Annotated in this window: 33 protein-coding genes; 13 read left to right on the top strand and 20 right to left on the bottom strand. The window is 73.6% G+C overall.

Going from position 1 to position 41,471, the window contains the following annotated elements:
- Positions 1–484: 484 nt before the first annotated feature.
- The 10 genes from ABTY20_RS23305 to ABTY20_RS23350 all read right to left on the bottom strand — a co-directional run bounded on the left by ABTY20_RS23305 (position 485) and on the right by ABTY20_RS23350 (position 14,933).
- Complete coding sequence (locus tag ABTY20_RS23305) at positions 485–2,173, bottom strand: thiopeptide-type bacteriocin biosynthesis protein (RefSeq protein WP_351998960.1); 1,689 nt, start codon at positions 2,171–2,173, stop codon at positions 485–487.
- 45 nt (positions 2,174–2,218) lie between these two features.
- Positions 2,219–4,141: a TOMM precursor leader peptide-binding protein gene (locus ABTY20_RS23310; RefSeq protein ID WP_351998961.1), complete on the bottom strand. Its 1,923-nt coding sequence runs from the start codon at positions 4,139–4,141 to the stop codon at positions 2,219–2,221.
- Complete coding sequence (locus tag ABTY20_RS23315) at positions 4,138–5,871, bottom strand: hypothetical protein (RefSeq protein WP_351998962.1); 1,734 nt, start codon at positions 5,869–5,871, stop codon at positions 4,138–4,140. Before ABTY20_RS23315 ends, ABTY20_RS23310 begins: the two co-directional genes overlap by 4 nt.
- Positions 5,868–7,028, bottom strand: a complete 1,161-nt coding sequence (locus ABTY20_RS23320; protein WP_351998963.1) for a lantibiotic dehydratase C-terminal domain-containing protein — start codon at positions 7,026–7,028, stop codon at positions 5,868–5,870. The genes ABTY20_RS23315 and ABTY20_RS23320 overlap by 4 nt, the downstream gene beginning before the upstream one ends.
- Positions 7,025–9,712: a lantibiotic dehydratase gene (locus ABTY20_RS23325; protein WP_351998964.1), complete on the bottom strand. Its 2,688-nt coding sequence runs from the start codon at positions 9,710–9,712 to the stop codon at positions 7,025–7,027. Before ABTY20_RS23325 ends, ABTY20_RS23320 begins: the two co-directional genes overlap by 4 nt.
- Before the next feature lie 153 nt (positions 9,713–9,865).
- Positions 9,866–10,045, bottom strand: a complete 180-nt coding sequence (locus ABTY20_RS23330) for a thiazolylpeptide-type bacteriocin (RefSeq protein ID WP_351998965.1) — start codon at positions 10,043–10,045, stop codon at positions 9,866–9,868.
- Positions 10,046–10,098: 53 nt separating this feature from the next.
- Complete coding sequence (locus tag ABTY20_RS23335) at positions 10,099–10,296, bottom strand: thiazolylpeptide-type bacteriocin (protein WP_351998966.1); 198 nt, start codon at positions 10,294–10,296, stop codon at positions 10,099–10,101.
- A 569-nt stretch (positions 10,297–10,865) separates the two neighbouring features.
- Positions 10,866–12,119: a GNAT family N-acetyltransferase gene (locus ABTY20_RS23340; protein WP_351998967.1), complete on the bottom strand. Its 1,254-nt coding sequence runs from the start codon at positions 12,117–12,119 to the stop codon at positions 10,866–10,868.
- Between the two features lie 553 nt (positions 12,120–12,672).
- On the bottom strand, positions 12,673–13,398 hold the full coding sequence (locus ABTY20_RS23345) for a dienelactone hydrolase family protein (RefSeq protein ID WP_351998968.1): 726 nt from the start codon (positions 13,396–13,398) through the stop codon (positions 12,673–12,675).
- A gap of 395 nt (positions 13,399–13,793) precedes the next feature.
- The gene (locus ABTY20_RS23350) at positions 13,794–14,933 is read right to left on the bottom strand and encodes a PucR family transcriptional regulator (protein WP_351998969.1); all 1,140 of its coding nucleotides are present in this window, start codon (positions 14,931–14,933) and stop codon (positions 13,794–13,796) included.
- An 87-nt stretch (positions 14,934–15,020) separates the two neighbouring features.
- On the opposite strand from ABTY20_RS23350, the gene ABTY20_RS23355 reads away from it, so the two are divergent.
- Both ABTY20_RS23355 and ABTY20_RS23360 read left to right on the top strand, forming a co-directional pair.
- Positions 15,021–16,076 carry a ferredoxin reductase gene (locus tag ABTY20_RS23355; RefSeq protein ID WP_351998970.1) on the top strand — a complete coding sequence of 352 codons (1,056 nt, stop codon included), beginning with the start codon at positions 15,021–15,023 and terminating at the stop codon, positions 16,074–16,076.
- Positions 16,077–16,083: 7 nt separating this feature from the next.
- The gene (locus ABTY20_RS23360; protein WP_351998971.1) at positions 16,084–17,202 is read left to right on the top strand and encodes a fatty acid desaturase family protein; all 1,119 of its coding nucleotides are present in this window, start codon (positions 16,084–16,086) and stop codon (positions 17,200–17,202) included.
- A 263-nt stretch (positions 17,203–17,465) separates the two neighbouring features.
- Here the strand turns inward: ABTY20_RS23360 and ABTY20_RS23365 are convergent, their stop codons facing one another.
- Together ABTY20_RS23365 and ABTY20_RS23370 are read right to left on the bottom strand one after the other, a co-directional pair.
- Complete coding sequence (locus ABTY20_RS23365) at positions 17,466–18,062, bottom strand: dihydrofolate reductase family protein (RefSeq protein ID WP_351998972.1); 597 nt, start codon at positions 18,060–18,062, stop codon at positions 17,466–17,468.
- Between the two features lie 304 nt (positions 18,063–18,366).
- Positions 18,367–18,642, bottom strand: a complete 276-nt coding sequence (locus ABTY20_RS23370; protein WP_351998973.1) for a hypothetical protein — start codon at positions 18,640–18,642, stop codon at positions 18,367–18,369.
- A 266-nt stretch (positions 18,643–18,908) separates the two neighbouring features.
- Here ABTY20_RS23370 and ABTY20_RS23375 point away from each other — a divergent pair, with 266 nt between their 5' ends.
- Positions 18,909–19,718 (top strand): helix-turn-helix domain-containing protein, encoded by an 810-nt coding sequence (locus ABTY20_RS23375; RefSeq protein ID WP_351998974.1) that lies wholly within the window; start codon positions 18,909–18,911, stop codon positions 19,716–19,718.
- 63 nt (positions 19,719–19,781) lie between these two features.
- Here ABTY20_RS23375 and ABTY20_RS23380 read toward each other — a convergent pair whose 3' ends face one another.
- On the bottom strand, positions 19,782–19,985 hold the full coding sequence (locus tag ABTY20_RS23380) for a hypothetical protein (RefSeq protein ID WP_351998975.1): 204 nt from the start codon (positions 19,983–19,985) through the stop codon (positions 19,782–19,784).
- A gap of 500 nt (positions 19,986–20,485) precedes the next feature.
- Here ABTY20_RS23380 and ABTY20_RS23385 point away from each other — a divergent pair, with 500 nt between their 5' ends.
- Entirely contained in the window at positions 20,486–20,956 is a 471-nt protein-coding gene (locus tag ABTY20_RS23385; protein ID WP_351998976.1) for a hemerythrin domain-containing protein, read from the top strand.
- A gap of 262 nt (positions 20,957–21,218) precedes the next feature.
- On the opposite strand, the gene ABTY20_RS23390 is transcribed toward ABTY20_RS23385, so the two are convergent.
- Complete coding sequence (locus ABTY20_RS23390; RefSeq protein WP_351998977.1) at positions 21,219–21,863, bottom strand: MBL fold metallo-hydrolase; 645 nt, start codon at positions 21,861–21,863, stop codon at positions 21,219–21,221.
- Between the two features lie 204 nt (positions 21,864–22,067).
- Between ABTY20_RS23390 and ABTY20_RS23395 the strand changes: the two genes are divergently transcribed.
- Positions 22,068–22,493 carry a MarR family winged helix-turn-helix transcriptional regulator gene (locus ABTY20_RS23395; RefSeq protein WP_351998978.1) on the top strand — a complete coding sequence of 142 codons (426 nt, stop codon included), beginning with the start codon at positions 22,068–22,070 and terminating at the stop codon, positions 22,491–22,493.
- Between the two features lie 20 nt (positions 22,494–22,513).
- Here ABTY20_RS23395 and ABTY20_RS23400 read toward each other — a convergent pair whose 3' ends face one another.
- From ABTY20_RS23400 to ABTY20_RS23420, 4 genes are all read right to left on the bottom strand, one after another.
- A complete protein-coding gene (locus ABTY20_RS23400; RefSeq protein WP_351998979.1) occupies positions 22,514–22,702 on the bottom strand; it encodes a hypothetical protein in 189 nt (62 codons plus the stop codon).
- A gap of 1,084 nt (positions 22,703–23,786) precedes the next feature.
- Positions 23,787–24,113: a hypothetical protein gene (locus ABTY20_RS23410; RefSeq protein ID WP_351998980.1), complete on the bottom strand. Its 327-nt coding sequence runs from the start codon at positions 24,111–24,113 to the stop codon at positions 23,787–23,789.
- An 825-nt stretch (positions 24,114–24,938) separates the two neighbouring features.
- Positions 24,939–25,124 (bottom strand): hypothetical protein, encoded by a 186-nt coding sequence (locus ABTY20_RS23415; protein WP_351998981.1) that lies wholly within the window; start codon positions 25,122–25,124, stop codon positions 24,939–24,941.
- A 317-nt stretch (positions 25,125–25,441) separates the two neighbouring features.
- Positions 25,442–26,641 carry a L,D-transpeptidase family protein gene (locus ABTY20_RS23420; RefSeq protein ID WP_351998982.1) on the bottom strand — a complete coding sequence of 400 codons (1,200 nt, stop codon included), beginning with the start codon at positions 26,639–26,641 and terminating at the stop codon, positions 25,442–25,444.
- 214 nt (positions 26,642–26,855) lie between these two features.
- Between ABTY20_RS23420 and ABTY20_RS23425 the strand changes: the two genes are divergently transcribed.
- The 6 genes from ABTY20_RS23425 to ABTY20_RS23450 all read left to right on the top strand — a co-directional run bounded on the left by ABTY20_RS23425 (position 26,856) and on the right by ABTY20_RS23450 (position 35,641).
- Positions 26,856–28,052 carry a lipid II:glycine glycyltransferase FemX gene (locus ABTY20_RS23425; RefSeq protein ID WP_351998983.1) on the top strand — a complete coding sequence of 399 codons (1,197 nt, stop codon included), beginning with the start codon at positions 26,856–26,858 and terminating at the stop codon, positions 28,050–28,052.
- The gene (gene murJ / locus ABTY20_RS23430; protein ID WP_502991869.1) at positions 27,977–29,716 is read left to right on the top strand and encodes a murein biosynthesis integral membrane protein MurJ; all 1,740 of its coding nucleotides are present in this window, start codon (positions 27,977–27,979) and stop codon (positions 29,714–29,716) included. Before ABTY20_RS23425 ends, murJ begins: the two co-directional genes overlap by 76 nt.
- Before the next feature lie 23 nt (positions 29,717–29,739).
- On the top strand, positions 29,740–30,423 hold the full coding sequence (locus ABTY20_RS23435) for a response regulator (RefSeq protein WP_351998985.1): 684 nt from the start codon (positions 29,740–29,742) through the stop codon (positions 30,421–30,423).
- 122 nt (positions 30,424–30,545) lie between these two features.
- Positions 30,546–31,976, top strand: a complete 1,431-nt coding sequence (locus ABTY20_RS23440; RefSeq protein WP_351998986.1) for an ATP-binding protein — start codon at positions 30,546–30,548, stop codon at positions 31,974–31,976.
- On the top strand, positions 31,973–32,572 hold the full coding sequence (locus ABTY20_RS23445; RefSeq protein ID WP_351998987.1) for a hypothetical protein: 600 nt from the start codon (positions 31,973–31,975) through the stop codon (positions 32,570–32,572). Before ABTY20_RS23440 ends, ABTY20_RS23445 begins: the two co-directional genes overlap by 4 nt.
- Before the next feature lie 324 nt (positions 32,573–32,896).
- Entirely contained in the window at positions 32,897–35,641 is a 2,745-nt protein-coding gene (locus ABTY20_RS23450; protein WP_351998988.1) for an alpha/beta hydrolase, read from the top strand.
- 281 nt (positions 35,642–35,922) lie between these two features.
- Here ABTY20_RS23450 and ABTY20_RS23455 read toward each other — a convergent pair whose 3' ends face one another.
- On the bottom strand, positions 35,923–36,621 hold the full coding sequence (locus tag ABTY20_RS23455; protein ID WP_351998989.1) for a FadR/GntR family transcriptional regulator: 699 nt from the start codon (positions 36,619–36,621) through the stop codon (positions 35,923–35,925).
- Between the two features lie 150 nt (positions 36,622–36,771).
- Here ABTY20_RS23455 and ABTY20_RS23460 point away from each other — a divergent pair, with 150 nt between their 5' ends.
- Both ABTY20_RS23460 and ABTY20_RS23465 read left to right on the top strand, forming a co-directional pair.
- Positions 36,772–38,508, top strand: coding sequence for an IlvD/Edd family dehydratase (locus ABTY20_RS23460; protein ID WP_351998990.1), 1,737 nt, complete (start codon positions 36,772–36,774; stop codon positions 38,506–38,508).
- Between the two features lie 33 nt (positions 38,509–38,541).
- On the top strand, positions 38,542–39,729 hold the full coding sequence (locus tag ABTY20_RS23465) for a fumarylacetoacetate hydrolase family protein (RefSeq protein ID WP_351998991.1): 1,188 nt from the start codon (positions 38,542–38,544) through the stop codon (positions 39,727–39,729).
- A 51-nt stretch (positions 39,730–39,780) separates the two neighbouring features.
- Here ABTY20_RS23465 and ABTY20_RS23470 read toward each other — a convergent pair.
- Positions 39,781–41,471: glycoside hydrolase family 3 C-terminal domain-containing protein (locus ABTY20_RS23470; RefSeq protein WP_351998992.1), on the bottom strand; the 1,691-nt coding region annotated here is incomplete at its 5' end.

Consider the following 41,471-nt stretch of genomic DNA (forward strand, 5'->3'; position numbering starts at 1 on the left):
TTGGTGCGTGCAGATGCAAGGCGGAGGAGGGCGCCAACGCGGAGCGTTGGCAACTGACGACAACGCGGCAGATGCGCGTGCCAAGCCCCGCGACGGCGACATGATCCAAACGAGAGGCCCTAGTCCGGCCGCGCCCGTGATCGACCGGATACACATCCTTCCCCTGGCTACCACCATGGTCAGGATCGTGGCCGGGCATCGCGCGGACCGCCCACGACCACCGGCTGCGGCCCGGACCGTCCAGCAGGCGGCCGCGGTCCGACGGCCCCGCCGCGTGCGTCGGGCAGCCGGAACGCGGGATCGCCGAGCCCGATCGGATCCCCGTCGGACCCGGAGCGGTGCACTGGCCGACTCCGCCGCCGGCGGGCCCTGCACGGCTGGACCTCGACGACGACCGCGCCGCCCCCCGGTCGGTCCGCCCCGGCCGCCGCCGGCGTGCCGCTCGACCGGTGACGGCGTCCGCCGGCCACCGTGGGCCGTGCCGTCAGCCGTCCGTGCGGCGCCCGAGCGGCAGCAGGTACTGGAGCGGCTGGTCCAGGTCGTCCAGGCCCAGCAGTTCGTGCGCCAGGTCGTCGTGGAAGCCGCCGAGCGGTGTGCCCGCGAGCCCCAGGGCCGCGGCGGTCAGCAGCAGCGTCTGCGCCAGGTGCCCCGTCTCCAGCAGCCCGAGGCGCAGCGCCCGCAGGCCGTAGCGCCGGCGCAGCAGGCCCAGCTCCACGTACAGGCCGGCGACGACCGGCGCGCCGTCGACGCCGACCCGGTCCGGGTCCTCCTCGGGACGGGAGAAATAGGTCGACAGCGCCTCGACTTCGGCCTTCCCTGGCGCCGGACCCACCCGGCGCAGCGTCCGGTGCTCCGGCACGCAGTCGTACGTCGCCGCCGGGAGCCCCGCCACGTCGAGGACGAGCAGCCGCACCCGTGCGGTGTGGAGGGCGCCCGCGCTCGGGTAGGGACGGTGGGTGTAGATCCGGTCCGAGCCGTCCGGGAACCGTCTCCGGGTCCGGCTGCTCTCCGCCAGCGCGTTCCACAGCAACGCGCCGAGCGTGCCGGCGTCCAGCGGCCCGCCGATCTCGCCGCGCGCGGACGACCGTGCCGCCAGCGCAGCGGACAACGACACCTCGGGCAGCGGGTCCGCCGGCAGCGGCGTCTCGAGGCCGTCGGTCCGGACCGCCGCGTCGGGGGGAGCCTGGCGCAGGGCGGAGTCCTCGTTGCGGCCGATCCGGATCTGACTCCTCTCCAGGTACTGCCAGTCGGGCGCACGGTGCCCCTGCGGGAAGTACGACACCGGCTCGTCCGTGTCCAGCAGCGTGCGGGCGGCGAGCCGGCACACCGCGCGCTCCTCGTCCGGGGAGACGCCGATCCGGTTGAGGAGCATGTGCAGCTGCGACGCCCACACCCACCGCAGCACCGCGTCCACGTCGGCGGGCGCGGACTCCGTCCGGGCTCGTAGCGTCCCGTCCGCCGCGCGGACCCGGTCCGCCCACTCCACCAGCCAGGGCTCCCCGGCTCCGCCCTCCGCCAGTCCCTCCCACAGGGACGTCGCCCGGCGTCCCAGCGCGGAACGCTGCGCCGCGTAAACGGAGTTGGTCCGCATGTGCACGGCCGCGGCCGGGAGCAGGGGCACCTCGGTGACCCAGCGCCAACCCGCCGCGTGGCCCCGCAGCCACTTCGCCGCCGCGACCCGGTCCATGCCCAGGGCGTACGCCGTGGCGTGTGCCAGGTCGGCCGCGAGGACCAGCCGGCCCGACCCGCCGGCCGACTGCCGCCGGAGCGCGCGCAGCGCCGCCACGGCCACCCGGGAGGAGACCGCGAAGACGTCCTCGGCCGTGGGCAGCGCCCGCGGTCCGCCGTAGCGGCGCGTTTCGGGGACGTACTCCACCGCGCGGACCTCACCGTGGTGCGAGGGCCACGGGCCGCCCACGGACGGCACCGCCTTGGCGGTCCGGGCCAGCGTGGACGGCAGCTCCGCCGCGGCCGAGGGAGTCAGCCCCGCGACCCGGATCCGCAGGTGCGGTCCGCCTTCCCCGTACCGGATGAAGAACCACTTCGCGGCCTGCCCCGACCCCACCAGTCCGTCCAGCAGCCCGGCCACCTGCTCGGTGAGGAAAGCGTCGGTGTCTTCCCTGTCCGAGTGCAGGAAGAGGTGGTAGCTGTGCCAGGTGCCGGTCGTCGTCATGGAGTTCCTCGTTCGTCCAGGGGTCGGGGTCGGGAAGGAGCGGGGTCAGGGGAAGGGGTGGGGGTGGATCGCGAGGTCGTCCGGGCGCAGCGGCCGGTCCGTGCGGCCCAGCCGGTACGGCGTCCGCAGCAGGCGCGGCAGGCCCCGGGTGCGGTGGTTGACGTGGCCGAACGTCATGGGCAGCGAGCCCGGTACGACGACCTTGGCGCAGTGCAGGCCGAACCGGTCCCTCAGCCCCGGCTCCGTCTGGTCGACGGCGATGACCTCCAGGTCCTCGCCGGCCAGTCGCCGTACGGTCGCGTCGAGCAGCACGCCGAGGTCCGCCACCGGCTCCGGCGCACCGGGCCAGGCCTCGGCGACGGAGCGGGTCGGAGTGTCGGCGAAGAGGAACGCCAGCCGCGGGGCCGCCTCGGCCAGGGAGTTCACCCCCACGTGGTCGTCCAGGGTCACCACGAGTTCCGGGTCCTCGAGCATCGGGAGCAGCCGCGCCGGGTCCCGCAGTCCGTTCCCGGGACCGAAGCGGTGTGCGGACTCCAGGACGTTGGTCACCACCTCCGCCACCGCCGAGCGGATCGCGACGCGCGGGTCGTGGTGGGCTCCGGCGGCCAGCAGCATCCTCGGAGCTGCGGGGTGGGAGCCCTCGTACCGGCAGACCGCGACGACCGCCGGGACGCCGAAGTCGTTCGTGGCGTCGAGGAGCACGAGGCGGTAGCCGGCCAGCTCCGCGCGGTCGGCCAGCAGGGCCGTCTCCAGGTCCTCGGGCGGCGGTTCCACGCGGGCGAGCGGGGTGGAGGCGTACCAGGCCATCAGGAACGCGTCCCGCTCCGCGACTTCGAACAGCCCGTAGAGCACCGCTTCCTCCGGGCTGTTGCCCAGCCCGCAGCCGTTGGAGGACTCGTACACCACGCGCGGCCGGTCGCCCGGCACGTCCCAGTACGCCACGTGCTCGGGCACGGCTACGGTCCGGCGCCGGGTCAGGGACCAGCCGTGGACCCAGTCCAGTTCCAGGCCGGGGTCGTACGGGACGGTCCGCGAGGCGGGATGGCCCTGGTAGGCGGGGTCGGGCAGCCCCAGGCGCACGGGATCCACGGCCCGGTCCGGTCCGAGTTCACCGAAGGACGCCCGCAGTCGGGTCCGCCGGCCGGTCGGCCGCATGCCCGCGAACCGCTCGACGCTCTCGAAGAGCGCCACCCGCTCGCTGGTGCGGAAGTCGCCGGCCCGCCCGTACCCGCCGTCGTCCACCGCCCGTCCGTCCGTGACGAACGCCGTCGTCAGGCAGAAGGCGGAGTCCTCGCTGCGGAACAGCCGGCGCACCGGGCCGAACCGCTCGTCGTGCAGCGCCGCGCGCAACTCCGCGACCCCGGTACGGGGGTTGGCGCCACGGAGCACCGTGGGGTCGGGCAGCGGGCGGGGGCCCGACGGCACCGGTACGACGTCGGCGGCCGAGTCGTCCGGCAGCGGCCGGCAGACCGCGCAGCCGCCGACCGGACGGACCCGGTGGGTGGACCAGGTGGCGCGGCCGTGGTGGACGAGGTGCACCGTGGCGGTGGCGTCCGCGCCCGGCCGTGGTCCCGGCGAATCGCCGTCGGCCGCCTCCAGCAGTTCGAGGGCGAGTGCGCCGGTCGCCCCGCCCAGCGCGGCCGAGGGAGCCCCCGCCAGGGCCAGGGCCGGACTGTGCCACGGCACCCGCCCGCCCGTCGTGGCCAGCCGCTGGTATTCGACGCAGGACAGACAGGCGACGGCGCCCGGACGCAGGACCGGCCCCACGACGGCCAGGGCTCCGTCGAACCGCACCGGGACGAGGCGTACGGGGTGGGTCAGCGCGTGGCGGCTGAGCCGTTCGGCGAGCTCCAGCGTCCACCGGGGCAGCAGGACGACCGCCGGACCCGCCGTCGCGGCGAGCGCGGCCCCGGCGTCGAGCACCGGCACGGGCAGCGGGCCGAGGACCGGACGTCCGGCGTGACTCACCGGCCCTCCCCCCGGCCGTACAGCACCGAGAAGCCGAACGCGCGCAGTCGCGCGACGAGCGCAGGGGCGGCGTCGCCGGACTCCCGGACGCGCAGCCCGGTCAGCCGGCGCAGCACGGTCTGCAGTGCGGCCTCCCGGAGTGCGAGGTCCGCCAGCCAGCCGTTGGTCCAGCCCCTGTCCTCCCATGGGGCCGTCCGGGCGTCCGCCGTGGCCAGTGCCGCCACCGCGCCGTTCGCCCGGCAGAGGTGCCCGACGACGAGCCCCTGGGCGGCCGAGTCGGCCGCGGCGGCGGCCGACAGGGCGGCGAACGCCGCCGCGTCGCCCGGCGTCGCCTCCACCGCGTCGCCGAGGACGGGCCCGTGGGCGGCCGGATCCGTTCCGCCGCGCACGACGGCCAGGTACGCCTCCTCGTCGGCGAGACGCCGCACCTCGAGTCGGGCGGGCGTGCCGAGGCGCCCGGTGAGGGCCGTCCACCAGTGGCCGGCCTGCGGATGCTCCCGCCAGTGCGCCTCGGGCAGTACCGCGCCCGCGGCCGGGAAGGCTTCCACCGCGGCCTCGCGCAGGGCGCGGCCCAGGGCGTGCGCCGGATCCGCGCCCACCGACGCGCGCCCGACGCCGGGCCCCGTCAACCGCAGCTCCGCGGCCCGGCAGAACGCCTCCAGACGGGCCAGGTCCAGGCGCGCCGCGCCGGCCAGCACGGTGCCCTCCGGCAGTTCGCACGAGGCGAGTGGTACCGGCGACTGACGCAGGGATCCCGGCGCCGGGCCCGGCAGGACCCCGACGCGTTCGTCGGTGAGGGCCGTCACCCGTCCCAGCGCCTCGGCGAGCGTCCGGGCCGGCTCCAGGCGGGTGCGGCGGTCGGCGTCGATCAGGCCGGGCCCCAGCCAGCTGCGGTAGTCGGCCCGCAGGGGCCGGGCGTCGGCCACGAGGACCGCGGGCAGCCCGGGCACCAGTCGCGGGTCGTCCCCCTCGCTCGCCGGGTCCGGCAGCCCGCCGGCCGCGCACAGCAGCCGCTGCGCCGCCGAGCCGCCGAGCAGCGCGACGAACGCGGCCGGACCGGCTTCGGCGGACTCCGACGGCCGGTGCGCGGCGAGCGCGGCCGCGTCCGAGGAGACCTGCTCCGAGCTGCCGGGGGCCGTGACGTATCCCCGACCGCCCCGGGCCCCGACGGCCACGGCCCGCCGGCCGCCTCCGGCTTCGCGCAGCAGGACCACGTCCTCGGGCAGCGCCGGGTCCACGGCGTGCGACCAGGCCGCCCCGGCGTCCGACAGCGCGCGCGAGACGGCCTCCGCCAGCGGGCCGCCCGGAGCGCCGGACGCGACCTCCACGCGGACCGCCGTCAGCGCGGCGGCGGTGTCGGCGGGCCGCCCCGCCGTCGCCGCGACCCAGTCGGGGGCGCGTCCGGTCGGTGCCGACACCACCAGGTCGTGGGCCCGCAGACGCTCGACGAGGGTGTCCAGCGCCTCGCGCACCCGGGTGCCGGGCGCGGCCCTGCGGTCCAGCTCCGCCGCGTCACCCGTGCGCAGGGGCTCCTCCAGCAGACGCCACAGGGCGGGCAGCGCCGTGCTGCCCTCGAGGGTGACGCTGCCGCGCCGTCCGCGCAGGTGCAGGCCGGCCCGCAGCGGTGTGACGGCCACGTCGGGGCGCAGTCGCGGAAGGGGCGGCTCCGTCGTGTCGCCGGCGGCCCGGGCGTTCGCCGGAAGGGTTCCGGGCGCCGAGGGGGCGGTCATGCCCCGCGCTCCCTCGCGTCGACGGCCGCCGCCATCTCGGCGCGCCAGTCGCACCCGGTCAGGCGGGGCACCGCGCGGATGACGAGATGGGCGGCGAGGTAGCGTTCCAGCGGCGTGACGTCGCAGATCGCGAGGAGCCGGTACAGGGCGTTGGTGCAGGCCCGGTAGATCAGGTAGTCGGGGCGGCTCCACATCGTCCCCTCGGGGTCGGAGCGCCGCAGCAGCCGGTGGAACTCGCTGTAGCGGGTCCGCAGGTCCCGGCTCCACCGTTCCGTCGTCTCCGCGTCCCCGGTCGCCGCCGCGCGCTCCCGGTACTGGAGCGGATCGCCGTGCAGGTCGGCTCCCGCGTCGTGGCGGTCCTGCGCCAGCCGCCAAGCGACGGCCGACCAGTGGGCCCAGTCGCGCTCCCACCCGCGTGCCGCGCCCCCGGCGATCCGGCCGACCAGCGCGGTCACCGTGTCGCCCGCGCTCTCCCAGCGCCGGTCGAAGCCTTCCCGCAGCCGGCCGTGGGGGTCGTCATGGACGAGGAAGTCCTCCAAGTGGGACACGTACGACCAGTGGCCGCCCGCGAGCCCGCCGGGGTGGGCGGCCGCGTGCGCGGCGAGCGCCGTGACGGCGAGCTGCACCCGCGCCTGCGCGCCGTCGCCGTGCTCGCCGAGGAACCCGGCGCCCGTCCGGAGCGCCTCCAGCCCGCCGCTCAGCAGGTCGTCGCGGAGCGCCGCGCCGTCGTCCCCGAGCAGGCGCCGCAGCGGAGCGAGGTCGACCGGTTCGAGGCGCACCGTGTTGTCCGGCACGATCGGGTCGTAGGGCGGCGCGACCAGCTCGGCGCGCCCGTTGCGGGCTGCCTGCTCCAGCAGTTCGGCGTCGGTGAGGCCGCACCGCGAGGGGTGGGCGCCGACCCAGTCGTGCAACGCCTGCACCGCGTGCCCGGCGGCCGGCCCGAGCCGTGCCGGGGCGCCCCGAAGGCGCAGCCGCACGTGCGGGCCGTGCAGCCAGTGCCGTTCGACGTGGGCGGCCAGGCCCCGGTCCCGGCACTCCGCCGTGAGCGGCAGCACCGCCTCCCGCAGCAGCCGTGCCTTGACCGGCTGGTGGTAGTACGCCACCACGTCGAGCACCTCGTCGGTGCCGCCGTCCGCCGGGAGCGGGGTGGACGTCATCGCGGCCTCCCCGCCCGGTACGTCTCCGTGACGAGCTCCACCGCACGGGTCGGCACGGCGGATCCGCCCGGCGCGGGCAGCGCCTCCTCGAGGACCGCGCCGCCGCGGTGGCGGGAGAGCCACTTGGCCAGGCAGCGCAGGTGGAGCGGATTGCCCAGGTCGACGAACTGGGGCTTGGGGCGGCGCAGGTGCGCCAGGAAGTCCTCGGTCACCCGGCCGGTGGGGGCGGTGGGCGCGGGGTGCAGGAAGACCTGGTCGGGCAGGCCGAGCAGGGCGCGCCAGCGCGCCACGGGCTCCACCGGGGTCCCGGGGGCCGCCGTCAGCTCGGCGTGCAGGGCCCCCACCACTCCGGCCGGCAGGCTCCACCGGCGGCGGTGCAGGACGACGTGCCGGTGGCGCAGCCGGGGGGCGAGGACCACCTCGCCCCCCGGGGCGTCCACGGAGTGCCGGGGCGGCAGCGACCGGAAGTCCACCACGCCGTGCGGGTGGTCGGACAGCAGTGCCGCGATGCGCCGCGGCAGCATGAGCGGGGCGAGGAAGCCGGGGTAGAGCACGTCGAGCGGTTCGCCGGTGGCCGTGACCCGGAACCGCACCTGGTCGCCGGCCTCGTCGTGGAAGAGTTCCACGTCCGCCTCGGCCAGCGAGGTCCAGCGGCGGTCGGGCCCGATGTCGTCCTCGACGAGCAGTGGGTGCAGATTGGCGTTGAACCCTCCGACCGGTCGCATCTGCGCGGCGCGCGCGCCCGGTCCGAGGCCGCGGCGCAGCTGCGCGGCCACCTCCTCGGCCGCACCGGGGTCGAGCGCGTCGAGGAATCTGCTGGTGAACCGGCCCCAGCCGCCGTACACGCGGTTCACGCAGAGCAGCCCGCCGTCCGGGTCCCGCTGGAGGAAGTACGCGTAGCTCAGGGGGCGTTCGACGGCCCAGCGCGGCAGCCGCTCGCCCAGTCCCTTGACGGCGTCGGCCGGCAGCAGGACCTCCGTGCCGTCCGGCGGTCCGGCCGCGGCGGTGCGCACGGCGTCGGTCAGTTCGGCGCGCAGGGCCATGAGCGCCCCGACGCCGGTGGGGAACCCGGCCGGATCCTCCCGGCCCGGGGCGGTGACGCGGGCGGCCCGCTCCCAGGCCTCCTCCACCTCGGCGCCGAACTCCCAGGGGTGCGGGCAGTTCCCGCCCGCGCCGTACCGCTCCACGAACCGGTCGCGGACGGCCCGCCGCATCACGTGGGCGAGGTCGAACAGCTCGGCCAGTGCCGTGACTTCGCCCAGGGCCTCGTGGTCGGCCCCGTCGAGGAATCCGTCGAGCGGCACCGGCCGCGGGGCCACGACGTCCTCGGAGAGGACGTTCAGCGGCGCCGAGCCCGTCGGGACGGGCCGTCCGGCGTCGGCGAGCAGCCGGGTCCAGCCGTCGGCGAGCCCGGCGAGGAGGGCCGGGCGCCGCGGCGCGGGTGCGGAGGCGAACGCCGAGGTCTCACGGGACAGTTCCGCCAGCCGGTCCGCGAGGCGGCCGGCCGCCTCGGGGCCCTGCCCGCCGACGCCGGGGAGCGTGCGGAGCCACGCGGCCAGCCGGCCCGCCGGGTCCGGGTCCTGCGGCGGGACCGGATCGGTGGGCACCAGCAGGCCCGCCTGCCGGAGGCGTTCGAGGAAGGCCAGCGCCGCCGCACGGTTCGTGTCGGGCGTCCCGGGCAGGGCGGAGGCGAGCAGCTCCGCCATCTCGTCGAGCGGAGCGGGAGCCCCGGCGTACGGGGCGAGGAGCCGCAGGGACCCGTTGAAGGCCACTTCCGCCGCGTCCTCGTCGGTGACGAGGTAGCGGCCACCGGCGAAGACGACCCGGTCGCGGGCGTACGTCGCGCGTCCCTCAAAGACGCGCGCGGTGCTGGTGACGCGGTGCGGAAGCCCGGCGCCGTGGCGCGGGTCGGCCAGCAGGGCTCCGACGAGGGCGGTGGTCAGGGTGCGGTTGACCTTCACCGACGCGTGCAGAGGGCCGTCCAGGAGGAGTTGTTCGCCCCACGACCGCACGCGCGGGCGGCCGGGGCTCGGTGGGGCCGGCCGGCCCCAGCCGACGGCCGTGAACCACGAGAGGGGACTGGTCTTGGTGCCGGCCCGCAGGGCGTGGCGCAGCACCGTGGGCTCCTCCTTGCGGGCTTTGCGGTCGTCGGCCCGGCGGCCGGCGCGTTCGACCGCGCGCAGCAGGTCGCCGCTGGTGAGCGCGACGGCCCGGGCGAGCGCGGGTTCCCGGCACAGGGCGGCGAGGGCCGCCCGCTCGGCCGCGAGTGCCGGTTCGGCGGCGCCGCTCAGCTCGGTCACCAGGGCTCGGCGACGGTCGCGCAGCGCCAGCCAGGACGCGAGCCGGGGGACCCGCCGCGGAAGGTCGTCCAGGCGGTCCAGCACGGCGGGCCGCGGCTCGCGCCCGTTGTGCAGCGCGCGGCGCAGCGGCAGGACGACGTCACGGTGGTACTGCTCCCCGTGGCCGGACCGGCTGGCGTACAGGTCGTCGCAGAGCGGCTCGCGGAGCGCGCGCAGCGCGACTTCGAGCGAGGTGAGGCGGGCGAGGGCGGCACGGAACGCCGCCGTGGCCGGAGACTGCGCGGGGCAGGTCAGCACGGTGGCGCGTACCAGGGCGTAGGGCGCCGAGTCGACGAGGTAACCGTCGTGTCCGGGTGGTGTGTCGGCGCTCGCGGTGTGCGGCATGGGCTGTCCCGTCCCTTCGTGCCCGTGGTCCCCGTGGTGCGGCACCGTCGCGGGCCGGCCACCGGGTGGCCGGCCCGCGACGCACGTCGGCCGGTCAGGTGCTCCCGTGGTGTGTCACGGGTCGCGCGGCCGACGACTCGGTGTGACCGGGACCTACAGCGGTACGGGCAGCTGCGGCTGCGCGCACGAGGACGAGCTGCAGGAACAGGAACTGGCACCGTTGGAGGCGCCGCCCTCGGGCAGCGCGACGGTGTCGCGCATGGAGGTCACGGTGAGGTCCCCGAGGTCGAGGTCCGCGAGGTCGAGGTCCGGGGTGACGCTGGTGTCGGACATCGGTTTCTCCCTTCTGACGTTGCGGTCCGGTGTGTCGTGGGTGCGGGTGCGGATCAGCCGGCGTCGACGACGCCGGTCTCCAGCTGGGGCTCGGGCTGGGCGCAGGACGACGAGCCCTGGCAGGAACAGGACCCCCAGGACGCCCCGCCCTCGGGCAGCGCGACGGTGTCGCGCATGGCCGTGACGGTGAGGTCGCTGAGGTCCAGGTCGAGGTCCTGGAGGTCCGGGGCGGTGCGCGCGAGGTCGGACATGGGAACTCCTCCGTGCGAGAAAGCGAAACCGAAAGTGCGTTGAATGGACCCAACGGGGCCTTGCGGTCCGTCGGTAATGCATTGCACGGCGGAAAGGCGGCGCAAGCGCCGCCTTGAACCGTCTTTATCGATCGTTTTTCGCGGTCCGACTATAGGGCCCGCGTCGGCCCGCACATGAGTCTTCCGTCGTCTCCGGCGCAGATTTGGCCGATATACGCCGCTGGCGCACGCCTTCGGTACGGAATTCGTTGCGGGCGGGTCCGCGGGACACATGAAGGGGAGGGAAATCCTCCGGAAAAGGCGGACGGACAACCCTCTTTCCGTGGGTCGTCCATGGCCTGCGCCGGGTGCGGTGCGCCCTGTTCCGCTTTCTTGCTCCGGGCGGCGGTTTCGTCGGCTCCCTCCGGCTCCGGACGTCCACGGCGGTCCGGCCCCGCGGGGCAGGGGTGCTCGACCTGGACGCCCCGTCACCACCGCGGGCGGGACAAGGGCGTTCCTCTTGCCGTCCCGGACCTGGGCAACGACAGCACCGCGGTGGCCGTCTGCGGGAGCGGCGTCCGAGGGACTGTTCAGTAGAGCGGGAAGGCCCAGCCGCCCGGGTACCAGGGTTCGCGTTCGCCGCGGAAGGCCGCCGAGGCCCGGGAGAGCACACCGCCCCGCAGTTCCTCGACGAGGCCGGCGGCCGCGAGGGCCGTCAGCGAGGTGCCGCCGAGGAAGGCCGCCCCGAGTTCCGCCGCCGTCAGCCGCAGGTCGGCCGGAGCGGTCGTGGGCTCGCAGAGGACGTTCCCCGCTTCCGCCTGCAGCCGGTGGCGCCCGCTGTTCCACGGGCAGAAGTCGTCCCGCACATCCAGCACCAGGTCCAGCGGAAGACTGTACCTCCGGCCGGTCAAGGCCCTGTCCACGTCGGCCAGTCGCAGCCACAGGCGGTCCACCGGCGCGGCCCGGACCGCCCGGGGCTCGAGGAGCAGGTGGGGCAAGGGCTCGTCCACGGCCCCCTCGTAGTCGATCCAGGTCACCAGGTCGATACCGGCGAGGAAGCGCCACAGCGCCGCATACGCCCGGCGCGAGCACGCCGCCAGCTCCACCACCTCCACCACCCCGGCACTGCCGCCGGACCCGTCCGGCACGGAGCCGTGCCGGTAGAGCGCGTAGCCGGTGGCACGTCCGTCGCGTTCCCGGTGCACCGCGCCCCGGAGCGAGGTCGCGCCGCCGCGCCGGTGCGGATGGTCGGCCAGGCGCACCGCCCAGTGGGCCGCCTGCCGGTCGGGCCAGCCGACCGTAGTGGCGCGGACCCGGTCGTAGATCTCCTCGAGGAGGGGGCGGGCCTGGACGGGGTGCTGCAGCCGGACGGTCCCGTCGCCGAAATCGGTGTCCGGGCGGAACCGCATGGCACGCCGGTCGCACCGCATGCGATGACCGACGGTCGCGGGGCCATAGCCGTACCGTCCGTAGATGCCGGCCTCGGAGGGACGGAGCGCGGCGACCGGCTCCCGTCGCTGCTCGTGCAGGTCGGTCAGCTGGGCGCGCATCATCGAGGTGAGGATGCCGCGACGACGATGCGTCGGGGCCACGCCCACCGAGGCGATCCCCGCCACGGGCAGGACGCCGCCGGGCACGGTCAGCATCCGGCTGTAGACGGAGGCCCCGGCAACCGGCTCGCCCTCGTCGAACACGGCCAGGGTGCGGGCGAGATCCGTCGCGGCTCGCTGATCGGCCAGCTCCTCCTCCGACCGGTCCAGGCCGTAGGTGTCGGCGATCATGCGCGCCCAGGGCACGAACTCCTGCTCGGTGACACAGCGAAGCTGGAACTGCGAAGTGGTCATCGGACATGTGTACAGCACATCTGACGGAGCTGATGATCCGGCCCACCTGCAGCCGGTACGCCCTCGGCGCCGCCCGCGCTCCCGCACGGTTCGATGCGTCCCCGGCGCCCTCCGCCTCCGGCACCGACGAGCCCCTGCTGTCCGTTCCCACGGGCAAAGCCATGTCGGCGTCCGCTGTCGGCCGGACACGGCTCTCCGCGCCTTGGACCGAGTCCGCGCGCGACCGACCGCCGCCGAATGCCCCAGGCGACGCCACCGAGGGCTTCGTCCTGCAACGGCGCCGCCCGGCAAGGCGGTGCGGGCGGTGACGCGTTGCGGCTTCGTCGCTCGGGACGACCGGCCGGACAGCGTCCGCAGCAACACCTTCGATCCGCTGCGCCGGTGGCGCCGGCCTCGTGTTGTCCAGGTCGAGTGGGACCGGGCGGTCCTCGCGAGGGGCCCGGGCGGCAGGCCGATCCCGCCGGCCGCCGACCGCGTCGAGGGGGGCGGCCACCGGAGCCGGTGGCGGCCGGCGGGCCGGGTCCGCGGCCCGGAACCGCGGTTGCCGACCAGGTCACTCCGTGACGGGCAGGCACTCGGCGAGCAGGTCGACGACGTCGTGCCAGGCTCGCTGCGCGTGCCGTGGGTGGTGGCCGACGCCGGGGACCACGGGATGGTCGACCGGCGGGTGGTGGAAGGCGTGCAAGGCGCCGCCGTAGACCACGAGGCGCCAGTCCACGCCCGCGGCCTGCAGCTCGGCGGTGAACGCGTTCCGTTGCGCGGGCGGCATGATCGGGTCCTCCGACCCGACCCCGGCCCACACCGGGCAGCGAATGCGCGCCGCCTCGCCCGGTCGGCCCGTGGTCAGCGCGTTGACTGTCCCGATCGCACGCAGGTTGACGCCGGCGCGCCCGAGTTCCAGCCCGACGGCGCCCCCGGTGCCGTAGCCGACGGCGGCGATCCGGTCGGGGTCGGTCCGCGGCTCGGCGCGCAACACGTCGAGCGCCGCATGGCCGATGCCCCGCATCCGGTCGGGGTCGGCGAGCAGCGGCATGCAACGGGCCAGCATCTCCTCGGGGTCACTCACATAGCGCCCGCCGTGAAGGTCGAAGGCCAGCGCTACGTATCCCAGCTCGGCGAGAGCATCGGCCCGGCGGCGCTCGACGTCGCTGAGCCCCATGCCCTCCGGCCCGAGCAGCACCGCGGGCCGGCGATCGACTCCGGCCGGGAGTGCGAGGTACCCGATCATCGTCAGACCGTCGGCCGGGTACGCGACCGTGCGCGTTGTGATCGTCGTCATGCGACTGGACCGTAGTGATCGTCGAGTCCGGTCGGGCCGCCGCTCTGCCGCCGGCAGAACGGCGCGGGTGTTCCCCTGGAACGCGGCGGTGGCCCGCGGTCCGCCACAAACCCCGTTCCCGTGACAGCGGTTTCGGATCGCCTGCCCTGGCACGGTGCCGGAGGTGGGCCTGCCGGTCCTTGCGCCGGGGCACGCTCCGCGCCGGACGAGCGGCCATCGGATGCGCCTTCGGTCGCCACAAGGCGCACCCCCACACAGAAATCGCCGGTCACGGCTCTGGCAGCTCGGACGTGTCGCCGTGATGGAGCACGTGCGGGACCGCCTTCCTCGCGCACGGAGGGGTGCCGAATCGTGATCGTCCTCCCGGTCCGGAAAAGAGAACGAGGCAGTACGCGTCAGCTGCCCCGAAGGCCGACCGCCAGCGTCAGCTCAAGGACCCGGTGTGGCGATGCGAGATCCGGGAACAGCTCCCGCAGCTGCGACATCCGGTACCGGACCGTCTGGGGGTGGACGAACAACTCCGCCGCCACCTCCTCCCGCCTGCCCTGGTGCAGCAGCCACGCCCGCAACGTCTCCTCCAGCCGTCGTGCGGTCGCGACGGGCAAGGTCCGCAGCGGTGCGAGGGCTCGGGCACGCAGGTCCGCGAACGCGTCCACGTCGGCGCTCAGCACCAGCTCGGGCAGGTGGTCCTCGGTGTCGCGGATATCAGGGGAGAGGGAGCGCGCGCGTACGGCTCGTGCGTACGAGGCGGACACACGAGTCCATGCCCGGGCCGGGCCGACCACGGCGGTGCGGCCGGTCAGTTGCCGCAAGAGGTGTGACCGGTCGGCATCAGGGACGAGCAGCACACCGGTGGCGTCCGGCAGATCGTCGAGGACGAGGGTGTTCGGGTCGAGCGCGCGGTAGGCGGGCCGGGCCTGGTCGGCGGGCAGCAGGACCGCGGTCAGCGAAGCCGGAGGCTGCCATCCGGCCCGTTGAACAGAGGCCAGCAGCACGTCCGGGCTCGCGCCGGAGAGGAGGTCGCGGGCCAGGTGTTCCAGGTGGCGCTCGTGCTCCCTGCCCCGGGCGGCCAGTTCGTCGGCATGGCCCGCGGCGCTCGCGGCGGAGAGCTCGTCGATGTAGGCGAAGGTCAGCTCGGCGAACTTGGCGACCTCGGTGGCGGGCAGACCTGTGGACACGGCACCCGCTGCCAGGCATCGCCAGGCCACGCGGGCGCCGACGCGGTAGGCGCTGAGCAGGGCGTCCATCGAACGGCCGTCGCGCACCTCGCCGCGGCCCAGCTCGTAGGCTGCGTCACCGCCGTCGCCGCCCGTGGCGTTCCCGCTCGCGAGGTCCAGGTAGTGCCCCAGGGCGGTGCGGACGGCTCGGCGGATGGTGGCGCCCATGTGGCCCGAAAGGGCGTTGGCGTAGGGAGGGACCTCGTCGATGATCGCCTGGACGACCTCGTCGGCGGTGGTCTTCAGCGCGGCCCGAAGGGCGGTGACCGTCGTCTCGTCCAGGGCCAGTTCGCTGGCCCTCCGGATTGCATGACTCACGTTTTTGTTCCCTGCGAACAATTCAGTCGACCAGATTTACGTCCTGCGGTCAGGACTTTACGCCTTGAGGCGCAGCAAGCTGGAGTCATGACGAGTGCAGCCCTGCGCAGCAGGGCGTGGAAACTGCTGGAGATGGTCACGACGCCGCTGCTGCCGTCGGACTACCTGGACCTGGTCAGCCCGCTGCGTGCGGGCGCTGACCTGCGTGGGCGCATCGAGGCCGTGCACCGCGAGACGGATGACGCCGCGACCGTCGTGATCAGACCGGGACGGGGCTGGCGCGGCCACACGGCCGGTCAGTACGTGCGGATCGGGGTCGACGTCGACGGGGTGCGCCTGTGGCGTGCCTACTCCATCACCTCGCCGACGAACCGTCAGGACGGCCGCGTCACGATCACCGTGAAGGCGATCCCGGACGGCAAGGTCAGCAACCACCTGGTCCGCAAGGCGAAACCGGGCACTCTGATCCAGCTCGACCAGGCGACCGGTGACTTCGTGCTGCCGCGGGCCAAGCCCGCCAAGGTGCTCTACCTGACAGCCGGCAGCGGCATCACGCCCGTCATGGGCATGCTGCGCGACACCGGGTTCGACGACGTCGTCATGGTCCACTGCGCGCCACGGCCGCAAGACGTGATCTTCCGTGACGAACTGCACGCCCTGGTCGCGGACAAGAAGCTGCGGCTCACCGAGGTGCACACCGCCACGGACGGCATGCTCGACGTCGCCCGTCTCGACGAACTCGTGCCCGACTGGGCCGAGCGCGAGACCTGGGCCTGCGGGCCCGCAGGCCTGCTCGACGCCGCCGAAGAGCACTGGAGCGAGCACGGCGTCCAGGAGCGCCTGCACACCGAACGCTTCCGCCCCGGCATCGTCGTCGCCGGCGACGGCGGCGAGGTCACGTTCAGCACCACCGGCAAGACCGTCGACGCGGACGGCGCCACGCCGTTGCTGGACATCGGCGAGGAGGCCGGCGTGCTCATGCCCTCCGGGTGCCGCATGGGCATCTGCTTCGGCTGCATCACTCCGCTCAAGGCGGGCGCCGTCCGCGACCTGCGCACCGGCGAGATCACCGAGGCCGAGCCGGGCGTCCTCATCCAGACCTGCGTGTCCGCCGCGGCGGGCCCCTGCGACATCGAACGGTAGGAGCACCTTGACCGCCATCGACCCCACCGCCCACCTGACCGCGGAGCAGATCGAGGAGCTCGGCCGCGAGCTGGACGCGATCCGCGACGAGGTGATCGCCGACCGCGGCGAGAAGGACGCCGCCTACATCCGTAGGGTCATCTCGGCGCAGCGCAAGCTGGAGCTGGTCAGCCGGGGCGTGCTGCTGTTCTCGTTCTTCCCGCCCGCGTGGATCATCGGCACCGCCGGTCTGTCCGTGGCGAAGATCATGGACAACATGGAGATCGGCCACAACGTCCTGCACGGCCAGTGGGACTGGATGCGGGACCCTAAGATCCACTCCACCACCTGGGAGTGGGACCACGTCTCGCCCTCCGACCAGTGGAAGCACTCGCACAACGAGCTGCACCACACGTACACCAACGTGATCGGCAAGGACAACGACCTCGGCTACGGCATCATGCGCGTCGACGAGGACCAGAAGTGGCACCCGTTCCACCTCGGCCAGCCGCTGTGGAACTTCATCAACGCCTGCTTCTTCGAGTACGGAATCGCAGCGTACGACCTGGAGCTCGGCAAGAACCTGCACAAGCGCCGCCGCAAGGACCCGGAGTTCCGCGCGCGGGCCAGGGCCGTGGGCCGCAAGATCCGCAAGCAGGTGCTCAAGGACTACGTGGTCCACCCGCTGCTGTCGGGCCCGTCGTTCCTCACCACGCTCGCCGCGACGTTCACCGCGAACCTGGTCCGCAACCTCTGGTCCCACTCGGTGATCATGTGCGGGCACTTCCCCGAGGGTGTGCAGGTCTTCGAGCGCCGGTCGATCGAGGGCGAGACGCGCGGCCAGTGGTACCTGCGCCAGATGATGGGCTCGGCGAACATCAGCGGCAGCAAGGCCATGCACTTCATGACCGGCAACCTGTCGCACCAGATCGAGCACCACCTGTTCCCGGACCTGCCGAGCAACCGGTACGCCGAGGTCGCGGTGAAGGTGCGCGCGCTGTTCGAGAAGTACGAGCTGGAGTACGTCGCAGGGCCGCTGCCCAAGCAGGTGTTCTCCGCGTGGCGCAAGGTCTTCCGGCTCTCGCTGCCGAACAGGAAGCCCAGGGTCGAGACGCCGGACCGCGAGCAGGAGCTCGTCGCGGCCTGATTCCCGGTACGGGTTCAGCTCTTTCGGCCGAACCCGGCGGCACCGCCGGGTTCGGTGGAATCCGTTGTCGCACGGCTTCCCCGCCAGATCGTCCTCCGCCCGCGAGCGACGTACGAGGCGGTTCGACGGACCCGGGTCCCGCCCTGCCCACTTCGGGCCGCAGCCGCTCACGGCCGTGGCATGCGGCCATGACGGCGGCGTCTGAGCGACTCCCTGAGCGCATCCGCGCCCGGCTTCGCACAAACGCCTTCCGCCCGGAACGCTCAGCTGCTGACGCGCGTGTAGGTGAGGAACACCGCGCCGCCCTTGAGGACCGTGTGGTCCGCGAGTGTCCAGGTGCGCGGGTCGAAGGCGGCCTTGCGGGAGAACAACGGGATCCCGTCGCCGATGGTCAGCGGGCCGACTTTGAGAATCAGCGTGTCGATCTCGGTGTACAGGGAGCCCGCGAGCTCGGCGCCGCCAAGGAGCCAGATGTCCTTGCCGTCCTGCCGCTTGAGCTCCCGCACGGTCGCCACCGGGTCGTCGGCGACCAATTCGACTGCCGGGTCCGGGCTCTCGGTCAAGGTCCGGGAGAAGACCAGGTGACGCAGGTGGGGGTAGGCGTCGGGGATACCGGCCGCAAGACCGATCTCGTAGCTGCGCCGTCCCTCCAGCACGGTGTCGAAGTGCGTGCCCTCCGCTGTGACGGACAGTGCCTGCCGGGCCTGGACAGGCAACGTCTCCGGGTACTCGGCCACGAGGTGCTGTATGTAGTCCTCCGACAGGGGCCAGAAGCCGTTCGGGCCGGTGGGATCCGCCCCGTCCGGGCCCGCGATGAAGCCATCGAGGGTGGTGGCGATGTAGTGGACGAGTCTGCGCATGCCGGGTCCCTTCCGTCGGTCGTGTTGTCGCGGCGCGGCCCGAGGCAGCCGGTCGGTCCACCGGGACAAGCCGCTGGGTGATCATTGCACCCCGGTCGACGGCGCGAGCACTGTACTGCCGGATCCCGGGAGATGCGTCCGCAGGTCTGTCGGCCGGCCAGGCGGACGGATCACCTGACGGGTGGATCACCTGACGGTGGTCTGCCGGAGGCCACGGGCAGGCGGTGGACGGCACGGGGGCGGCCCGGGCCGTCGGTGGCCTCCTGCGGCATGAGCGGAGGAGGCCACCGACAACGTCACGTGCTCAGCGGTTGGTCCACAGGTTCCAGAAGAAGGTGCCCTCGGCGCACTGGTAGCGGTCCCAGTGCCCGCGGTCGATGCCCTGCTGACCGGCGGTCTGGCACCCGCCCAGGGTCACGTACTTGCCGCGGTGGACGTCGAGGCCGTCGGCCGCCTGGACGGCCGACACCTGGTGGGAGGCCGCGTCGGGCGCGGCGACGGCCGGCGCCGCCGCGCCCACGCCGCCGAGTCCGACGGCGGCGAGGGCTGCGAAGGCGGACAGTGCGATGCGTACACGCATGATGAAGATCCTTCCGGTAGAGGGGTCGAGCGGTCCGTGCGGCGTCCGCCGACACGGCCACGAGTACCGGCGCGCTCACCCTCGGGGGTGATCCGCTCAGCCGGTATGCCGAGTTTGCGCAGAAAACGGCACCCCTACAACCAGATCCCGGTTGCTTCACCGATGTCGGGATAAATACATTCCTGACCTGCCGGGACGTGCTTGTCCCGGGACACGGGACAGCCGGCCGGGACACGGTCGCCCCTCTTCGCGGAAAGGCCCGATCGATGACCGGTCCACAACCGGACCCCCGCGCGGCAGCACGCAAGCTGGGGGACGCCCTGCGCGGCCTGCAGCAGCAGTCGGGGCGCACCCTGCGCAGCCTGGAGGCCCAGGTCCGCATCAGCGACTCGTCCCTCTCCCGCTACCTCCGCGGCGAGACCGTGCCCGCCTGGCCCGTGGTGCGGGACCTGTGCCGGGCACTGGGCGCCGACCCCGCCGCCTACCGCGCCCTGTGGGAAGCGGCCGACCCCATCCGCCACGAGGCGCCGGCCGTCGCCGTCACCCCCGGCGACAGCGACAGCGAGAAGACTGCCGGGGCCTCGCCCCCGCTCCGACGGCTCCGGCTGCTCGGGCCGTGGTCCCGCCGCCGGATCATCGTCACGGCCGCCGCTCTCCTCGTGGCCGGCGGGCTGGTGGCGGGCCTGCTGCTCCTGCTTCTCCCACAGAACGAGCCCGGCGCCACGCCCGCGCAGGGTGCCGCGGCCGGTACGGCCGGCAGCGCCGGCGTCCTCGTCCACAACGTCGAGAAGCCATGTCAGAAACCCCGCACAAGCACCTGCGCGCTGTCCCTGGCCCACAACCCCTACCGCCCCTACAACACCACCAACTCCGCGGGCCGCGTCTGGCACCGCGACCTCCTTCAGGCTCACTGCACCATCGCCAACGGCGTCACCGTCACCGACGAGAACCACAAGCACACCAGCATCTGGCTCCAGGTCACACACCACGGACAACGCCTCTGGCTACCCGGGATCCGCGTCCACCCCGACCACCTCACCCAACTCACCACCGTCCTGCCCCTCTGCACGCCCTGAAGGACACCGACCGCCCGGTCACCGTGCGGCGCGCCGGACGCAGGAAGCGGCTCAGCGTGTTGATCAGGCCGCGTCGGGCTTCCTGTGCCGCCGACCGCTTGCGCGGGCCGGGTCTGCCGCTTGCCCGCCGCCGGGGATCAGGCGCAGGTGTCGGCGGCGGGCGTGACGGGGCGGCTGGGCGGTGCGGTTGAGCCATTCCTCGACGCGGCTCGTGGTGTACAGCAGTACTGCCATGGCCGGCAGCAGCAGGCACGCGGTCAGGATCACCGGTTCCCCCTTCCCGGAAGGCGACCTGTGAGCGGGTGCCCCGGCCGGGTCCGGCGATGGCGTGCGGGTGTGAAGGTGTTGCGCCCGTTGCTTGTTCACGCCTGCACGGGAACGACCCGCGAGTGCCCGGGCCTTCGCGGTCGACGACGCAGGAGGTTCTCCGCGGCAGACCGCCCCTTCCTCATCCCGCGGTCGAGTCGGTGCTCGCCGGCGCGGGGAAGAGGACGCCTACGGGACTGGTGCCTGTCCGCTCCCGAACCGGGCGGGCGGAAAAGCCCGGGGGACGGTCACTGCCGGAGCAGCGGAAGTGGCACGGTCCGCGGTTCACCACGGTGCTCATTCAGGTCGGGCCCACTCGGCGGGGGGACGGCGGTGGTGTCGACGGCGGTGGACACGGTAGTGTGCGGGAAGCGTCGCGTGCTGGTGGCAGACCGTGCCAGGCATGGAGGCGCCGGATCGAAGGAGGTCGACGATGCACTCGTCGCACCCTTCGCTCTCGCGTGACTGAGCGCGAGACGACCAGGCTCGTCGCCTGGAGCCAAGAGATCCGCCGGGTGCACGGCCGACTGCGCGAAGCGCTGTCCGTGACCCGCGCATCCCTCGCCGACGGCACCCCCGGTGAGGCGGCCACCCGTGAACTGCTGTTGTACTGTCACGGCTTCTGCACGGCTCTCGACGACCACCACCGGGGCGAAGACCGCACCCTGTTCCCGGCCATCGCAGCCGCCCACCCGAAGCTGCGCCCGGTGTTGCGCTCGCTCGAGCAGGACCACTCGATGATCGCCCACCTGCTGGGCAGCCTGCGCGACGCTGTCGACCGGGCCGCACCGCCCGAGGAACTCGACCAGCACCTCGAGGGCGTTGCCGCGATCATGGAGAACCACTTCCGCTACGAGGAGCGGCAACTGCTCACCGTGCTCGAGACCCTGGAGTTGGCAGCCGCACCGGAGGAGGCGCTGGGCCCGCTGTGACCCTCCACCGGACAGGAGGCGGCGGAGGCGGCCCGGGTGATCAGTGACGCGGAGTGTCACGGGTCGCCGGGTCGCCGGTCACAGCGCAGCACTGCCGGCACGGTGGTGGCGATCTTCCCCGCGGGCAGAGCGCGCCACCGTGAGCCGTCCTCTTGAGGCGGTCGCGTATCAGGGCGGCGAGCGTGGTCACGTTCACCCGCGAAGGTTCCGGTTGCCGCGCACCGAGGCGTCCGGACCCAGCCGCTCCCCGGGGGCCGGAGGCCTACAGCTGGACGGTGGTGCCGGGCTCGAGGCGGTCGATCGGGATACCGGTCAGGCCCTTCTCGCCGAGGAGATGGGCGGTGGAGTGCCGGCCGAGGTCGCTGAGCATGAGTTCGTGGATCTGGATGATGCGCTCGGGGCCGACTGCGCGGACGTAGTCGGCGGCTTCGCCGAGCTTCGTCCAGGGGCCGCTGGTCGGCAGCAAGAGGGTGCGTACGGGAGCGTCGGGCACGAAGTAGGCGTCGCCGGGATGGTAGACGGCCCCGTCGTCGAGGAGGTAGCCGACGTTGTCGGGGCACGGGATGTCGGCGTGGATCAGCGCGTGGCGGTGGCCGTGGACGGTGGCGGTGAGGGAACCGACGCTGAAGGTGTCGCCTGCGGCGACGGCGTGAACGCGGCCCTCGTGGTTGCCGAGGGCGGCCGCGACAGCGGCCGTGCCGTAGACCTGCAGCCCGGGCCGGGCTTCGAGAGCAGCGGCGACGAGCTTTTCGTCGAAGTGGTCAAAGTGTTCGTGGGTGATCAGGACGGCGTGGGCCCGGGCGACGGCCTCTGCCGCGTCCGGGGTGAAGGTGCCGGGGTCGATGACCAGGCGGGTGCCGCCCTTCTCGAGCGTGACGCAGGCGTGGGCGTGCTTGGTGAGCTGCACAGCGGATCCTTTCCGAGCCGACCGAATTTCTACAACCAGACTGTACAGTATGGCTGTAGACATCGCGTCGCGAGGGTCGCCTGCGGCTCGACTCCGGCACCCCCTCCCCCTCGCGACAGCGAGGGTCGGGGCTCCCCTGCAGCAGGAGAGCAGAATGCAGCCAAGGTGTACAGTTTGGTTGATGGGTACGGGTAAGCTGGCCTCATGGACGAGAATCAGCTGGCTGAAGAGCTTCGCCTGGCTGTCGGACGGCTCGTGCGCACTGTGCGCACCGCCGACAAGATGCCGCCCGGCGAGGCCGCCGTCCTGGGCTACCTGGACCGCAGCGGCCCGCTGACCACCGCCGACATCGCACAACAGCGGGGAGTCAGTCACCAGTCGGCCGCCAAGGCGGTCAAGGAGCTCCTGGCTCAGGGCCTTGTGCGTGCCGAGGCGCACCCCAGTGACGGGCGCAAGTTGCTGCTCCACCTCACCCCGACGGGAAGTGGCCGTCTGGCCGAGGAGCGCCGAAGGCGTGCCGACTGGCTCGGCACCGCGATCAACGATGTCCTCAGTTCCGATGAACGAAAGACGCTTGAGGCGGCGTTGCCTCTGCTCTCGCGCCTGGCCACACACCTGAACGGCAGGTAGCCCAGGGACCGTCACTTGGATCACCGAGTGCTGTGCATCGTGAAGTCGCAGGTCACCAGTCCGGTGTGCGCGATCAGCAGAACCGCCCGCCCCGCCACCCGGCCGGGCGTCGGGGCGACGGTCCCGATCGTCTCCTTGGCGGCCCGGCCCCGGCCGCCGGCCTTCTCGCTGATGACCTTCGTCGAGACATCGGACACCGAAGGGCGCACGGCGGACCTCCAGTGCCCGGCTGGCCGTCCGATACCGGGCGGACGATCCGCAGGCAGTCGCCCGTGAAGAGGATGTCGGGGGCGGCGGAGCAGCCGCGCTGACGGTGGTGTCGGGCGGGGGGCCCTGCTCTTCCTGATGCTGTCGGTCGTGGCGGCATTCCTCGTGGCGCGGGAGCGGCGCGCGCACTCGATGCCTGATCGGACGTCCCGGGACGAGCAGCGGCACGGCGGCGACGAAGGGGCGTCCCGGTGAGAGCGTGCGCCGGCTGGGAAACCCGGCGTGACGTGGTGGGGTGCTCCGCATGACAAGGAGGGACGGCTCCAGATCGCCGAGTCCGCAGCCGGCTCGGGGCACCGGACCTCGCGGTCCGGACGAGGCTCCTCCTGACGGTCGACCTACGGGGGTGCCCGGGCCGGAAGGATCGAGGCATGGAGTGGACCGCTGCCGTCAGCGTCCTGGTCTTCGACTTCGGCGGTCCCGGCGGCTCCGGGGTGTCGACGCGTCCCCTCTTCGCCGCCGATGAGCACCTGGAGCTCCACAAGCGCTACGACCTGGTCGGCTTCGACCCGCGGGGCCGGGGAGAGTGCCGGTGTGAAGTGCCTGGACGACAAGACCATGGATGCCCGGCCGGCCCCTGGAGGGCCACGCGTCGGCTTCGCCCGTTCCGCGCACGGCGAGTTCCTGCAGACGGGCCAGTTCGGCCGCGTGCTCGCCCACCCGCACACCCAGCAGCCCGTAGGGGAGGGGCACCGCGCCCGCGACGGGCAGGGGGACCGAGGGACCGAGCACGGCCGGCGCCTCGGGCCGGTCGCGTTCGTCACCGCAGGGATCCTCGGTCCGTCCGTCGTCGGCGGTACCCCCGTCGGTGAGGAGACGGGACGCGCACTCGACGGAACGGCGCGCGTACTCGGGTTCCACCTCGCAGGAGGGGGTGAGCAGCACGCCGCACCACACCCACGGGACGGTCGTGACGGCCGGCAGACCAAGGCCTGCCCGAGCCGTGCACCGAGGTGGTCGCGGGGCCGCGCCGTCAGTCGTCGGACCGCCCCCCGAAGGGCCGGGCCGACAACTGACGGGTCGCGCTTACCTGACGTGGAAGCCGAACACGCGATAGGTGTCGGCACCGGTGAAGGGAGCCGAGGTGTGGGGTTCGAGCACGTCGACCTTCCATCCCTGGCCCGTGGTCCAGAAGAGGACCACTTCCTCGGCACCCGAGGAGAAGGAGGTGACGCCCTCCTGGTTGAGCGAGACGCTACCGGGGTCTTTCCAGCACCTGGTGTGTTCCGCACCGTTCTGCGAGTACGTCACCTTGACGAGGTCGGCGGCGGTGCCGCAGTCGACCTCCTCGGTGGCGAAGGCAGGCGCCGCCGGAAGCACGGCAGTCAGCGCGGCAGCGGTCAGGACACTCAACGCTAACCTCTTGGACCGGCTCTTCATCAGCTTCGATTCCCTTCCAACGGAGTCCCGGGGAACAGGTGTCGACTGCATTCTTGGTCACCGACACGCATATATTCAAGAGTTCAACTAAATTTTGTGCGATTCGGTCGCCGGTGACCTCCGTATCGACGCCCCGCATCGAAGACCTGCCGGACGACGGCCACCGCGTTCCCCACCGCTCCCGTCCCGGTCGACGCGCCGGCCGGGCGACCTCCATGGCGGCACAGGACGTGCCCCTCCCGGCACTGGTTCCGCACTGGGCCGGAGCCGGCCGGATGCCGTCGGTCCGAGGACGGGATCCGCCGGGCGGGTCGCGGCGCGACCGACGACGATCGCCGGGCCGGATCGCCCGGCCTGTTGCGAGCTGGGGTCCCAGCCCCGCACAGCGGTGACGAGTCGGGAGGCGAGCGCATGACACGGCGTCAGGACGGCACCCGGCAGGCCGGATCGGCGGAGGTGGTACGAGGGCGGACCCGCTGGGGGGGAGTGGTTGCCTCGGTACCCGGGGTTCCGGCGCTCGTGGCGATGGGGGTGCTGTGCGGCACCGACTGACAGGCCCCTCTCCCCCACGCAGGTCAGTCCGCGGCCCGCACGCGACGACGTGCCGTGCCCTCCGGAAGACGTCCCGGGAGCCGGGCCCGCTGCCCGCACGGCCGAGCCGCCCGACACGTCCTTCCGTCACTCGCCGAGTGCGCGGTCACCCGCCGGCGTGTGCCGACGCGGGCCTGCCTCGTTCACCGGCCGGCCCGCACGGGCGGCGGGTGCAGGCGTGCCGCCCCGTGCGGGGGCTGCCGGGGCCTAAAGGACGCCGGGAGGCATCTTCGGCTCGAAAACGCTCTGCGGCGCGCTCGGCCGGGAGGAGGACGTCCGGTGCAGTACCTGGGCCAGATCGCGGTGTATCCGGTCGGCTTCCCCGCGGACCTGGACGGGGACGTCGCCGCGTTCGGCCACGAGGCGGTCGTAGACGGGGGTCTGCTGGAACACGACGGGGCGGTTTCCCTTCAGTGGGCGGTTCGCGGACTGAGGCAGCATACGGGCTCCGGCCACACCCTGCTGGAAGCGGGCGCTCAGACCGGGAGGACGGGAACGGCGGCCCCGGTCGTCCGGTCGCCGTCGAAGAGCGGTGAACCGAAGAAGGCGGAAGCCGGCTGCTTGCCCGCTCCCCGGCAGTGGCCCCGGTGCCGGGAACCGGCCTCCGGTCGCCGGTGATCGCCGCAGCGGACGCGTTTCCCGCCACACGACCATGACCGTCGGCCAGGAGCTCGTCGGGCCGGGGAACGCCCCGCCGGCAGGGGCCGTCCTCACCGCAGCGCGCTCTTCTGCCGCCAGGCCGTCCACGACACGTTCCACGCGCCGAAGCCGTTCCCCGGGTCGACCACGCCCTTGGTCTCCTCGCCCGTGATCTCGAACGGGTCGCCCGGCCGTACCTGTCCGTAGAACCAGGCGGCGTCCTCGTCGCTCATGCCTATGCAGCCCGAACTGCGGTTGGCGTTGCCGAAGTGGGGGGCGTTCCACGGGGCGGCGTGCGCGTACATGCCCGACCAGGTCAGCCGCATCGAGTAGTCGACCATCTTGTCGTAGGCGTCGCCTAGGCCGACCGTCTCGGAGTTCATGTTGATCGTGCCCTCCTTGGCCATGAGCACGGCCGTTCCGCGCCAGGAGCGCTTGTCGCCACCGGGCGTGCCCCCGGAGACCGGGATGCTCCGGACGGTCCTGCCGTCGCGTACCAGCGTCAGCCGGTGGCGGTCGAGGTCGACCTCGACGATCTGCCGGGCACCGACGGTGAAGGTCGTCGTGTAGTCGCGCACGAACCAGCCGCCGTCGGGGCCCGAGTCGGTGCCGTTCAGTTCGGCATGCAGCGTCACCTTCGTCCCCGGCTTCCAGTACGACTTCGGACGCCAGTCGACCCGGTCCCTGCCCGACCAGTCGCGTATCCACCCCCAGGAGCCCTCGGTGCCGTCCGAGGTGGTGACCTCGAGCTGCTTCTCGACCTCGGCCCGGTTCCCGACCGGGTTGTCGAAGACCAGGGAGATCGGCTGGGCCACGCCGACGGTGGTGCCGGTGCCCGGACGCCAGTCGACCTTGTTGACCTTGTCCGCCCCGGTCGTGGTGAAGGAGACCTTCGTCGTGGCGGTACCGCCCTCGGTCCGGGTCGCGGCGGCGACCGTGTACGCGGTGCCGGGCGCGGTCTTGCGGTCCGAGATCCACTTTCCGCCACCGGCCGCGACCTTGCCGGACAGACGGCGGCCGTCGGCGTCGGTGACGGTCACCGAGGTGAGACGGCCGTGCGAGGCGGTGACCGTCACCGGTCGGCCCGGCGCGGCCCGCCGCCCCTCGGGTGTGACGGTGACCGTGACGGGCCGGTCGTCGGACCGCCCGGTCCGCGGTGCGTCCGAAGCGGTCGGCGACGAGCTCGACGAGCAGGCGGCGAGCGGCGCCAGCAGGGCCGCCACGACGACGGCCCGTACCGGGGCATGGGCGGACACACGTGTGGGGTGCAAGGGGACCTCCGTGACGGACGACTGCGCGGTGACGAGCGGACGACCGTGACTCTAGATCCGGAAAAGGCCAGGTCAGTCGTTACGGAACAAGGTGACGGCGGTTGGTGCGGAACGGTCATGCTCCCGTCACATTCGCCGCGCGGAGCGGTCACGGTCCGCTGTGAGCATCGTCGGCGTCCCTGCGACAAGCCGGGGAGAAAGTGAGGATCGGACCGTGTCAGCACTCCTCGTACCGCCAGGCCGCGTCCCCTCGGTGGGGAAGGGCCCCGTGTCCCTCGGGCCGGTCACGCCCGGGGCCTACCGCGACTTCCTGGCGTCGCCCGCCGGCCGGGCCCTCGGCCCCGGCTTCCTGCAGTGTCCTTCCTGGGCCGACGTCAAGGAGGGCTGGCGGGCCCGGTTGCTCGGCTGGGGAACGGATCCGGGATCGGGGGCGCTCAGCGGCGTGGCGCTGGTGCTGCTGCGCCAGTTCCCCGGCACCCGCAGGTACTTCGCCTACCTTCCCGAGGGGCCCGTGGCCGACTGGGCGGATCCCGGGATCGACGTCTGGCTCACGCCGCTGCTCGGCCATCTGCGCGAGGCGGGCGCGTTCGCCGTGCGCATGGGCCCCTCGCCCGCGTACCGGCGCTGGGACGCCTCCGCGCTGAAGCCGCTCGCCGGGCCGGGCCGCCGGCTGGGCGACGTGCTCGCCAGCGAGGTCGACCCGCTCGGCACCGCCGTCGCCGAGCGACTGCGCGCCCGGGGGTGGCGCCGCTGCGGCGGTGACGGGGCCTCGGGCGACGGGGACGCCCAGCCCCGCCACGTCTTCCGGATACCGCTGGCCGGACGCACCACCGAGGAGCTGTGGTCCGGGCTCAACCAGGAGTGGCGGCGCAACGTCCGGCGCGCCCGGAAGGAAGGCGTGGAGGTGGTCGTGGGCAGTGCCGCCGAACTCCCCGAGTTCCACCGGCTGCTGGGCATCACCGAGCAGCGCGACGGCTTCCGGCTCGGCCGCTCCCTCGCCTACTACGAGCGTCAGTACGCGGCGCTCAACGCCGAGGAGCCGGGCCGGATGAAGCTGTATCTCGCCCGTCACCGCGGTGAGGTCCTCGCCGCCCACACGATGATCACGGTGGGCCGCCGGGTCTGGTACCAGACCGGGGCGTCGGCCGACCACCGCCGCGAGGTGAGGCCCTCCAACGCCCTGCAGTGGCGGATGCTGCAGGACGCCCACGCCCTCGGCGCTGACGTCTACGACATGCGCGGGGTACCCTCCACACTCGACCCTGCCGAACGTGCGTACGGACTGCTGCGGTGGAAGCTCGGCACCGGCGGGCAGGTCGTCGAGACGTTGGGGGAATGGGAGAGACCGTTGGGCGGCACCGCCAACCAGACGCTGTACCGCGCCTTCCAGGCGTACCTGAACCGCCGGTGAGCGCCACGACTCCGACCGGTACGGACGGCGCCGCCCCCCGGCCGGACGGCGGGCGGTCCGACGACGGCGGCACCGGTGCGAAGGCGGCCTCCACGGCACGCAGCAGTGCCGTCATGGCCGCCGGGTCGATCGTCTCCCGGGGCACCGGTTTCGCCCGCTCCGCCGTGGTCGCGGCGGCGCTCGGCACCATCGGGCCGACCGCCGACGGCTACGCGGTCGGCAACTCCCTGCCCACCATCGTCTACATGCTCCTCCTCGGCGGCGCGCTCAACGCCGTCTTCGTCCCCGAGCTGGTCAAGGCGGCCAGGGAGCACGAGGACGGTGGCGTCGCGTACACCGACCGGCTCGTCACCGTCTGCGTGGCCGGCCTGCTGGCGATCACCGCGACCGCGGTGTGGGCGGCTCCCGCGATCGTCGACGCGTACACCGACTACAGCGGCCGGCAGGCCGCCATGACGACCGCGTTCGCCCGTCACTGCCTGCCGCAGATCCTCTTCCTCGGGTTGTTCACCCTGCTCGGACAGGTCCTCAACGCACGCGGCCGGTTCGGCGCGATGATGTGGGCGCCGGTCCTCAACAACCTCGTCGTCATGGCCGTGTTCGGCCTGTACCTGACCCTCGCCACGGGCGGGGACACCCTCACCCCCGCCGAGACCGCCCTGCTCGGCTGGGGCACCACCGCCGGCATCGTCGTCCAGACCCTCGCCCTCCTCCCCGCGCTGCGCGCGGCGGGGTTCCGCTGGCGGCCCCGCTTCGACTGGCGCGGCAGCGGACTGACCCGCCCGTTGCGGTCGGCCTTCTGGCTGGTGCTGCTGGTGCTGGCCAACCAGGCCGCCTACTGGGTCACCACCCGGCTGGCGACGACCGCGGGCCTCGACGGCGGCCCCGGGTACAGCGCGTACAACAGCGCCTACGTCCTGTGGGTCGTACCGCACGGCATCATCACCGTCTCCCTGGTCACCGCGCTGATGCCCCGGATGAGCGCGTCCGCCGCCGACGGGGACACCGCCGCCCTGCGGCGCGACGTCTCCCGGGCGCTGCGCACCTCCGCGTCCGCCGTCGTACCCGCCGCGTGCATGCTGCTCGCCCTCGCCCGGCCGGTGATGGATCTCGTCTTCGGACACGGCAGGACCAGTGCCGCCGACACGGCGGCCATGGCCGCGATCCTGATGGCCTTCGCACCCGGGCTCGTCGCCATGTCGGGCCAGTACGTGCTCTCCCGCACCTTCTACTCGCTCTCCGACACCCGTACGCCGTTCCTGCTCAACCTGGTGATCGTCGTCCTCAACGCGGGACTGTCCGTGGCGGCGGCCCAACTACTGCCCGCCCGCTGGGCCGTGACCGGCATGGCGGCGGCGTACTCGGTGGCGCTCTGCGCGGGCTGGGCGGTGACCGCCCGGGTGCTGAGCCGCCGTCTCGCCGTCGCCCGTCCGCTGCGCTCGACCGCCGCGAGAACGCACGTGCGGCTCGTCCTCGCCGCCGTACCCGCCACCGTACTGGGCCATCTGGCCGCGCTGGGGGCCGCACGGGCGGGATCCCTCGCCGCCGCAACCGCCGGGGCCGCCGCCGTCGTGCTCTCCTTCGCCCTGCTCGCCCGGCCGCTGCGGCTCACCGAACTCGACGCCCTGCTCTCCGGCGCACGCCGGAGAGTGACCCGGACCTGACCACCACCGAGGGAGAACTGTTCATGCCCCGCGTGCTCCTCGTCGAGGACGACCCTTCCGTACGCGAAGGAGTCGAACTCGGTCTGCGCCGCCGTGGACACGAGGTACGGGTGGCCGCGACCGGCGAGGCCGGTCTCGCCGCGCTGGCCGAGTTCCGGCCCGATCTGATGCTGCTGGACCTGATGCTGCCCGGCATGAACGGAGTGCAGGTCTGCCGGCGGGTCCGCGAGCAAAGCCAGTTGCCGATCATCATGCTGACCGCGCGGGGGGACGACTTCGACGTGGTGATCGGCCTGGAGGCCGGTGCCGACGACTACATCGTCAAGCCCGCCCGCACCGAGGTGATCGAGGCCCGGATCTGCGCCGTGCTGCGCCGCATCGACAACACCGGCCAGGGCCGGACGGCCGTCGAGGTCCACGGCGAACTGGTCATCGACCGGACCGGGCTGAGCGTGACCAAGTCCGGCGAACGCCTCGCGCTGGCCCCCTCCGAGCTCAAGCTGCTGCTCCATCTGTCCGCCGCCCCCGATCAGGTGTTCAGCAGGCAGCAGTTGCTGGAACACGTGTGGGAGCACAGCTTCCACGCCGACGCACGACTGGTCGACGCCTGCGTCGCACGGCTGCGCGGCAAGATCGAGGACGGGGCGGGCAGTCCCCGCTACATCCAGACGCTGCGGGGCTTCGGCTACCGCTTCGGGCCGCTGTGACCTCCGGCCCGGCGCGGCGGCTCCTCCGCGCCCTCTGCGGCGCCGGTGGCCGGCGCCGCAGAGCCGACGACGGCGGGGCCGGGGACGCTCCCGCGGGGCAGGCGCGGGCCAGGGCGTTCGGCTTGCGCACCCGGCTGGTGTTCGCCTTCCTGCTGGTCGCCGCCGTCAGCGCGGGCACCACGTCCGCGCTGACCTACCGCGAGGCCCGCAACGCCCTGCTGAAGACCGCCCAGGACACCGCGGTCTCCTCCTTCCGTGACCAGGTCCAGCAGACCGGCTGGGCCCTGCCCGTGCAGCGGGAGGGGCTGGAGGAGATCCTGCGTGACATCGCCCGCAAGGGGAAGCCGCACCCCTGGGTGGTGTTCGCGGAGTACGGCTCGGTCCGCGCCTCCTCCGGCGAGAACCCCGTCTCCACCGTCATCACCCCCGAACTGCGCCGCGCCGCGCACGCCCACCCCAGCGGCAGCTTCGAGCGGGTCGTGAAGGACGGCGTGCCCTACCTGACCATCGCCATGCCCACCGTCATCAGGACCGGCCCCGAGGGCGTGCTGCCCAGCGGACTCGTCCTCTACGCCGTCATGCGGATGACCGACGAGCAGGTCAACGTCGACGCGCTCCTCGTGGCCGCCCGGGACGGCGCCCTGCCCGGCCTCGCCATCGCGCTGATCCCCGGCCTGATCGCCGCGCGCAGCGTGCTGCGGCCGGTGCGGGAACTGCGCCAGGCCGCCCAGAGCATGGGAAACGGCCGGCTCGACACCCGGATCACGGTGCGCGGCAGCGACGAACTGGCCGACCTCGCCCGCACCTTCAACGATTCCGCCGGCAACCTCGAACGCTCCGTACGCGACCTGCGCGAGGCCGAGGCACGCGCCCGCCGCTTCGCCTCCGACGTCTCCCACGAACTGCGCACACCGCTCACCGGAATGCTCGCCGTCACCGAGGTCCTCGACGAGGACGCCGACCGGCTGGACCCCGACACCGCCCGCGCGGTCCGGCTGGTCAGCACCGAGACCGGGAAGCTCGCCGTGCTCGTCGAGGACCTGATGGAGATCTCCCGCTTCGACGCCCGCGCCGCCGAGCTCAACACCGACGAGGTCGACGTCGCGGAGACCATCCGCAAGACGCTGCAGAACCGGCACTGGACCGACGGCCGCGTCCGCACCGAGCTGCCCCCCGGTATCCGCGCCCGGCTCGACCCGCGCCGCTTCGACGTCGTGATCGCCAACCTCGTCGGCAACGCACTGCGACACGGCGGCGCGCCCGTCACCGTGAGCCTGCGCGGCGAAGCACGCTCCCCCGGCCCACCCGTACTGATCACCCAGGTCGCCGACAGCGGGCCCGGCATCCGGCCCGACGTGCTGCCGCACATCTTCGACCGGTTCTACAAGGCCGACGCGGCACGTACCCGGTCGGCGGGCAGCGGCCTGGGGTTGGCGATCACCCAGGAGAACGTGCGGCTGCACGGCGGGACCGTCCGCGCGGGGAACCTCCCCGGAGGTGGTGCCGTCTTCACCGTCGAGATACCGCTCCACCTGGAAGGGGCCGGCGGATGAGGCGTGCGCGGATGTGCCGGGGGACCCGCGCGGCCGCCGTCGCGTCGGGGGTGCTGCTGCTCGGCGGCTGTGGCATCCAGGAGACCGACGTGATCGAGGCGGGCGGCCCCGCCTCCGTCCAGGCGTTCGTCGACCCCGACTACGACATGCTGCTCTTCTTCCACTCCCGCGACGGCGGGGTCCGTCCGGTGGTCCGGTCCATCGGGTCCGCGCCCGAGTACGGTCCCGAAGGCGGTCCGGTCTCCGGCCGGGACCCCGCCGACGCGGACGCCGTGCCCGTGCCGACGGAGAAGGTGATCATCGCGCTGCTCGGCGGTCCCGACGAACAGGACCGCAAGGCAGGGCTCAGCACGTCTCTTCCTCCTGCCCCACAGGTCGCGAGGGTCCAGGTGGAGGTCTCGCCCGGCGGGGAGGTCACGGCCGACCTGCCCATCGCACTGGACGGACTGGGCCGGACCGCGCTGCGCCAGCTGGTCTGCACCATCGCCTACAGCCACGACGCCGACGGCCGGGCCACCGTGCGACTCACGGGAAGGGACGGCGTGTCGGCCTCGAGGACCTGCGGCCTCGACCCGGCGTCGGGACGACGTCCCTGACGAGCCGCGCGAGGTCCCGGTGCGTGGCCGGTCCGCGGGGGCCGGACCGGGAGAGAGCCGCCTCGGTGCGGCTGCGGACCTCGATTCGGCGTCCGGTTCGTGTGCGCGGGCGCGGGGACCGGCATGCTCCGCGACGACGCGACGGGCAGCGATCCGCTGCACTGGCTTGATCGCATCGCCCGCCCGCCGTCGGCGTCTCCTCACGGACAACCCGCGGACACCACTCCCCCGTCCTAGGTGACGCGAGGGGCGCCCGAGATCGACGGGACGTCTGCGCACGGGGTTGTGAGGAGAGAACCATTGATCCGTGCCCGGCGAATATGTGTGACCGCCGTGGCGGTGCTGGCCGCCCTGGCGGGCTCGCCCGGACCAGCACAGGCCGAACAGTTGTACGCATCGGGGCCGTTGAGAACGACGGCCGACAATCCGCTTCCGCCGGGGTGGCGGATCGACCGGGAGGGCGGGGCGCGTGAGCTGGTCTGGCGCACGCCGAAGGCCGTGCCCATGGGGGACGCGCGGGTCGAGTTCCGTACCGGGGACCGGCTGCTCGGGGCGCCGAAGCCGGCGAGGGACGGGAGGACCTTCCGGCTCGCCCTCGGCGGGACGCCGCCCGAACAACTGACGGACCTCCGGGTGACGGCCGCGGGACGCCGGCTGGACGCGGCGGCCGACGACACGCACACGTCCGGCTCGCGCGTGGCACGGACGCCCGCGCAGGCGCCGGCGAACGACGTCGACCCGGGCGAACCCGGCTCGTACCGCACGGTCACCGGGAAGTACGACCTCGACCCGGTGCGCCTGCCCGGGTTCGACACCCCGGTGGAGATGACCGCCGAGGTGGTGGCGCCGAAGGGCGCCGCCGGCAGCCGGCCGCTCGCGCTGTTCCTGCACGGCCGCCACGGCACCTGTTACAAGCCGGGCTCCGAGGACGACGTGACCGGCGACTGGCCCTGTGCGGACGGCTACAAGCCGATCCCGAGCCACCTGGGCTATCTGCGCGACCAGCGACTGCTGGCCTCCCAGGGCTACGTGACGGTGTCCATCTCGGCGAACGGCATCAACGCCCAGGACTGGGAGGCCGAGGACGCCGGCGCGCAGGCGCGTTCCTCGCTGGTGCGGCAGCACCTCGCCCACTGGGCCGACTGGAGCGCCCGGCGCTCCTCCGCCCCGGCCGTCGTGCGCGAGGCGGTGAAGGCGGATCTCTCCCGTGTCCTGCTCGTCGGCCACTCGCGCGGTGGCGAGGGCGTCAACCGGGCCGCCATGGACAGCCTCTCCCCGCCGCCTGCCGCCGAGGACGGTTACCGGGGCCCGGTGCGCTGGAAGGTGCGCGGGACCGTGCTCATCGGACCGACGATCTTCGGCCAGAACCCGGTCGCCGACGTGCCGTCCGTGACGCTGCTGCCGGGCTGCGACGGCGATGTGTCGGACCTCCAGGGCGAGGAGTTCGTCGACGGGACGCGCGGGGTCAGCCGGGGCACGGCCCTGCACAGCGCGGTCTACATGGTCGGCGCCAACCACAACTACTTCAACAGCGAGTGGACCCCGGGCGAGGCCGTCGCACCGGCCGAGGACGACTTCCGGACCGACCCGGAGCAGCCGGACCCGGTGTGCACGCCGGGTGCCGCGACCCGGCTGACCGCCGCCCAGCAGCACAGGGCGGGCGCCACGTACATCGCCGCCGCGGCCCGGCTCTTCCTCGCCGGGGACGACCGGGTGCGTCCGCTGCTCGACGGTTCCGGCAGGCGGGCCCCGTCCGCGGACCCGGCACGGGTGCTGACCCACGCGGTCGGCGGCCGTCGCAGCGGTGGTCTCCTGCCGGACGGCGGGGTGAAGGTGACCGGAGCCCGGCTGTGCTCGGCGATCGACCCCGACCCGGCCGTGGCCTGTCTGGACCCGGACACCCCCGGCTCGTCACCGCACTTCGCGTGGTGGGAGACGGAACAGGAGACCGGCCGCAGCGCGGTGGACCTGAAGTGGTCCGCGCCGGGCACGGCCGCCCGCATCACTTCGGCCAGGCCGCTCTCCCTCCACGGTTCCCAGAAGCTCGCGCTCCGGGTCTTCGTACCGCCGAACACGACCGGCACGGAGTTCGACGTGTCCGTCACCGACTCCGCCGAGCGTCGGGTGACGCTGGGCTCGGTCCGGGTGGACGGGCTCCCGGGCTCCGAGAACACCGCCTCCCACTGGGCTCAGGAACTGCGCGTCCCGCTGTCGGCCGCGACCCGGGCCGGGCTCGACCTCGGGCATGTCAAGTCCCTCGAACTGACGCCCCGTTCGCAGACCGGGCAGGCCTGGCTGATGGACGCCTGGGGCTGGGCGCCCGGCATCGCGGCGGTGAAGGCGGCCGCATTGCCACGCGTCGACGTGGGCCGCACGATCGTCAAGGAGGGCGACTCGGGCACCCGCACCTACCGGATCCCGGTCGAGACCTCCGGGAAGGGCAGCGGGCAGGTCCGCGTGTACGTCCTCGACCCGGACGGCGGCCGGGCCGAGAACCGCCTCGTGACCGTACGGCCCGGCAGCGACGCGATCGACGTGCCGGTCGAGGTGAAGGGCGACACGGTCTACGGCGATGACGTGGAGCACGACATCGCCGTCAAGGCCGTCCGGGGTGCCGTCGTCGGCAAGCACCGGGGCGGGGTCACCGTCGAGAACGACGACCCCGAGCCGGTGATCACCCTGTCGCCGGTCGCGGACCGGGTGACCGAGGGGGAGACGCTGACCTGGCGGCTGTCCATGGACGTGCCCACGTCGGTGGACATGTGGGAGCCGGTGCGGGTGCTTCCCGTCACCGAGGGCGCCGAGCTGTCCACCAAGGACGTGGATCCGCAGTGGCTCAAGGACTCGTCCGGTGACGATTCCGACCCCGAGCGGCCGCTGTCCGACGCGCATCTGTGGGTGTGGCTGAACATCCCCCCGGGAAGCACCAGCGTGGACTTCGACGTGCCGACCGTACGGGACCAGGCGGCCGAGCCGGCCGAGTCAATGCGCCTCGCACTGACCGACCGCAACGCCGAGCCGCTGCCCGACGGGCCGGTGCTGACGGGGACGGTGCTCGACGAGCCGTGAGCACGGTGCGCGAGGGGGCGTGGGCAGCCTCGGGTGCGGGGTCCGGCCCGTCCGGGCCCCGCGCTCCACGAGGTCGCGTGGATCCCGACCGCCCCATGGCCTCGGATCGGCGCCGGCGGGGGCGGTACGGCGGGCACCGTCTCCTGAGCGGCGCGGCGGCCCGGCGCCGGGGCCGTCCGGCGCCGGGCCGCCGTGTGACCCCGTGCCGGTCCACCCGGCCGTGGCGGCGCCCGCGGGCGGCGGTGGCTCCCGTGGCATCGCGGGGTCGCGGCCGTGACGGGTCACACGGCGTCGCTCGGCATTCCGGGTGATCGGGCGATCTCCTCCTCGGCGGCCTCGATGACGGCCCGTACGGCGGCCGCGGCGGCCGCGGGATCGCGGGCCTCGACGGCCCGCACGACGGCGCGGTGACCCGGCAGCGAGGCCTCCACCGCGCCCGGGGTCCGGGTGCTGATGACGAAGCTGTGTTCCAGCGCGATCTCGACGGCTCGGCCCAGTGAGCCGAGGAGCCGGTTGCCGCCCGCGTCGAGCAGGGCCCGGTGGAAGGCGATGTCGGCCTCGACGTAGCCGCCGCGGCCGGGTGACGCCGCCGCGGCCTCCATGGCGGCCAGGGCGTCGTACAGGACGCGCACGTCGTCGGGCCCGGCCCGCTCGGCAGCGAGCCGGGCCGCCTCGGGCTCGACGATCCGTCGCAGTTCGCCCGTGTCGCGCAGCAGGGCCGCGGCGTCCCCGGCCTGTTTCCAGCGCAGTACGTCGCGGTCCAGGTGGTTCCAGTGCTCCGGGGGCTGCACGCGTGTGCCGGTGCGCGGCCGCACGTGCAGCATCCCCTTGGCCACCAGCGACTTGACCGCCTCCCGCAACACCCCCCGGCTGACGCCGATCCCGGCCGCGAGCGCGTCCTCGACCGGCAGCGGGTCCCCCGGCCCCCACGCGCCGCCCACGATGCGCCGCCCGAGCTCGTCGACCACGCGCTGGTGCATGGTCGGGAAGTTCGTCGTGATCTCCGCTCACCCCCTGGACGTCATTCATCGAATCATTTAATGATTGGGGCACAGGGTAGGGCCTGCGGGCCCGCGCCCGCCGACGCCCCATCGCGCAGCGTACGACGCCGGAGCCACGGGAGTGTGCACATGACCGACGGTCGGAGGACGAACCGCCGCAGCCAGGCATGGTTCGGCGCACAGGGCCGCAGCGGGATGCTGTACCGCTCCTGGATGCGCAACCAGGGGTTCGGGCACGAGGTGTTCGACGGGCGTCCCGTCATCGGCATCGCGACCAGCGCCTCCGAGCTCGCCCCGTGCAACGCCCATCTGACCCGCGTCGCCGAGGCCGTCAAGCGCGGGGTGTGGCAGGCGGGCGGCTTCCCGCTGCAGTTCCCCACCATGGCCACCGGCGAGACCCTGATGCGTCCCACCGCCATGCTGTACCGCAACCTCATGGCCATGGAGGTCGAGGAGCTGATCCGGGCCAACCCGCTCGACGGTGTCGTGCTGCTGTCCGGCTGCGACAAGACGACCCCCGCCATGCTCATGGGCGCCGCCAGCGTCGACCTGCCGGCCGTCATGGTCACCGGCGGGCCGATGCTCAACGGCAAGTACCGGGGCCAGGACGTGGGATCCGGCACCCATGTGTGGAAGTTCGAGGAGGACCTGAAGACCGGCCGGATGACCGAGGAGGAGTGCTTCTTCGCGGAAGGCTGCATGGCCCGCTCCAACGGGCACTGCATGACGATGGGGACCGCCTCGACGATGGCCTGCGTCGCCGAGGCGCTCGGCATGCAGCTGCCGGGCTCGGCGGCGTGGCCCGCGGTCGACTCCCGGCGGATGGAGACCGCCCAGGCGGCGGGGCGGCGCATCGTGGGGATGGTGGAGGAGGAGCTGCGGCCCTCGCGGATCCTGACGCGGGAGGCGTTCGAGAACGCCGTCCGGGTCAACGCGGCCATCGGCGGCTCCACGAACGCCGTCATCCATCTCACCGCCCTCGCCGGCCGCGTCGGCGTCGAGCTGAGCCTGCGGGACTTCGACGACCTGGTCCGCGCGGTGCCGACCCTGGTCAACCTGATGCCCAGCGGCACGTACCTGATGGAGGACTTCTGCTACGCGGGCGGGCTGCCCGCCGTCATGGCCGAACTGCTCGGCGGCGAACTGCTGCACGGGGAGCCGGTCACGGTCACCGGGCGCACCGTCGCCGAGAACACCGGGCACGCCGAACGCCTCGGCTCCGACGTCATCACCCCTCTCGACGCCCCCTTCCAGCCGGCCGGCACCGGAATCGCCGTCCTGCGCGGCAACCTGTGCCCCGACGGCGCCGTGATCAAGCAGTCCGCCGCGTCACCGCACCTGCTCACCCACCGCGGCCCCGCCCGCGTCTTCGACTCCCCCGAGGCCTATCACGAGGTCGCCGACGATCCGGAACTCGACGTCGACGAGAACACCGTCATCGTCATCCGCAACGCCGGCCCCCGGGGCTACCCCGGCATGCCCGAGGTCTCCAACGTCCCGCTGCCCGCCAAGCTGCTGAAGGCCGGCGTCACGGACATGGTGCGCGTCTGCGACGGCCGGATGAGCGGCACCGGCTACGGGACGGTGGTCCTCCACGTGGCGCCCGAGGCCGCCGTCGGCGGACCGCTCGCCCTGGTGCGCGACGGGGACCCCGTCGTCCTCGACGTCCCGAACCGCACCCTGCGCCTGGACGTGGACGACGCCGAGCTCGCGCGGCGCCGGCAGGAGTGGGCGCCGCCCGCCGAGCGGTACACCGGCGGCTACACCTGGCTCTACACCCAGCACGTGGAACAGGCCGACCGGGGCGCCGACTTCGGGTTCCTGCGCGGAAGCCGCGGACACGAGGTCCCCCGCGACTCCCACTGACCCGGCCCCCTCGCCCTCAGGAGAGCATCGATCGTGGAATCGGCAGCAGCGCGCCCCCGTCCGGTCCTCACCGCCGGCTCCGTCCTGCCGGAGGACGCCGATCGGGCCGCCCTCGTCGCGCGCGTCCACGACCCGGAAGGGGACGGGCCGTGCGTGGCCGCGGTCCGCGGCGAACGCGTCGTCGACCTGACGGCCCTCGCCCCCACCGTCTCCGGCCTCATGGAACGCGACGACGCGGCGACGGTCGTCCGGGAGGCCGACGGCAAACGCGCCTGGCGCCTGGACGACCTGCTGCAGGCACCGCCCGGCCGCCGGGACGTGCCGCATCTGCTCGCCCCCGTCGACCTCCAGGTGATCAAGGCCGCGGGCGTCACCTTCGCCCGGAGCCTGCTGGAACGCGTCGTCGAAGAGCGCGCGGGCGGCGATCCGGCGCAGGCCGCGAGGGTACGGGCCCGTGTCGGGCAGGTGGTGGGCGGCAGGCTCGACGGCATCCGTCCGGGGTCACCGGAGGCGGCCAGGGTCAAGGAGCTGCTCGTTTCGGAAGGACTGTGGTCGCAGTACCTGGAGGTCGGGATCGGTCCGGACCCGGAGGTGTTCACCAAGGCCCCCGTGCTGTCCGCGGTCGGCACCGGCGCCGACATCGGGGTGCTCGGTGCCTCCGCGTGGAACAACCCCGAGCCCGAGGCCGTCCTCGTCGTGGACTCGCGCGGCCGGGTACGCGGCGCGACGCTCGGCAACGACGTCAACCTCCGCGACGTCGAGGGACGCAGCGCCCTGCTGCTGTCCCGTGCGAAGGACAACAACGCCTCCTGTGCGATCGGCCCGTTCGTCCGCGTGCTCGACGAGGACTTCGGTCTCGACGCCGTACGCGGGCTCGACATCGACCTGCGGGTGGACGGTGCGGACGGCTACGTACTGCGGGGCGGCAGTTCCCTGCGCGAGATCAGCCGCGACGTACTGGACCTGGTGGCCGCCACACATGGCGCGCACCATCAGTACCCGGACGGCTTCGTGCTGTTCACGGGCACCCTGTTCGCCCCCACCGAGGACCGGAAGGCTCCGGGCGAGGGTTTCACCCACGAGTACGGCGACGTGGTACGGATCTCCAGCCCGCGCCTCGGCGCCCTGGTCAACACCGTCGTGCCCAGCGAGGAGGCCGCGCCGTGGACGTTCGGGGTGGGAGCGCTGATGCGCAGCCTCGCCCGCCGCGGCGTGCTGTGAGACGACCGCCCGGTGTGCGCGGCGCCGTGACGTGCGCCGCGCCTCCCCGGTTCAGGTGGCCACCGGCTTCTGCACGATCGTGGCGTGCAGGCGCCGCGTGTGGTCCACGTGGCGCTCGGCTCCGGTCAGCGCGACCCTGGCCGTCAGGCGCGGATCCGCGCTGGAGGCGGCCAGCCGCACCTCCAGTTCGCCCGGTTCGACGACGCGCCGGCCGTCGCGTCCGGTGAAGGAGGCGAGGTCGGCCGGGACGGCGACGCTCAGGCGCCGGGCCTCCCCCGGCTCCAGCTCCACCCGGGTGTAGCCGACGAGCCGCTGCACCGGCTGGACGACGGAGGCGACCGGGTCGTGCAGGTAGAGCTGGACGACCTCGGTGCCGGGCCGCCCGCCGGTGTTGCGGACGGTGAGGGAGAGGGCGAACTCGCCGTCCGTCGGGGTCTCCTGGACCTCCACGGCCAGGTCGGTCCAGTCGAACCGCGTGTAGGACAGGCCGTGGCCGAAGGCGAACGCGGGGGTCGGGTCGACGGTGGACACCCCGCTGGCGTGCGCGAGCCGCGCCCCGAGGTAGGTGCCCGGCTGGGAGCCCGGCGCGCGCGGGATGCCGACCGGGAGACGTCCGGAGGGATTGACCCGCCCGCTGAGCACCCCGGCGATCGCGTGCGTGCCCTCCTCGCCCGGAAAGAAGGACTGCACGATCGCCGCGGACTCCTCGACCGCGCGGCCGAGGGTGTAGGGCCGCCCGGCCAGCAGCACGGTCACTACCGGCGTGTCGAGGTCGAGCAGCGTGTCGAGCAGGCGCTGCTGCGCGCCGGGCAGGGCCAGTGTCCCGACGTCGCAGCCCTCGCCGCTGGTTCCCTGCCCGAAGAGTCCGGCGCGGTCGCCGAGCACCACCAGGGCGACGTCGGCCTCGCGCGCCACCCGCGCGGCCTCGTCGAGGCCGGAGAGGTCCCCGTCGTCGACGCCGGTGCCGCGGGCGTAGGTGATCTCGGCGTCGGGGAACTCGGCGGCGAGCGTCTCGTGCAGGGTGGGCAGCTCGATGCCGAGGGGGGTCCCCGGGTGGCGGACGCCGATGTGCTGGGGGAAGGAGTAGCAGCCCAGTACGGCGGTGGCCTCGGCCGCGTTGGGGCCGACCAGGGCGATGCGGCGGGGCCGGGCCAGCGGCAGGGTGCCGTCGTTGCTCAGCAGCACGACCGCCTCCTCGGCGAGCGTGCGGGCCAGGTCGCGGTTGTCCGGACCGTCCAGGTCGATCCGGCCTCGCAGGGCGGCCGGATCGACCGGGTCCGCCCCGTCGAGCGCCGCCGGCACGGGATCCCAGTCCGGGTCGAGCAGGCCGAGAACCACCTTCTGGGTGAGCACCCGGCGTACGGCACGATCGACCAGGTCCTCCGGAATGCGGCCGTCGGCGACGGCCTCGGTCAGGGGCGCCCCGTACGTCTTGACGTTGGGCAGTTCGACGTCGATGCCCGCGCGCAGCGCCGTGCCGGCGGCGTCGGCGAAGTCGCCCGCGACGCCGTGCAGGGTCTTGAGGAAGGCGATGGCGAAGTAGTCGGCGACGACGGTGCCCTCGAAGCCCCAGGTGTCGCGGAGCAGCCCGGTGAGCAGGTCCTCGTCGGCCGCGGACGGTATGCCGTCGGTGTCGGTGTAGGCGTTCATCACGGAGCGGGCGCCGCCCTCGCGGACCGCCATCTCGAACGGCGGCAGCAGCACGTCGGCGCGCTCGCGCGGCCCCACGGAGGTGGGGGCGA

The sequence above is a fragment of the Streptomyces sp. NPDC126497 genome (genome assembly GCF_040302425.1).
GTDB lineage: Bacteria > Actinomycetota > Actinomycetes > Streptomycetales > Streptomycetaceae > Streptomyces.

Excerpts from the sequence above, each read along its gene's own strand:
- ABTY20_RS23305 (WP_351998960.1), bottom strand. The coding sequence starts at position 2,173 with ATGACGACGACCGGCACCTGGCACAGCTACCACCTCTTCCTGCACTCG.
- ABTY20_RS23315 (WP_351998962.1), bottom strand. The coding sequence starts at position 5,871 with ATGACCGCCCCCTCGGCGCCCGGAACCCTTCCGGCGAACGCCCGGGCC.
- ABTY20_RS23320 (WP_351998963.1), bottom strand. The coding sequence starts at position 7,028 with ATGACGTCCACCCCGCTCCCGGCGGACGGCGGCACCGACGAGGTGCTC.
- ABTY20_RS23325 (WP_351998964.1), bottom strand. The coding sequence starts at position 9,712 with ATGCCGCACACCGCGAGCGCCGACACACCACCCGGACACGACGGTTAC.
- ABTY20_RS23330 (WP_351998965.1), bottom strand. The coding sequence starts at position 10,045 with ATGTCCGACACCAGCGTCACCCCGGACCTCGACCTCGCGGACCTCGAC.
- ABTY20_RS23335 (WP_351998966.1), bottom strand. The coding sequence starts at position 10,296 with ATGTCCGACCTCGCGCGCACCGCCCCGGACCTCCAGGACCTCGACCTG.
- ABTY20_RS23340 (WP_351998967.1), bottom strand. The coding sequence starts at position 12,119 with ATGACCACTTCGCAGTTCCAGCTTCGCTGTGTCACCGAGCAGGAGTTC.
- ABTY20_RS23345 (WP_351998968.1), bottom strand. The coding sequence starts at position 13,398 with ATGACGACGATCACAACGCGCACGGTCGCGTACCCGGCCGACGGTCTG.
- ABTY20_RS23355 (WP_351998970.1), top strand. The coding sequence starts at position 15,021 with ATGACGAGTGCAGCCCTGCGCAGCAGGGCGTGGAAACTGCTGGAGATG.
- ABTY20_RS23365 (WP_351998972.1), bottom strand. The coding sequence starts at position 18,062 with ATGCGCAGACTCGTCCACTACATCGCCACCACCCTCGATGGCTTCATC.
- ABTY20_RS23370 (WP_351998973.1), bottom strand. The coding sequence starts at position 18,642 with ATGCGTGTACGCATCGCACTGTCCGCCTTCGCAGCCCTCGCCGCCGTC.
- ABTY20_RS23375 (WP_351998974.1), top strand. The coding sequence starts at position 18,909 with ATGACCGGTCCACAACCGGACCCCCGCGCGGCAGCACGCAAGCTGGGG.
- ABTY20_RS23395 (WP_351998978.1), top strand. The coding sequence starts at position 22,068 with ATGGACGAGAATCAGCTGGCTGAAGAGCTTCGCCTGGCTGTCGGACGG.
- murJ (WP_502991869.1), top strand. The coding sequence starts at position 27,977 with ATGGGAGAGACCGTTGGGCGGCACCGCCAACCAGACGCTGTACCGCGC.
- ABTY20_RS23435 (WP_351998985.1), top strand. The coding sequence starts at position 29,740 with ATGCCCCGCGTGCTCCTCGTCGAGGACGACCCTTCCGTACGCGAAGGA.
- ABTY20_RS23445 (WP_351998987.1), top strand. The coding sequence starts at position 31,973 with ATGAGGCGTGCGCGGATGTGCCGGGGGACCCGCGCGGCCGCCGTCGCG.
- ABTY20_RS23455 (WP_351998989.1), bottom strand. The coding sequence starts at position 36,621 with ATGCACCAGCGCGTGGTCGACGAGCTCGGGCGGCGCATCGTGGGCGGC.
- ABTY20_RS23460 (WP_351998990.1), top strand. The coding sequence starts at position 36,772 with ATGACCGACGGTCGGAGGACGAACCGCCGCAGCCAGGCATGGTTCGGC.